60 protein-coding genes (2 of these 60 cut by a window edge) are annotated in these 52,334 nt (G+C 72.8%); 31 read left to right on the top strand and 29 right to left on the bottom strand.

The window, feature by feature from the left end:
- Positions 1-15, bottom strand: partial view of a Mut7-C RNAse domain-containing protein gene (locus ACIP5O_RS20410; RefSeq protein ID WP_401295168.1) — the 5' end (the start) only. The gene continues 723 nt to the left of window position 1, outside the view; the window shows 15 of its 738 coding nt (coding positions 1-15); its start codon is at positions 13-15; its stop codon lies off the left edge, out of view.
- A gap of 83 nt (positions 16-98) precedes the next feature.
- Positions 99-950 (bottom strand): NAD(P)H-binding protein, encoded by an 852-nt coding sequence (locus ACIP5O_RS20405; RefSeq protein WP_401295166.1) that lies wholly within the window; start codon positions 948-950, stop codon positions 99-101.
- Positions 951-1,233: 283 nt separating this feature from the next.
- Between ACIP5O_RS20405 and ACIP5O_RS20400 the strand changes: the two genes are divergently transcribed.
- Complete coding sequence (locus ACIP5O_RS20400) at positions 1,234-1,683, top strand: GNAT family N-acetyltransferase (protein ID WP_401295164.1); 450 nt, start codon at positions 1,234-1,236, stop codon at positions 1,681-1,683.
- Here ACIP5O_RS20400 and ACIP5O_RS20395 read toward each other — a convergent pair.
- Both ACIP5O_RS20395 and ACIP5O_RS20390 read right to left on the bottom strand, forming a co-directional pair.
- A complete protein-coding gene (locus ACIP5O_RS20395) occupies positions 1,671-2,207 on the bottom strand; it encodes a GNAT family N-acetyltransferase (RefSeq protein ID WP_401295162.1) in 537 nt (178 codons plus the stop codon). The genes ACIP5O_RS20400 and ACIP5O_RS20395 overlap by 13 nt on opposite strands.
- A gap of 14 nt (positions 2,208-2,221) precedes the next feature.
- On the bottom strand, positions 2,222-3,160 hold the full coding sequence (locus tag ACIP5O_RS20390; protein WP_401295160.1) for a DUF6597 domain-containing transcriptional factor: 939 nt from the start codon (positions 3,158-3,160) through the stop codon (positions 2,222-2,224).
- Between the two features lie 83 nt (positions 3,161-3,243).
- Between ACIP5O_RS20390 and ACIP5O_RS20385 the strand changes: the two genes are divergently transcribed.
- Positions 3,244-3,822 (top strand): TIGR03086 family metal-binding protein, encoded by a 579-nt coding sequence (locus ACIP5O_RS20385; RefSeq protein ID WP_401295158.1) that lies wholly within the window; start codon positions 3,244-3,246, stop codon positions 3,820-3,822.
- Positions 3,823-3,848: 26 nt separating this feature from the next.
- On the opposite strand, the gene ACIP5O_RS20380 is transcribed toward ACIP5O_RS20385, so the two are convergent.
- Positions 3,849-4,085: a hypothetical protein gene (locus ACIP5O_RS20380; protein ID WP_401295156.1), complete on the bottom strand. Its 237-nt coding sequence runs from the start codon at positions 4,083-4,085 to the stop codon at positions 3,849-3,851.
- A 257-nt stretch (positions 4,086-4,342) separates the two neighbouring features.
- On the opposite strand from ACIP5O_RS20380, the gene ACIP5O_RS20375 reads away from it, so the two are divergent.
- A complete protein-coding gene (locus ACIP5O_RS20375; RefSeq protein WP_401295154.1) occupies positions 4,343-5,344 on the top strand; it encodes an ABC transporter substrate-binding protein in 1,002 nt (333 codons plus the stop codon).
- 48 nt (positions 5,345-5,392) lie between these two features.
- On the opposite strand, the gene ACIP5O_RS20370 is transcribed toward ACIP5O_RS20375, so the two are convergent.
- Positions 5,393-5,809 carry a MerR family transcriptional regulator gene (locus ACIP5O_RS20370; RefSeq protein WP_356544354.1) on the bottom strand — a complete coding sequence of 139 codons (417 nt, stop codon included), beginning with the start codon at positions 5,807-5,809 and terminating at the stop codon, positions 5,393-5,395.
- A gap of 118 nt (positions 5,810-5,927) precedes the next feature.
- Between ACIP5O_RS20370 and ACIP5O_RS20365 the strand changes: the two genes are divergently transcribed.
- On the top strand, positions 5,928-7,943 hold the full coding sequence (locus ACIP5O_RS20365) for an APC family permease (protein WP_401295152.1): 2,016 nt from the start codon (positions 5,928-5,930) through the stop codon (positions 7,941-7,943).
- Between the two features lie 43 nt (positions 7,944-7,986).
- Here the strand turns inward: ACIP5O_RS20365 and ACIP5O_RS20360 are convergent, their stop codons facing one another.
- Positions 7,987-8,622, bottom strand: coding sequence for a hypothetical protein (locus ACIP5O_RS20360; RefSeq protein ID WP_401295150.1), 636 nt, complete (start codon positions 8,620-8,622; stop codon positions 7,987-7,989).
- Positions 8,623-8,891: 269 nt separating this feature from the next.
- Between ACIP5O_RS20360 and hemL the strand changes: the two genes are divergently transcribed.
- The 8 genes from hemL to ACIP5O_RS20320 all read left to right on the top strand — a co-directional run bounded on the left by hemL (position 8,892) and on the right by ACIP5O_RS20320 (position 17,497).
- Positions 8,892-10,199, top strand: coding sequence for a glutamate-1-semialdehyde 2,1-aminomutase (hemL, locus tag ACIP5O_RS20355; protein WP_401295148.1), 1,308 nt, complete (start codon positions 8,892-8,894; stop codon positions 10,197-10,199).
- A gap of 176 nt (positions 10,200-10,375) precedes the next feature.
- Positions 10,376-11,023 carry a histidine phosphatase family protein gene (locus ACIP5O_RS20350; RefSeq protein ID WP_401295251.1) on the top strand — a complete coding sequence of 216 codons (648 nt, stop codon included), beginning with the start codon at positions 10,376-10,378 and terminating at the stop codon, positions 11,021-11,023.
- 329 nt (positions 11,024-11,352) lie between these two features.
- A complete protein-coding gene (locus tag ACIP5O_RS20345; RefSeq protein ID WP_401295146.1) occupies positions 11,353-12,621 on the top strand; it encodes a hypothetical protein in 1,269 nt (422 codons plus the stop codon).
- 105 nt (positions 12,622-12,726) lie between these two features.
- A complete protein-coding gene (locus ACIP5O_RS20340; protein ID WP_401295144.1) occupies positions 12,727-13,335 on the top strand; it encodes a TlpA family protein disulfide reductase in 609 nt (202 codons plus the stop codon).
- Between the two features lie 4 nt (positions 13,336-13,339).
- Positions 13,340-14,077, top strand: coding sequence for a cytochrome c biogenesis protein CcdA (locus tag ACIP5O_RS20335; protein ID WP_356544245.1), 738 nt, complete (start codon positions 13,340-13,342; stop codon positions 14,075-14,077).
- A gap of 5 nt (positions 14,078-14,082) precedes the next feature.
- On the top strand, positions 14,083-15,819 hold the full coding sequence (locus ACIP5O_RS20330) for a cytochrome c biogenesis protein ResB (RefSeq protein WP_401295142.1): 1,737 nt from the start codon (positions 14,083-14,085) through the stop codon (positions 15,817-15,819).
- The gene (gene ccsB, locus ACIP5O_RS20325) at positions 15,816-16,901 is read left to right on the top strand and encodes a c-type cytochrome biogenesis protein CcsB (protein ID WP_401295140.1); all 1,086 of its coding nucleotides are present in this window, start codon (positions 15,816-15,818) and stop codon (positions 16,899-16,901) included. The genes ACIP5O_RS20330 and ccsB overlap by 4 nt, the downstream gene beginning before the upstream one ends.
- A 56-nt stretch (positions 16,902-16,957) precedes the next feature.
- A complete protein-coding gene (locus ACIP5O_RS20320) occupies positions 16,958-17,497 on the top strand; it encodes an SRPBCC domain-containing protein (protein WP_401295138.1) in 540 nt (179 codons plus the stop codon).
- Between the two features lie 6 nt (positions 17,498-17,503).
- On the opposite strand, the gene ACIP5O_RS20315 is transcribed toward ACIP5O_RS20320, so the two are convergent.
- From ACIP5O_RS20315 to ACIP5O_RS20285, 7 genes are all read right to left on the bottom strand, one after another.
- Positions 17,504-19,069, bottom strand: a complete 1,566-nt coding sequence (locus tag ACIP5O_RS20315) for an ABC transporter substrate-binding protein (RefSeq protein WP_401295136.1) — start codon at positions 19,067-19,069, stop codon at positions 17,504-17,506.
- Positions 19,070-19,073: 4 nt separating this feature from the next.
- Positions 19,074-21,200, bottom strand: coding sequence for a hypothetical protein (locus ACIP5O_RS20310; protein WP_401295134.1), 2,127 nt, complete (start codon positions 21,198-21,200; stop codon positions 19,074-19,076).
- A gap of 132 nt (positions 21,201-21,332) precedes the next feature.
- The gene (locus ACIP5O_RS20305) at positions 21,333-21,920 is read right to left on the bottom strand and encodes a class IV adenylate cyclase (RefSeq protein WP_401295132.1); all 588 of its coding nucleotides are present in this window, start codon (positions 21,918-21,920) and stop codon (positions 21,333-21,335) included.
- Positions 21,921-21,943: 23 nt separating this feature from the next.
- Complete coding sequence (locus tag ACIP5O_RS20300; protein ID WP_401295130.1) at positions 21,944-22,591, bottom strand: class I SAM-dependent methyltransferase; 648 nt, start codon at positions 22,589-22,591, stop codon at positions 21,944-21,946.
- A complete protein-coding gene (locus ACIP5O_RS20295; protein ID WP_401295128.1) occupies positions 22,509-23,147 on the bottom strand; it encodes a hypothetical protein in 639 nt (212 codons plus the stop codon). Before ACIP5O_RS20295 ends, ACIP5O_RS20300 begins: the two co-directional genes overlap by 83 nt.
- Positions 23,140-24,042, bottom strand: coding sequence for a radical SAM protein (locus tag ACIP5O_RS20290; RefSeq protein ID WP_401295126.1), 903 nt, complete (start codon positions 24,040-24,042; stop codon positions 23,140-23,142). The genes ACIP5O_RS20295 and ACIP5O_RS20290 overlap by 8 nt, the downstream gene beginning before the upstream one ends.
- Positions 24,043-24,147: 105 nt before the next feature.
- Entirely contained in the window at positions 24,148-24,840 is a 693-nt protein-coding gene (locus ACIP5O_RS20285) for an HAD family hydrolase (RefSeq protein ID WP_401295124.1), read from the bottom strand.
- 100 nt (positions 24,841-24,940) lie between these two features.
- Here ACIP5O_RS20285 and ACIP5O_RS20280 point away from each other — a divergent pair, with 100 nt between their 5' ends.
- Together ACIP5O_RS20280 and ACIP5O_RS20275 are read left to right on the top strand one after the other, a co-directional pair.
- Positions 24,941-25,717, top strand: coding sequence for an XRE family transcriptional regulator (locus tag ACIP5O_RS20280; RefSeq protein ID WP_401295122.1), 777 nt, complete (start codon positions 24,941-24,943; stop codon positions 25,715-25,717).
- Positions 25,704-26,171, top strand: coding sequence for an NUDIX hydrolase (locus ACIP5O_RS20275; protein WP_401295120.1), 468 nt, complete (start codon positions 25,704-25,706; stop codon positions 26,169-26,171). Before ACIP5O_RS20280 ends, ACIP5O_RS20275 begins: the two co-directional genes overlap by 14 nt.
- On the opposite strand, the gene ACIP5O_RS20270 is transcribed toward ACIP5O_RS20275, so the two are convergent.
- Genes ACIP5O_RS20270 through ACIP5O_RS20260 form a run of 3 tightly spaced genes read right to left on the bottom strand, consistent with a single transcriptional unit; the run spans position 26,153 to position 27,470 of the window.
- Positions 26,153-26,722: an HD domain-containing protein gene (locus tag ACIP5O_RS20270; protein ID WP_401295118.1), complete on the bottom strand. Its 570-nt coding sequence runs from the start codon at positions 26,720-26,722 to the stop codon at positions 26,153-26,155. The genes ACIP5O_RS20275 and ACIP5O_RS20270 overlap by 19 nt on opposite strands.
- A 54-nt stretch (positions 26,723-26,776) precedes the next feature.
- Positions 26,777-27,229, bottom strand: coding sequence for a nucleoside deaminase (locus tag ACIP5O_RS20265; RefSeq protein ID WP_401295116.1), 453 nt, complete (start codon positions 27,227-27,229; stop codon positions 26,777-26,779).
- 31 nt (positions 27,230-27,260) lie between these two features.
- Positions 27,261-27,470 carry a GntR family transcriptional regulator gene (locus ACIP5O_RS20260; protein WP_401295114.1) on the bottom strand — a complete coding sequence of 70 codons (210 nt, stop codon included), beginning with the start codon at positions 27,468-27,470 and terminating at the stop codon, positions 27,261-27,263.
- Positions 27,471-27,591: 121 nt separating this feature from the next.
- On the opposite strand from ACIP5O_RS20260, the gene ACIP5O_RS20255 reads away from it, so the two are divergent.
- On the top strand, positions 27,592-28,698 hold the full coding sequence (locus ACIP5O_RS20255; RefSeq protein ID WP_401295112.1) for a hypothetical protein: 1,107 nt from the start codon (positions 27,592-27,594) through the stop codon (positions 28,696-28,698).
- Between the two features lie 406 nt (positions 28,699-29,104).
- Here ACIP5O_RS20255 and ACIP5O_RS20250 read toward each other — a convergent pair whose 3' ends face one another.
- Complete coding sequence (locus tag ACIP5O_RS20250) at positions 29,105-29,305, bottom strand: hypothetical protein (protein ID WP_401295110.1); 201 nt, start codon at positions 29,303-29,305, stop codon at positions 29,105-29,107.
- A gap of 116 nt (positions 29,306-29,421) precedes the next feature.
- On the opposite strand from ACIP5O_RS20250, the gene ACIP5O_RS20245 reads away from it, so the two are divergent.
- Together ACIP5O_RS20245 and ACIP5O_RS20240 are read left to right on the top strand one after the other, a co-directional pair.
- Positions 29,422-29,919: a MarR family winged helix-turn-helix transcriptional regulator gene (locus ACIP5O_RS20245; RefSeq protein WP_401295108.1), complete on the top strand. Its 498-nt coding sequence runs from the start codon at positions 29,422-29,424 to the stop codon at positions 29,917-29,919.
- On the top strand, positions 29,916-30,353 hold the full coding sequence (locus ACIP5O_RS20240) for a MarR family transcriptional regulator (RefSeq protein WP_401295106.1): 438 nt from the start codon (positions 29,916-29,918) through the stop codon (positions 30,351-30,353). Before ACIP5O_RS20245 ends, ACIP5O_RS20240 begins: the two co-directional genes overlap by 4 nt.
- A 45-nt stretch (positions 30,354-30,398) precedes the next feature.
- Here ACIP5O_RS20240 and ACIP5O_RS20235 read toward each other — a convergent pair whose 3' ends face one another.
- Positions 30,399-31,076, bottom strand: a complete 678-nt coding sequence (locus ACIP5O_RS20235; RefSeq protein WP_401295104.1) for a flavodoxin family protein — start codon at positions 31,074-31,076, stop codon at positions 30,399-30,401.
- Positions 31,077-31,304: 228 nt separating this feature from the next.
- On the opposite strand from ACIP5O_RS20235, the gene ACIP5O_RS20230 reads away from it, so the two are divergent.
- Positions 31,305-31,496 carry a hypothetical protein gene (locus ACIP5O_RS20230; RefSeq protein ID WP_401295102.1) on the top strand — a complete coding sequence of 64 codons (192 nt, stop codon included), beginning with the start codon at positions 31,305-31,307 and terminating at the stop codon, positions 31,494-31,496.
- Between the two features lie 33 nt (positions 31,497-31,529).
- Here the strand turns inward: ACIP5O_RS20230 and ACIP5O_RS20225 are convergent, their stop codons facing one another.
- A complete protein-coding gene (locus tag ACIP5O_RS20225; RefSeq protein WP_356544221.1) occupies positions 31,530-31,928 on the bottom strand; it encodes a PLD nuclease N-terminal domain-containing protein in 399 nt (132 codons plus the stop codon).
- 90 nt (positions 31,929-32,018) lie between these two features.
- On the opposite strand from ACIP5O_RS20225, the gene ACIP5O_RS20220 reads away from it, so the two are divergent.
- From ACIP5O_RS20220 to ACIP5O_RS20210, 3 genes are all read left to right on the top strand, one after another.
- The gene (locus ACIP5O_RS20220; protein WP_401295100.1) at positions 32,019-33,476 is read left to right on the top strand and encodes a menaquinone biosynthesis decarboxylase; all 1,458 of its coding nucleotides are present in this window, start codon (positions 32,019-32,021) and stop codon (positions 33,474-33,476) included.
- The gene (gene mqnP, locus ACIP5O_RS20215) at positions 33,473-34,375 is read left to right on the top strand and encodes a menaquinone biosynthesis prenyltransferase MqnP (protein WP_401295098.1); all 903 of its coding nucleotides are present in this window, start codon (positions 33,473-33,475) and stop codon (positions 34,373-34,375) included. Before ACIP5O_RS20220 ends, mqnP begins: the two co-directional genes overlap by 4 nt.
- A 100-nt stretch (positions 34,376-34,475) precedes the next feature.
- On the top strand, positions 34,476-35,144 hold the full coding sequence (locus ACIP5O_RS20210) for a UbiX family flavin prenyltransferase (RefSeq protein ID WP_365548484.1): 669 nt from the start codon (positions 34,476-34,478) through the stop codon (positions 35,142-35,144).
- On the opposite strand, the gene ACIP5O_RS20205 is transcribed toward ACIP5O_RS20210, so the two are convergent.
- Positions 35,141-35,278: a hypothetical protein gene (locus tag ACIP5O_RS20205; RefSeq protein WP_163013768.1), complete on the bottom strand. Its 138-nt coding sequence runs from the start codon at positions 35,276-35,278 to the stop codon at positions 35,141-35,143. The genes ACIP5O_RS20210 and ACIP5O_RS20205 overlap by 4 nt on opposite strands.
- A 113-nt stretch (positions 35,279-35,391) precedes the next feature.
- Between ACIP5O_RS20205 and ACIP5O_RS20200 the strand changes: the two genes are divergently transcribed.
- Together ACIP5O_RS20200 and mqnE are read left to right on the top strand one after the other, a co-directional pair.
- On the top strand, positions 35,392-35,847 hold the full coding sequence (locus tag ACIP5O_RS20200) for an Lrp/AsnC family transcriptional regulator (RefSeq protein ID WP_125666109.1): 456 nt from the start codon (positions 35,392-35,394) through the stop codon (positions 35,845-35,847).
- 63 nt (positions 35,848-35,910) lie between these two features.
- On the top strand, positions 35,911-37,074 hold the full coding sequence (mqnE, locus tag ACIP5O_RS20195; protein WP_383156692.1) for an aminofutalosine synthase MqnE: 1,164 nt from the start codon (positions 35,911-35,913) through the stop codon (positions 37,072-37,074).
- An 86-nt stretch (positions 37,075-37,160) separates the two neighbouring features.
- On the opposite strand, the gene ACIP5O_RS20190 is transcribed toward mqnE, so the two are convergent.
- Both ACIP5O_RS20190 and ACIP5O_RS20185 read right to left on the bottom strand, forming a co-directional pair.
- Entirely contained in the window at positions 37,161-38,027 is an 867-nt protein-coding gene (locus tag ACIP5O_RS20190; protein WP_401295094.1) for a GyrI-like domain-containing protein, read from the bottom strand.
- A 94-nt stretch (positions 38,028-38,121) separates the two neighbouring features.
- Positions 38,122-38,655 (bottom strand): GNAT family N-acetyltransferase, encoded by a 534-nt coding sequence (locus ACIP5O_RS20185; protein WP_401295092.1) that lies wholly within the window; start codon positions 38,653-38,655, stop codon positions 38,122-38,124.
- A gap of 140 nt (positions 38,656-38,795) precedes the next feature.
- Here ACIP5O_RS20185 and ACIP5O_RS20180 point away from each other — a divergent pair, with 140 nt between their 5' ends.
- The 4 genes from ACIP5O_RS20180 to ACIP5O_RS20165 all read left to right on the top strand — a co-directional run bounded on the left by ACIP5O_RS20180 (position 38,796) and on the right by ACIP5O_RS20165 (position 43,694).
- Positions 38,796-39,062 (top strand): DUF4229 domain-containing protein, encoded by a 267-nt coding sequence (locus ACIP5O_RS20180; protein WP_401295090.1) that lies wholly within the window; start codon positions 38,796-38,798, stop codon positions 39,060-39,062.
- A 398-nt stretch (positions 39,063-39,460) separates the two neighbouring features.
- Positions 39,461-40,810 (top strand): dicarboxylate/amino acid:cation symporter, encoded by a 1,350-nt coding sequence (locus ACIP5O_RS20175; protein WP_401295088.1) that lies wholly within the window; start codon positions 39,461-39,463, stop codon positions 40,808-40,810.
- 119 nt (positions 40,811-40,929) lie between these two features.
- Complete coding sequence (locus ACIP5O_RS20170) at positions 40,930-41,574, top strand: TetR/AcrR family transcriptional regulator (RefSeq protein WP_401295086.1); 645 nt, start codon at positions 40,930-40,932, stop codon at positions 41,572-41,574.
- 239 nt (positions 41,575-41,813) lie between these two features.
- Positions 41,814-43,694 (top strand): AMP-dependent synthetase/ligase, encoded by a 1,881-nt coding sequence (locus tag ACIP5O_RS20165; protein ID WP_401295084.1) that lies wholly within the window; start codon positions 41,814-41,816, stop codon positions 43,692-43,694.
- A gap of 17 nt (positions 43,695-43,711) precedes the next feature.
- Here the strand turns inward: ACIP5O_RS20165 and ACIP5O_RS20160 are convergent, their stop codons facing one another.
- The 3 genes from ACIP5O_RS20160 to ACIP5O_RS20150 all read right to left on the bottom strand — a co-directional run bounded on the left by ACIP5O_RS20160 (position 43,712) and on the right by ACIP5O_RS20150 (position 45,769).
- Positions 43,712-44,377, bottom strand: coding sequence for a pyridoxal 5'-phosphate synthase (locus ACIP5O_RS20160; RefSeq protein WP_401295082.1), 666 nt, complete (start codon positions 44,375-44,377; stop codon positions 43,712-43,714).
- A 13-nt stretch (positions 44,378-44,390) separates the two neighbouring features.
- Positions 44,391-44,891: an FAD-dependent monooxygenase gene (locus ACIP5O_RS20155; protein WP_401295080.1), complete on the bottom strand. Its 501-nt coding sequence runs from the start codon at positions 44,889-44,891 to the stop codon at positions 44,391-44,393.
- 230 nt (positions 44,892-45,121) lie between these two features.
- Positions 45,122-45,769: a TetR family transcriptional regulator gene (locus tag ACIP5O_RS20150; RefSeq protein WP_401295078.1), complete on the bottom strand. Its 648-nt coding sequence runs from the start codon at positions 45,767-45,769 to the stop codon at positions 45,122-45,124.
- A gap of 371 nt (positions 45,770-46,140) precedes the next feature.
- Between ACIP5O_RS20150 and ACIP5O_RS20145 the strand changes: the two genes are divergently transcribed.
- Together ACIP5O_RS20145 and ACIP5O_RS20140 are read left to right on the top strand one after the other, a co-directional pair.
- Positions 46,141-46,977 carry a VOC family protein gene (locus ACIP5O_RS20145; RefSeq protein ID WP_401295076.1) on the top strand — a complete coding sequence of 279 codons (837 nt, stop codon included), beginning with the start codon at positions 46,141-46,143 and terminating at the stop codon, positions 46,975-46,977.
- A 158-nt stretch (positions 46,978-47,135) separates the two neighbouring features.
- Positions 47,136-49,577: a PQQ-binding-like beta-propeller repeat protein gene (locus ACIP5O_RS20140; RefSeq protein WP_401295074.1), complete on the top strand. Its 2,442-nt coding sequence runs from the start codon at positions 47,136-47,138 to the stop codon at positions 49,575-49,577.
- Positions 49,578-49,590: 13 nt separating this feature from the next.
- Here ACIP5O_RS20140 and ACIP5O_RS20135 read toward each other — a convergent pair whose 3' ends face one another.
- The gene (locus tag ACIP5O_RS20135) at positions 49,591-50,319 is read right to left on the bottom strand and encodes a hypothetical protein (protein ID WP_401295072.1); all 729 of its coding nucleotides are present in this window, start codon (positions 50,317-50,319) and stop codon (positions 49,591-49,593) included.
- Positions 50,320-50,443: 124 nt separating this feature from the next.
- Between ACIP5O_RS20135 and ACIP5O_RS20130 the strand changes: the two genes are divergently transcribed.
- Entirely contained in the window at positions 50,444-51,013 is a 570-nt protein-coding gene (locus tag ACIP5O_RS20130; protein WP_401295070.1) for a hypothetical protein, read from the top strand.
- A 107-nt stretch (positions 51,014-51,120) separates the two neighbouring features.
- Complete coding sequence (locus ACIP5O_RS20125; RefSeq protein ID WP_401295069.1) at positions 51,121-51,540, top strand: hypothetical protein; 420 nt, start codon at positions 51,121-51,123, stop codon at positions 51,538-51,540.
- 207 nt (positions 51,541-51,747) lie between these two features.
- On the opposite strand, the gene ACIP5O_RS20120 is transcribed toward ACIP5O_RS20125, so the two are convergent.
- Entirely contained in the window at positions 51,748-51,966 is a 219-nt protein-coding gene (locus ACIP5O_RS20120) for a hypothetical protein (protein ID WP_401295067.1), read from the bottom strand.
- Positions 51,967-52,169: 203 nt separating this feature from the next.
- A protein-coding gene (locus tag ACIP5O_RS20115; RefSeq protein WP_401295065.1) for an AfsR/SARP family transcriptional regulator crosses the window boundary here: on the bottom strand, positions 52,170-52,334 show its final stretch. The gene runs 2,874 nt beyond the window's last position; 165 of the gene's 3,039 nt are visible here — the last part of the coding sequence; the start codon falls outside the window, past its right edge — the gene reads right to left on this strand; the stop codon is at positions 52,170-52,172.

Here is a 52,334-nt window from a genome sequence, read left to right as displayed (position 1 = left end):
CTCCGGTCCGTTCACGGGGACAGGATGGCACCGGGGGCGGGCGGGCGGCCAGGGAATTCGGTCCGGGGCGGGTTGAGGGGGGGCGCGGGTCGGGTCGGTCAGGGGCGGAAGGCCTGCGCGTGGTCCGTGGCCCAGGTGGCGAAGGTGCGGGGCGGGTATCCGGTCAGTTCCTCCACGGTGTCGGTCAGGGGCGCGGGCCGGCCGTCGTGGGCGGCCCAGTGGGAGAGGAGGGCGTCCGCGACCTGCTCCGGCATGAAGGCGGCGACCGACTCCTTCCACTCCTCGGGGGTGGTGACGGTGTGCGGTGCGGGGCGTCCGGTCACCTCGGCGAGGATCGCGAGCTGTTCGGTGAAGTCCAGTGACGCGGGGCCCGTCAGCCAGTGGGAGGAGCCGCGCAGCCGGGGTTCGGTGAGGACCGCGAGGGCGGCTTCGGCGAGGTCGTGCTCGTGGATCGGGTCGCTGTGCGCGTGCGGGTACGGCAGTGCCGGGCCCCGGCCCGTCTTGAGCGCCCCCGCCCAGGCGAGGGCGTTGGTGGCGAAGGCGCCGGGCTGGAGGTGGGTGACCTCGAAGGCGCCGGAGTCGGCGGCGGCCGTCAGGGCGCGCTCGGCCGCCAGGTGACGGGAGGCGATGACGTTCGTGCCGGCGTCGGGGGCGAGGACGGAGCTGGAGGAGAGCAGGGCGATGTGCTCGACGCCGGCGGCGCGGGCCCGCTCGGCGAAGGTGCCGGCGTGGGAGGCCTCGGCGTAGAGGAAGACGGAGTCGACGCCCTTCAGGGCGGTGTCGAAGGTGGCCGGGTCGGTCAGGTCGCAGCGCACGGCGGTGACTCCGGCGGGCGGGGAGAGGTCCGCGGGGTTCTTGGAGCCGGCCCTGGCCTCGACGCCCGCGGCGGCGAGGAGGTCGAGCAGGGTGGCGGCGACGCGGCCGCGGCTGCCAGTGACGAGAACGGTCATGGGGTGTCCTTTCGGGACGGGCGGACGGGTGGACGGGCGGACGGGTGGACGGACGGGTGGACGGACGGACGGGTGGACGGACGGTCGGGCGGACGGGCGGGCGTTCGGTGGCCCCGCGGTGGGCGGGTAAGTGGGTGAGCGGGCGAACGGACGGACGGGTGGGCGGGCGGCCGGCAAGGTCGGGTGGTTCTACTGCGTCGCGAATAGTCTGCGTGACACAGATGAATATCCGGGACGGCGCCTCGGCGGTCAACCCTGAAAAAACCTGGGGTACCGTCCCGGCATGAAGATCACCGACCTCGAACCGGGCGATCCCCGCCTGGAGAGCGACCTCCTGCCGGTCCTCTCCGAACTCCGGCCCCACCTCACCCCGGAGCTCTTCCGCGAGGTGTACGAGGCCGGGCACTCCCAGGGGCTGCGGTTCAGCGCCGCCTACGCCGACGACGGGCGCTGCGTCGGCGCGGCCGGCTGGCGGATCGTCGTCAACACCAGCTCCCTGCGCAAGCTCTACGTCGACGACCTGGTGACGGCGGCGGCCGACCGGTCCACCGGCGTCGGGCACGCGCTGATCGCCCACCTGGAGGAGCACGCCCGCGCGGCCGGCTGCCACGAGCTCAACCTGGACTCCGGCACCCACCGCACCGGGGCCCACCGCTTCTACCTGCGGGAGCGCTTCGACATCGTGGCCTTCCACTTCACCCGGCCGCTCCCCGGGCCCGATCAGGCATCCTGAGCCGGGTCCCCCAGGTCGAGCCGCCAGTCGTTGCACCGCATCGGGCGGCCCGGCGGGTACTCGAAGTCCCGCACGCCGCGCGGTGCGAACCCCGCCTTGCGGCACACCGCGTTCGAGGCGGCGTTGTCCGACGACGGGAACGCGTGCAGGTGCCGGCGGAGGCCCGCCGCCCGGACCTCCGCGATCACCGCGCGCGTGGCGGACGTCGCCACCCCCCGGCCCTGGAAGCCCGGCAGCACGGCCCACCCGGTCTCGTACACCGGCTCGTCGTCCCAGGTCCGGGCCCAGAAGCCGATGCTGCCCACCACGGTCTCCTCCGGGAGCAGCACGATCCGGAACATCCTGCCCGCGCCCGGGTCGGCGGCGCTCATCTCCACGTACCGCCGGTGGCGTCGCGCGAGCTGTTCCTCGGTCTCCGGGCCGCCGAGGTGGGCCGTCGGCGCCGGTGCGTTCAGGGCCCGCAGCAGTCCCGCGTCCTCCTCGGACCAGGGCTCCAGGCGTACGCGTGAGGTGTCGCTCTCCATCCCCGCACCGTAGGTCACGGCACTGACGGTCCGCGGGCGTACGCCGTCGGCGGCACCCCGATCGTCGCCGTGAAGTCCCGTACGAGGTGGGCCTGGTCGCTGTAGCCCAGTTCGGCCGCGAGGGCGGCCCAGTCCGGGGTGCCCGCCGTCTCCGCGGCCTCGGCGCGCTCCAGGGCCTCGTGGATGCGGTAGCGCAGGATCACCCACTTCGGGCCGACCCCGACGCGGCTCGCGAAGAGGCGCTGGAGGGAGCGGGCCGACAGGCCCGACGCGGTGGCGAGCCGGGACGCCCTGCGGATCGTGCGGTCCGAACGGACCAGCTCCACCAGCTCCACGGCGAGGTCGGCGGCCGGGTCGGGGGCCGGGCCGTGCGCCAGGAGGAAGGCGTCGAGCGCCGCCACGCGCGCGTGGTCCTCGTCGGGGGAGAGGACGGCGGCCGGGACGCCGGAGGCCGCGCCCGTGTCCGTGCCCCTTTCCGCGCCCGCGCCCGTGTCCGTGCCCCTTTCCGCGCCCGCGCCCGTGTCCGTGGGGTCCGCGGCGTCCGGGAAGACCTCCGTCAGCGGGACGCGGCGGCCCGTCCACGTCGACACCGGCCACGCGGGCGCGAAGGGCCGGAAGCCGCCGGGGCGGAACTGGATCCCGCAGACCCGGCCCGCCTCCTCCAGCTTGTGGGTGAACAGGCCGAGCCCGATCCCCGCGACCTCGGCCGACGTGCTTCCCCCGGCCGCCGGGGCGCCCAGCGGGCCGTACCGCTGGAAGACGACGTTCACCGAGGGGTGCGGGACGACGTGGCTCGCGTACGGCTCCGGCAGTTCCCAGTCGATCAGCCAGTAGTGCTCCAGGTAGGGCCGCAGCTGCGGGGCCGGGAGGTGCCGGCGGAAGCGGACCCGGGAGAGCAGCCCGGCGGGGTCGACGATGCCCCGGGTGTCCCGCCGGGGAGCTGGGGCGGACATGTCCCGCATGCTAGACACCTTCCCTCCGCGGCTGTCGTGTTTCTTCAAGACGGGGCCGGGCATGCTTCCGTAGCGTCGGGATCATGACGAACGAGGCCCAGCTCCGCATCGGTGACCTGCTCCGCACCGCCGCCGCCGACGCCGTCCCCGTGGTCGGCGGCATCGACGACGCCTCGCTCGGCGCGCCCACGCCCTGCGCCGAGTACGACGTGCGCGCCCTGCTCAACCACCTCTTCTCCGTCGTCGTGAACTTCCAGGTCCTCGCCGCCAAGGGGACGCCCGACTTCTCCGAGACCCCGGACCGGGTCGCCGCGGCCGGCTGGCGCGAGGCGTTCGGGGCGGAGACCGGGAAGCTGGTCGAGGCGTGGTCGGCGCCTGGCGCCGAGGAGGGCACGTCCGGCGCCCTGGGGCTGCCCGCGCGGACGGTCGGCTGCATGGTGCTGCTCGACCTGACCGTGCACGTCTGGGACCTGGCCCGCGCCACCGGCCGGACCTTCGCCCCGGACCCGGCCGTGGTGGCGGGGCTCGCCGGGGAGGTGGAGGCGATGGCCCCGACGGCCCGGAAGATGGGCGTCTTCGGGGACGCCGTCGGCCTGCCCGGAGACGCCACCGCCTTCGAGCGCCTGCTCGCCACGACCGGCCGCGACCCCCGCGCCTGGTAGAGCTCCGGTGGGGCGCACCGGGGTGATCAGCGTGGGCGGCCCGTCGAGCCGGGGGAGAGGCGGGAGACGACCTCGCCGAAGGCGTGTTCCTCGGCGGGCGTCAGCGGGACCGACTCCTGCGGGTGCCAGACGCGCTCCAGCGGGGCGTCCGCCCGGTCGCGGCGGGCGCGCAGGCCCAGGGCCAGGCCCGTCGCCGTCGAGACGGCGAGCAGGCCGAAGAGCGTGATCGCACGGGGGTCGGAGAACCGGCCGGGCAAGGGCATGGCTCACTCCAGGGCGTGAGGGCCGCCCGTACGCGGTGCGTCCCGGCGGGGGCGCGCCCGCACGACGGCGTGGCGATTCCTACTGCTTCCTCCCGACGCGTTCAGTTAACACCCCCCGGCGCCCTTCCGGCAGGGGGAGCCGGGGCCGGAGTTCCGGCCGGGACGGCGTGCGCCGGGCGCACGCCCTCTTGTGCGGGCCGGACAACCGTTCCAAGGTGGCGGAACAGGGAGATTCCGGCCGGGGAGGGAGCAGCCGCATGTCCGGAACACAGGCATGGGGATTCACGGACGACAGGGGCGCGCAGTCGGGGGCGGCCCGGGCGCCGGGGCGGGTGGTCGCGTACGTACGGGCCGGGGCCGCCTTGTACGACCTGGGGGTGACGCCGGTCGCGGTGTACGGCTCCGGGCACGACGGCGACGTGTACGACCCGGCGAAGGCGGGCGTCCTGGAGGCGGTCGGGGTGCCCTACCTCGGGCCGGGCCGGGGCCTGGACGAGGCGGTGCTGCGGGAGCTGCGGCCGGACGTCGTCGTCGACGTGACGTACGACGGGAAGAGCCCGTACGCGCTGGACGCGGCGCTCGTCGAGCGGCTCGGGGTGCCGCTGGTCGCCCTCTCCGTCGGCGGCGAGCTCGACCTGCCGGCCATCCTCGACCGGTTCGCCGCGCTGGCCGCCGGGCTGCGGGTCACGGGCCCGGTGGACGTGGGCCCGGTGGTCACCGGCCCGATGGACGTGAGCCCTGCGGACGCCGATCCGGTGGTCCCCGGGCCCCGGGCCGCGAACCCCGTGGTCGTGGGTTCCGACGCCGTGGGGCCGGAGATCGTGACTCCGGTGACCGTGAGCCCGGCCGTCGGGCCCGGTCAGGGCGCCGCCCTCGCGGAGTTCGAGGCCGCCGAGGCCGCGCTCCGGGAGGCGGCGGCCCGCAGCGCGCTCGGAGTGCTCGCGCTCTCCGGGGCCGGGCCCGACCAGGTGCACCTGGCCCGCCCGCAGGCCTGGCCCGAGCTGGCGTGGCTCGCCGGGCTCGGCGTCCGGCTCCTCGACCCGGGCCCCGGCCCCGGCGCCAACTGGCTCACCACCGGCTGGGAGCACGCCGCCGGGCTCCGTCCCGACCTGGTCCTCTTCGACAACCGGGACCACGCCACGCCCCCGTACGCCCTGCCCGGCGGGGTCCGGCTCGCCCCCTGGAACCCGGAGACCCCGCCCAGCGCCGCCGCGTACGCCCGCTTCTTCCGCGACCTCGCGGAGGCGCTCGCACCCTGAGGAAGGGAGCTCCTGAGAAGGGGAACTCCAGAGGAGAGGCGTTTCGGCTCAGGCCGGCGCCGCCGCCAACCGCGTGCGCAGGGACTGGGCGAACTCCTCCGCGCGGGTGAGCTGCGCCCGCAGTTCGGCGACCCGCTCGGCTGCGGCCTGCTCGTAGCGGCGGACGCGGGACACGAGCGCGGTCCGCTCGTCCGGGTCGAGCTCGGTGTCCGTGCCGGGGCGGTCGGCGGCCAGCCGGTCCACGGCCGTGAGGAGTTCGCGGGTCTCGTCCAGGGTGAAGCCGAGCGGCTTCATCCGGCGGACCACCATGAGCCGCGACACGTCCTCGTCCGTGTAGAGGGGGAAGCCGCCCGGGGAGGCCGCCGACGGGACGACCAGGCCGCTGTCCTCGTACTGCCGGATGGTGCGCAGGGGCAGCTCGGTCCGTGCGGCGACCTCGCCGATCTGCATGGGTTCGCCGGCCATTCGTACTCCGCTCACGCGTCGGGTCCTCCTCGTACAGGCGTGTCCACAGGGTGTGGGGGACTTCCCCCAGGGCGCGGCTTCCGCGCATTACATACCATTCGTCCTAACTTCAGCACTTATGAGAGCTGGAAGTGCGGTGAAACGCCTGCTCGTAGGCCGTCCGCTGGAGAGCGGGCGGCTCGGGGAGACCCTGCTGCCGAAGCGGGTCGCACTGCCGATCTTCTGCAGCGACCCGCTCTCCTCGGTCGCCTACGCCACCGAGGAGATCCTGCTGATCCTGGCCCTCGGCGGCCTGGCCGTGCTCCATCTGGCCTGGTACGCGGCGGCCGGCATCGTCGTGCTGCTCCTGGTGGTGATCGCCTCCTACCGGCAGACCTGCCACGCCTATCCGGGCGGCGGCGGGGCCTACGTGGTCTCCGCCGAGAACCTCGGGCAGCGGGCCGCGCTCACCGCCGCCTCGGCGCTGCTCATCGACTACGTGATGACCGTCGCCGTCTCCGTCGTCTCCGGGGTCGCCGCCCTCACCTCCGCCGCCCCCGCGCTCGACGGGCACGCGGTGGCCCTGTCGGTGTTCTTCGTGGTGGTCCTCACCTGGCTGAACCTGCGCGGGGTCCGCGAGTCGGGGCGCTGGTTCGCCCTCCCCACCTACGCCTTCATCGGCGTGATCCACCTGATGTTCGCGGTGGCCGCCGTGCGGATGGCGAGCGGCGCGACGATCCGCGCCGAGTCCGCCGGCCTGCCCGTAAAGGAGGTCTCGGCCTACTCGGGGCTCGCGCTCGTCCTGCTCGGCCTGCGCGCCTTCGCCTCCGGCTGCACCGCGCTGACCGGTGTCGAGGCCGTCAGCAACGGCGTCCCCGCCTTCGCGAAGCCCAAGAGCCGCAACGCCGCCACCACCCTGGCGATCATGGGCGGGCTCTCCGTGATCATGTTCTCCGGGATCACCGTGCTCGCCATGGTGTACGAGGTGCACGTCGCGGAGGACCCCACGGAGCTGGGGCTCGCCCCGGGCACCCCGACGTCCACCGCGCTCGCCCAGATCGGGCGGGCCACCTTCGGCGACTGGCACGTCCTCTTCTACGCGCTCCAGGCCGTCACCGCCGGCGTCCTGGTCCTGGCCGCCAACACCGCCTTCAACGGCTTCCCGATGCTCGCCTCCGTCCTCGGCCGGGACCGCTACGCGCCCCGCCAGCTCTTCCACCGCGGCGACCGGCTCGTCCACTCCAACGGCATCGTCCTCCTCGCGCTCGCCGCGATCGCCCTGATCGTCGCCTTCGACGCCCGGCTGACCCGCCTCATCCAGCTCTACATCGTCGGCGTCTTCGTCTCCTTCACCCTTTCCCAGGCCGGCATGGTCAAGCACTGGCGGCGAGAACTCGCCAGGCCCGCCGGGGGCGTGGCCCGGCACGTCCTCCACCGCCGCCTCGCGATCAACGCCTTCGGTGCCTGCCTGACGGCGGTCGTCCTCGTCATCGTCCTCGTCACCAAGTTCACCCACGGCGCCTGGCTGGTCGTCCTCGCGATGCCGGTGCTCTACGCCGGGATGAAGGGGGTGCGGCGGCACTACGAGGCCGTCGCCGCCGAGGTCGCCGTCGGCCCGGACGAGCGGCCCCGCGTCCTCGCCGGGAACCACGTCCTGGTCCTCGTGGCCTCGGTCAACGCGCCCAGCCTGCGCGCCCTGTCGTACGCGAAGACCCTGCGGCCCGCCTCGCTCACGGCCGTCACCGTCGCCGAGGACCCGGCGGAGGCGGAGGTGCTCCGCGCGTCCTGGGAGGCCCACGGCATCGACGTGCCGCTGCGGGTGCTCGGCTCCCCGTACCGCTCGATCGTCCAGCCGGTCCTGCGGCACGTGCGGGAGGCGCCGGAGCGGAGGGGCGACTCGGTCGTCTCGGTGGTCATCCCCGAGTACGTGGTCGGGCACTGGTGGGAGCAGCCGCTGCACAACCAGAGCGCCCTGCGCCTCAAGGCCCGGCTGCTGTTCATGAAGAACGTCGTGGTCGTCGACGTCCCCTACCGGCTGGCCTCCGCGCGCGAACTGGCCTCCGAGCGCGCGAGGGCGGCGGAGGAGGCGGAGGCGGCCGGGGCCGCCGAGGAGGCGGACGCGGCGAAGGCCACCGAGACGGAGGACCGGCCCTGACGGGGTCCTGCCCCTCCCGTCCCCGTCAACCGGGCGGATCGTCCTACGGCCACACCAGGCAGTACGGCTGGTGGCCCGCCTCGTGGAGGCGCACCGAGAAGTCCTGCCACTCGTGGAGCAGCTGGTAGACGTCGAAGGCGTCGCGGGGGCCGCCGCGGTCCGGGACCGTGGACCAGATGAAGGCGGCGGCGCCGACCGACTCCTCGCCGATCGCGCGCAGCGGGTCGACGACGGTCATCGGCAGCTTCACCACCGCGTAGTCGGGGTGCAGGACCACCAGCTCCAGCGGGGGCACCTTGTGCAGGGGCATGCCCTGGATGCCGGTGAGGACCATGGCCGCTATGGTCTCCGGCTTGATCTTGGTGAACATGCCGCCCATGCCGAGCTCGTCGCCGCCGAGCTCCTCGGGGCGCATCGAGATCGGCACGCGGGCCGCCGTGGCGCCGTCGGGCGCGCCGAAGTACTTGTACGTCACCCCCAACCGGCCCCTCCCGCCCACGGCGTCCCGCTCGTCCCGAGCGCCCGGGCCTCCCTGCTTCCGCGAAGCCTCCGGGCCTCCCTGCTTCCCCGGAGCGTCCGGGCTCGGGTCTTCGGTCCGCCGGCGCCGGTGCCTTCCCCGCCGGGCAGACTCCGGACCCAGGTCGTCCGTCCCCTCGCCCGGTCCGCCACCGCGATGCATATCTCCACCCGACTGCTTTTTCTCGGCAACACGACCCCGCCGCGCAACCCGATCATCGTGACAGTGACCTCCCCCGCGCTCGTACGGCGAAACACCCGTCCGCGAGAACGCCGTGGCCTCTGACACCATGGATTCCGTGAGCCATCCCTATGACGCCCCAGTTTCGCAGACGCGGAGGGCGTACGCCCCGGCGTAATACAGGGGATGCCCACGCCGTCCCTCCGTTCCCGATGTCGTGCCCTCAGTCGTTCTCGCAGGTCAGGATCACAGTGCCGTATTCATACGAAGCCCCAGTCTCACAGACGCTTTTCGACCGCGCTTCCCTCGTGACGCCCGGCGGCGTGAACTCACCCGTGCGTGCCTTCCGGGCCGTGGGCGGAACGCCCCGGTTCATGGTGTCCGGTTCCGGTCCGTACCTCACCGACGCGGACGGGCGGGAGTACGTCGACCTGGTCTGCTCGTGGGGGCCGATGATCCTCGGCCACGCGCACCCGGAGGTCACCGCCGCCGTGCAGGCCGCCGTGGCGCGCGGCACCTCGTTCGGCACCCCCGGCGAGGGCGAGGTGGCGCTCGCGGAGGAGATCGTCGCGCGCGTGGAGCCGGTCGAGCAGGTGCGCCTGGTCTCCTCGGGCACCGAGGCGACGATGTCCGCGATCCGGCTGGCCCGCGGGTTCACCGGACGCGCGAAGGTCGTCAAGTTCGCGGGTTGCTACCACGGCCACGTGGACGCGCTGCTCGCCTCGGCCGGCTCCGGCCTCGCCACCTTCGCGCTGCCGGACACGCCCGGGGTGACCGGCGCGCAGGCCGGCGACACGATCGTGCTGCCGTACAACGACCTGGAGGCGGTGCGGGCCGCGTTCGCCGCGCACCCGGGCGAGATCGCCTGCGTCATCACCGAGGCCTCACCGGGCAACATGGGCGTCGTCCCGCCGGCCGAGGGCTTCAACCAGGGCCTGGCGGACCTGTGCCGGGAGCACGGCGCGCTGTACGTCTCGGACGAGGTGATGACCGGTTTCCGCACCTCGAAGGCCGGCTGGTACGGCGTCGACGGCGTCAAGCCCGACCTGCTGACCTTCGGCAAGGTCATGGGCGGCGGCTTCCCGGCCGCCGCGTTCGGCGGCCGCGCCGACGTCATGGGCCACCTGGCCCCGGCGGGCCCGGTCTACCAGGCGGGCACGCTCTCCGGGAACCCGGTCGCGACCGCCGCCGGGCTCGCGCAGCTCCGGCTGCTCGACGACGCCGCGTACGCGAAGGTGGACGCGGTCTCGGCGGAGATCCGGAGCCTGGTCACGGACGCGCTGGCCAAGGAGGGCGTGGCGCACCGGCTGCAGACCGCCTCCAACATGTTCTCGGTGTTCTTCACCGCCGACGAGGTGCGGAACTACGACGAGGCGAAGAAGCAGGAGGCCTTCCGCTTCAACGCCTTCTTCCACTCGATGCTGGCCGACGGGGTGTACCTACCGCCGTCCGCGTTCGAGTCCTGGTTCGTGTCGACCGCGCACGACGAGCGGGCGGTCGAGCGGATCGCCGCCGCCCTGCCGGCCGCCGCCCGCGCCGCCGCGGAGGCCACGGCGTGAGCGACGCGAAGGACGACCGTACGGAGGGGGAGGCCGTGACCGGCACCGAGACCGTGACCGCCACCGGCGCCGGGGGCCTCAGCGGCACCGAGGTAGCGACCGGGTCCGCCACCACGCCCGAGGACCGGGTGCAGGCGCGGGCGAAGGGCGACGACGACATCACCGTGGTGCACCTGATGCGCCACGGCGAGGTGCACAACCCCGACGGCGTCCTCTACGGGCGCCGCGCCGGCTACCACCTCTCCGAGCTCGGCCGGCAGATGGCGGACCGGGTCGCGGAGCACCTGGCCGGCCGGGACGTCACGTACGTCGTCGCTTCCCCGCTGGAGCGGGCGCAGGAGACGGCCACGCCGATCGCCAAGGCGCACGGCCTGGACCTGGCCAGTGACGAGCGCCTCATCGAGGCGGGCAACGTCTTCGAGGGCAAGACCTTCGGCGTCGGCGACGGGGCGCTGCGCAAGCCGGCCAACTGGAAGCACCTGACCAACCCGTTCCAGCCGTCCTGGGGCGAGCCGTACGTCGAGCAGGTCGTCCGCATGATGGGCGCGCTCGACGCGGCGAAGGACGCGGCCCGGGGCCACGAGGCGGTCTGCGTCAGCCACCAGCTGCCGATCTGGATCGTCCGCAGCTTCGTGGAGAAGCGGCGGCTGTGGCACGACCCGCGGCGGCGGCAGTGCACGCTGGCGTCGCTGACCTCGTTCACGTACCGGGGCGACAAGATCGTCTCGGTGGGGTACAGCGAGCCGGCCCGGGACCTGGTCCCGGCGCACCTGCTCGCGGGCGCGAAGCCGGTCAAGGGGAAGTCGAAGGCCTTCGGGGCGTAGGCCGGAGGCCTTCGGGGGGCGGGCGGGTCCGGCCGGCCCGGGGCGGGTGGGTCCGGCCGGTCCAAGGGACTCGGGTCCGGCCGGTCCAGGGGACTCGGGTCCGGCCGGTCCAAGGACTCGGGACCGGCCGGTTAGGGGCCTCGGGACCGCCGACTGGACAGCCCGGCCTTGACGGGCCATGGTTCAGGGCGTTCGGATGATGTTCATGTCATCCGAACGCCCTTAAATTTTTGTGCGATTTAACGGGAACCCCCGTGTTCCTCCCTGCATCTCACTGTTTGTCGGTTTGGATGACATTCAGGTCATACGTCAGCGCGAATGGGGACGAGATGCGCGAGATCAGCGGAATCACTCGAAGGGGGCTGCTCGGGGCGGGCGTTGGGGCCGCCGCGGCAATGGGCGTCGCGGCGTGCAGCACTTCGAACAAGGACAATGCGGGGCATCCCGGACCCGACAGGCCCGGCAAGGGCGGTGACGCCACGGCGGATCCGGGCACCCCGACCCCGACCAAGGACTCCGGCCGGCTCATCGGCGACGGCTCCACCGCCGACACCGGCAAGCAGCCGCACCAGCCCGACGCCCCCGTCCCGCTCGAACCCGGCCAGGCCCCGCCCCAGTTCGTGATCTTCTCCTGGGACGGCGCCGGCGAGGTCGGCAACGGGCTCTTCCCCCGCTTCCTCGAACTCGCCAAGAACCACGACGCGGCGATGACCTTCTTCCTCTCCGGGATCTACCTCCTCCCCGAGGCGAAGAAGAACCTGTACCGCCCGCCGAACAACCGCGTCGGCGCCTCCGACATCGGCTACCTCACCGACGACCACATCAAGGACACCCTGAAGTACGTCCGGCAGGCCTGGCTCGAAGGCCACGAGATCGGCACCCACTTCAACGGACACTTCTGCGGCGGCTCCGGCTCCGTCGGCAACTGGACCCCGGCCCAGTGGCAGAGCGAGATCGACCAGGCCGTGAAGTTCGTCACGGAGTGGAAGACCAACAGCGGCTGGACCGAGCTCGACCCGCTCCCCTTCGACTACTCCAAGGAGCTCGTCGGCGGCCGCACCCCCTGCCTCCTCGGCCAGGACAACCTGCTGCCCACCGCCAAGCGGCTCGGCTGGCGCTACGACGCCAGCTCGCCCGGCGGCCGCCAGACCTGGCCCGACAAGCGCCGGGGCGTCTGGGACCTCCCCCTCCAGGCCGTGCCCTTCCCCGGGCACTCCTTCGAAGTCCTCTCCATGGACTACAACATGCTCGCCAACCAGTCGAAGAACTCCACGAAGGGCATGCCCTCGCGCTATCCGGGCTGGCGCAAGCAGGCGGCCGAGGCGTACCTCTCCGGCTTCACGCGCGCGTACGAGACGAACCGCGCGCCCTTCTTCATCGGCAACCACTTCGAACAGTGGAACGGCGGGATCTACATGGACGCCGTCGAAGAGGCGCTCAAGGGAATGGCCGGGAAGAAGGACGTCCGCCTCGTCTCCTTCCGGCAGTTCGTGGACTGGCTCGACGTCCAGGACCCGAAGGTCCTCGCGAAGCTGCGCGGCCTGGGCGTGGGGGAGAAGCCCACCGGCGGTTGGAACGCCTTCTTCAAGGCCGCTTGATCATTCCCGTGGGACCCCCCTCGCTTAGGCAGCCTTGACAAGGTGCTTTACGGGCACGTAGGGGGGTGCCCAAGATCCCCCAAACGCCCATGCGAAACTTTTCACATGAGCCTTAGCCGTGCCCCTCGACGCACCCTGTTCGCCGTCGGAGTGCTGACCGCCGCCCTCGCGCTCTCGGCCTGCGACGGCGACGGCGGCGGCGGCGGCACGTCCGGCGGGGGCGGCACCAACTTCGTCACCACCAAGGGCGGCATCTCCACCGCCCCCAAGGGCGAGCGCGCGACCCCGGGCAAGCTCGCCGGCGAGACCCTCGACGGCGAGCGGCTCGACGTCGCCGACCTCAAGGGCAAGGTCGTCGTCCTCAACGCCTGGGGCTCCTGGTGCGCCCCCTGCCGCGCCGAGGCCCCCCACTTCGCCAAGGTCGCGGGCGACCTCAAGGGCAAGGACGTCGCGTTCGTCGGCCTCAACACCCGCGACGCCAACAAGCAGCAGGCGCTCACCTTCGAAGAGGACTACGAGGTCCCCTACCCGAGCCTCTACGACCCCGCCGGCAAGCTGATCCTCTTCGGCTTCCCCAAGGGCACCCTCAGCCTCCAGGGCATCCCCTCCACCGTCGTCCTCGACAAGGAGGGCAAGATCGCCGCCCGCGCCCTCATGGCCCTCGACGACGAGAAGCTCCGCTCGATGATCGACCCGCTCCTCGAGGAGAAGTGAGCCGGTGAACGAGACGGTCACCAGCGGAGCCCTGCTGCTCGCCCTGCCCCTCGCGGTCCTCGGCGGCCTCGTCTCCTTCTTCTCGCCGTGCGTCCTGCCGCTCGTCCCCGGCTACCTCAGCTACGTGACCGGGGTCACCGGCGCCGACCTCGCCGAGAGCCGCCGGGGCCGGATGACCACCGGCGCCGTCCTCTTCGTCCTCGGCTTCACCGCCGTGTTCGTCTCCGGCGGCGCCCTCTTCGGCTACTTCGGGTCCACCCTCCAGGAGTACCGCGAGACGCTCACCACGGTCCTCGGCGTGCTCATGGTCCTCATGGGCGTCTTCTTCCTCGGCCTGATGCCCTGGCTGACCCAGCGCGAGTTCCGCTTCCACCGGAAGCCCGCCGCCGGCCTGCTCGGCGCCCCGCTGCTCGGCGCCCTCTTCGGCATCGGCTGGACCCCCTGCATCGGCCCGACCCTCGCCTCCGTCAACGCGCTCGCCCTGGAGCAGGCCAGCGCCGGGCGCGGCGCGGTGCTCGCCTTCGCGTACTGCCTCGGTCTCGGCGTACCGTTCGTGCTCGCCGCCCTCGCCTTCCGCAAGGCGCTGGGCGCGTTCGGCTGGGTCAAGCGGCACTACGTCTGGGTCATGCGGATCGGTGGCGGCATGATGATCGTCACCGGAGTCCTGCTCCTCACAGGAGCGTGGGACAGCATGGTCGCCACGATGCAGGGCTGGTCCGACGGTTTCACGGTGGGGATCTGAGTTCCATGAGCAAGACCGACACGACGGAGAGCACCGCCGCCGACGAGGCGGCCGGTGCCGAGCTGTCGACCGCCCCCAAGGAGGACCGGGAGGGCCGGGGCGACGCCGTCACCGGCGGGCCCGTCCTCGGCGCCGTCGGCTGGATCCGCTGGTTCTGGCGGCAGCTGACCTCCATGCGGGTCGCGCTGATCCTCCTCTTCCTGCTCTCCCTCGGCGCCGTCCCCGGCTCCCTCATCCCGCAGAACAGCGCGGACGAGATGAAGGTGCAGGCCTTCAAGGACGCCCACCCCACGCTCACGCCGCTCTACGAGAAGCTCCAGTTCTTCGACGTCTACAGCTCGGTGTGGTTCTCCGCGATCTACCTCCTGCTGTTCGTCTCCCTCATCGGCTGCATCGTCCCGCGCAGCCTCCAGTTCGTCGGCCAGCTCCGGAGCCGCCCGCCGGGCGCCCCCCGCCGCCTCGACCGGCTCCCCGCGTACACCACCTGGCGCACCGCGGCCGAGCCCGAGCAGGCCCGCGAGGCCGCGCTCGCCCTCCTGAGGAAGCGCCGCTTCCGCGCCCACCGGGCCGGGGACGCGGTCGCCGCCGAGAAGGGCTACCTGCGCGAGGCCGGGAACCTGGCCTTCCACGTCGCCCTGATCGTGATGCTCGTCGCCTTCGCCTGGGGCCAGCTCCTCAAGTCCGAGGGCGGCAAGCTGATCGTCGAGGGCGACGGCTTCTCCAACACGCTGACCCAGTACGACGACTTCAAGTCCGGTTCCCTGTTCGGCACCGACGCCCTGGAGCCGTTCAGCTTCACGCTGGACTCCTTCACCGGCACGTACGAGAAGAGCGGACCGCAGCGCGGCACCCCCCGCACCTTCGAGGCGGCCGTCACCTACTCGCGGGGCGGCGCGGACCGGAAGGCGGTCATCCGGGTCAACGAGCCGCTGAAGGTGGGCGGCTCCAAGGTCTATCTGATCGCCCACGGCTACGCGCCCGTCGTCACCGTCAAGGACGGGCGCGGCAAGGCCGTCTTCCACGGCGCCGTGCCCCTGCTCCCGATCGACAACAACATCACGTCGACCGGCGCGATCAAGGTCATGGACGGCTACCGCGACCAGAACGGCAAGAAGGAACAGCTCGGCTTCCAGGCCTTCTTCGTGCCGACCTTCGCGGGAGCGGGCCAGGGCACGATGTTCTCGCAGTTCCCGGCGCTCGACTTCCCGGTCATGGCGCTCACCGGCTTCCACGGCGACCTGCGCGTGAACGCCGGCCTCCCGCAGAACGTGTACCAGCTCGACAAGTCCAAGATGACCCAGTTCAAGGACGCGTCCGGCGACAAGCTCGCCCAGCGCCTGCTGCCCGGCGAGACCATGACGCTCCCCGGCGGGGCCGGCTCGATCACCTTCGAGAAGGACGTCAAGGAGTGGGCGAGCTTCCAGGTCTCGCAGCAGCCGGGCAACGGCCTCGCCCTCGCGGGCGCGATCGCCGCGATCGCCGGCCTGACCGGCTCGCTCTTCATCCAGCGGCGCCGGATCTGGGTCCGGGCCGTACGGGGCGAGGACGGCGTCACCGTCGTCGAGATGGCCGGCCTCGGCCGCAGCGAGTCCGCGAAGCTCCCCGAGGAGCTGGCCGACCTCGCGGTCGCGCTCACGGCCCAGGCCCCGCCCACCGCGGAGACCGCGGCCGCACCCGCCGCGTCCGGCGCCCCCGCCGATTCCGCGGAAGACCCCGCCCCTTCTGGAGAGGCTGACAAGTGATCCTCGCCGCCACGACCGACGAGAGCCTGGCGCGGATGAGCGACCTGCTCGTCTACTCCTCGATGGCCGTCTACACCCTGGCCTTCTTCGCCCACATCGCCGAATGGGTCCTCGGCAGCCGCAGCAAGGTCGGCCGCACCGCCGCCGCCCTCACCCCGCGGGCCGGGGAGACCCCGGCCGCCGCCGTGACCGTGCAGGTCAAGCAGGCCGGCTCCACCGCCGTGCTCGACAGGCCGACGGTCGTCACCCGGTCCGCGGCCGGCACCCGCGACGTGCCGGACGGCCCCGGCGCGGCCGGCGGCACGGCCGAGGGCGACCTCTACGGCCGGATCGCCGTCTCCCTCACCGTCCTCGCCTTCCTGGTCGAGGCGGCGGGCGTGGTCACCCGGGCGCTCTCCGTGCAGCGGGCCCCGTGGGGCAACATGTACGAGTTCTCCACCACCTTCTCCACGGTGGCGGTCGGCGCGTACCTCGGCTTCCTCCTGGCCAAGAAGAACGTGCGCTGGATCGGCCTGCCGCTGGTCACCACCGTCCTGCTCGACCTGGGCCTGGCCACCACCTGGCTGAAGACCCCCAGCGACCAGCTGGTGCCCGCGCTCGACTCGTACTGGCTGTGGATCCACGTCTCCACCGCGATCTTCTGCGGCGCGGTCTTCTACCTCGGCGCGGTCGCCACCCTGCTGTACCTCTTCCGCGACTCGTACGAGAACAAGCTCGCGACCGGCGGCAACCCCGGCGCCTTCGCCCGCTCGGTCCTGGAGCGGCTGCCCGCCGCCTCCTCGCTCGACAAGTTCTCCTACCGGGTGAACGCGGCGATCTTCCCGCTGTGGACCTTCACGATCATCGCGGGCGCGATCTGGGCCGGCGACGCGTGGGGCCGCTACTGGGGCTGGGACGCCAAGGAGGTCTGGTCGTTCATCACGTGGGTCGGGTACGCCGCGTACCTGCACGCGCGCGCGACGGCCGGCTGGAAGGGCCGGAAGGCCGCGTACATCGCGCTCATCGCCTTCGCCTGTTTCCTCTTCAACTACTACGGCGTGAACATCTTCGTGAGCAGCAAGCACTCGTACTCCGGCGTCTGACCTGCCGGGGCGCGCCCGCGCTGGCACCGCTCCCGCCCCTGGGTGACGCTGGAACCATGAGCGAGATGTCCCGGGGCAGGAGCGAGACCCACGACGGCGACACGCACGTGCTGCGGTTCACCGTCGAGCTGCCGCACCCGCCGTCCGAGGTCTGGACGGCCGTCACCACCCCCGAGGGCCTGGCGCGCTGGCTGTGCGCGGCGGACCCGCTGGAGCCCCGGCTCGGCGGCCGGATCGTCCTCCACCGGCTGACCAGCGGCGACACCGAGGACCCGGGGCGGGTGACCGCCTGGGACCCCGGGAGCGTGGCCGAGTACACGGTCGATCCGACGCACGGCCGGATCCGGTTCCACCTGGAACCGGGACCCGGACCCGGCGGCGACGGGTCGACCGTGCTGCGTTTCACCAACGAGCTGCGGGGCCCGCCGGAGCACCGCCTCGACCGGCTCGCCGCCTGGCACGACCACTTCGAGTGGCTCGCCCGCGCCCTGGACGGCCACCCCGCCGACTGGCGGGAGCGGACGTCCGAGCGCTGGCTCCACCTGCGCGAGCTGTACGAGCGGGACGCGGCGCGCTGGCCGAAGTGGGAGCCCTGAGGGCTTTCACCTTTGCTTCGGCGGCAGGCACGGCGACTGCGGCGGGTGCCCCTCCGGCCAGGCGATCTGGACGAAGCGCTGGGAGCCGTCCGGGGCCAGCTCCACGATCGGGACGGCCTTGTCGTACGGGTTGCCGTAGTTGTCCAGGCAGATCCAGCCGCTCGCCCCCTCCACCCGCAGCGAGCCCCTCACCTGCGGCCACTGGGCGGCCACGTCGGCCGCCGCCGGGTGGCGGGCCCCCTGCGGGGTCGCCTGGCGGATCGCGTGGACGGCCGTCGCCATCGCGTCGTACGCGACGATCGCCTGCCCGTCCGCGAGCGCCGGCGGCTGCTTCGTACCCCGGGTGACGTCGCCGAGGAAGGTCTCGTACGCCGTGGTGGAACCGCCCGTGGCCGGGACCTTCCGCCCCTGCGCCGGCACCCAGGCGTCCGGGTGGGCGAGCGCCGCGTACCGCACGGTCAGCCTCGACCTCAGGGCCTCGCGGTCGAGCTTCGCGTCCGCGCCCAGGTACGAGCCCTCGTCGCCGGTCAGGACGGTGAAGGCCCGGTCGGTGCAGCCGCGCGCCCCCAGCGCGTTGATGAACTGGCGGAGCTGGGTGTGGCGGCCCGCGAAGAAGACGGTCTCGGCGGGGCTGTCGCAGATCAGGTGGGTGATCTGGCGGAAGGTGTTGGCGGTGGTGCCCTCCTCGTTGGGGTCGGCGGGCGAGGTGAACAGCTCGGGGGCGTGCGGGCTGTCCTCCAGGGTGGCGGCGAAGGCGGCCTTGAGGGTGTCCGTGTAGTGGTCGCCGCCGCGGGTGTCCTGGACGAGGAGCGCCTTGGTGGCGTCCACGCGCCCGAAGTGGGCCAGCGCCTTCGCCTCGTCGCCGTTGGTGGGCGAGACGCGGGCGAGACCGGGGAAGCGCTCGTTCCCGGGGGAGTTGGCGATGTCGTCGGCGGTGATGGTGGTGCCGACGACGGCGATCCCGGCCCCGGTGAGGGCGGTCACCGCCTCCCGCACCTCGGTGGAGGAGGTGGCGACGCCGGAGACGGCCCGCAGCCGGTCGGCGGAGTCCTTCATGGCGATCAGCCGGTCGACGGTGGCGCGCCAGTGGGCGTTGCCCTTGCCGGTGTTGGCGAGGACGATCCGGATCTTGGGCAGCTCGTCGTTGGACTCGTGGTTGGCGCGGTACTGGTAGGCGTGGGCGCCCTCCAGCTCGTGCCGCACCTTGACGCGCATGCCGCCGTCGGTGGAGGTCAGCGGCAGCAGGAGGGCGACGGTCACGTGGTCGTCGGGCTCGAGCGAGGCGTTCTCGGCGCCGATGGCGCGGGCGATCGGGCCCAGTTCGCCGATCCCGAAGTCGTGCCCGTCGCCGTTGACGCCGACGCACTCCTCGCTGCCGGCGGGACGCTCGACGCCCGCCGCGCAGGAACGGTCCTCTGGGGTGGTGAGGCGGACGACGCCGTACCCGCCGAGGCCGAGGACGACGGCGGCCGTGACGAGGGAGGCGAAGAACTTCTGGCGGGGGGTGCGGACGCGCCGGCGGAGCCGGTCGAGCGGACGGGCGGTCGAGCGGTCGGTCACGCGGTCGGGCATGGCGTCAGACTCCGTCCTCGCGGCCCGGCGGCAGCGAGAGCTCCCGCCAGGCGCGGATGTCGCGCGGCCAGTGGGTGGCAGCGTCCCAGAGCGAACCGCTGCCCGACAGGTGGCGGCCGGAGAGCCGGCGCAGCTCGTGCGCGAGCCGGTCGGCCACCTCGTCGTCGGGCAGTGCGAGCGGATCGGTGAGCAGCCATACGGCGTGCAGCAGCCGCCGCAGGGAGAGGTGCAGCTCGACGGCGTCGGCGTCGAGCCCGGCGGGGAGGTCGCCGGCCGGGTCCTGTCCTCCTGGTGGGGCCTGTCCTCCCGCCGGGGCCTGGCCTCCCGCCGGGGCCCGGCCGAGGGCCACGGCCCGGCGCGGATCGGGCCCGGTCGCGCCGCGTTCGCGCGGGTACGGGGCGGAGGCGACGAACCGCAGCCGCCCGAGCCAGCCGAGGACGTCCGGCTCGGGAAAGGTGGTCCGCAGGTGGGTGACGGCGTCCTCGGTGCGGCCGAGCGCGAGGTCGTGGTGGAGCCGGTACGGCCCGGGCCCGGGCCCGTAGTGCCGGCGCAGGGTCTCGTGGACGGCGTGCCAGGCGGCGTAGCGCGGGTGGTCGCCGTCCTCGAAGCGCAGCCGGTGCAGGAGCAGCGCGCGCAGCAGCGGGTCGGCGACGAAGTGCCGGGAGCCGGGCGCGGACGCGGCCCAGTCCTCGGCGCGCAGCCGGTCGCGGACGCGCAGCGCCACGTCCCCGTCGTGGGACTCGGACGGGAGCCGGGCGTGGGCCAGCATCCGGGCGGACTCCTCGTCGTGGGCGGCGGCGAGCACGGCGTACGGGCCGGGCCGGGACACCGGCAGCAGCTCGGCGAGGAGGGCGGGGGCGACGGGCACCGGCGGGGCGTCCTCGCGCAGCTCCACGGTCAGGTCGAGCAGTGCGCCGGGGGTGAGGCGGGGCTTCAGGTGCGCGGGGGCCTCCCCGGCGGCCCGCCCGAGCAGCACCACGCCCAGGGGGCGGCCGCCGGTCAGCCGGTGGACGGCGCGGGGGAGTTCGGCGGGGGTGCGGCCGGCCGGGTCGTACCGGTCGAAGGCGCCGCGGGTCTGGGCGGGGGAGAGCGGGGTCAGCTCGACGGCGAGGATGCCGGAGCCGACGCTCGTCCCGCGCGGGCAGGGCGCCCGGTGGGCGGTCTCGGGCAGCCGGAGCCGGGTGGCCTGGCGCAGCGCCTCGTGGTCGCGGACCCGGGAGGCGGCGAGGACGACGAGCCGGTCCCGGCGCCCCTCGGCGGCGCGGGCGCGCAGGATCGGTTCGACGAGCTGCCGGCCGAGGGGCTCGTGGGCGTTGTCCAGGAGGAGCAGGGGCCGTCCGATGCGGCTGCCGCGCCGGAACCCGGTGTAGGCGTGCAGCAGGTCCTCGGTGAGCGCCCCGACGAGGAACGCCTCGGCCTCGCCGCGGCGCCGGCCGCCCTGCTCGAAGTCGTTGGCGAGCTGCTGGAGTCCGGCCTTCCCGCGCCCCCCGGCGTTGCGGTATCCGCCGTACCACCCCTCGGCGGACCGCTGCATCCGCCCGAACACCTCCTCCAGGACGGTCTCGACGGTCGCCTCGGCCAGCAGCCCGGCGAGCGGGGCGGCGGTCTCCGCGAAGGTGGCGGCGAGCTTGGTGAGGACCTTGCCGACCCAGTGGGCGGCGGCGCCCCGGGCCGCGTCGACGGTCGCGAGGAGCGGCCCGAGCCGCTGGAGGTCGCGCCGGGCCCGCTCGTCGTCCTCCCGGGACCAGCCGATCGCGGCGACGGCCACGAGCCCGAGCGAGAGCCGCGGGAACCGCACGGGCGCGGCCCCGAGCACCTTGGGCGAGAACTGCACGGCCAGCTCGGACAGCGCTCCGGTGAGCGGGGTCCAGCCGGGCCCGTGATCGGCGGGCGGCTCGACGTGGGCGCAGTCGAGCAGCGCGAGCGGGGTGTACCCCCGGTACCGGTTCCGCACTTCTTTGAGCAGCGCGGTCTTCCCGGTCCCGCGCCCACCGGTGAAGACGGTGACCGGCGGATCGTCCCCGTGCTCGTACGCCACCCGCGACACCCCGTGCCGGGTGAGCCCGCAGAGCCGCGCGACCAACCCGCCGTCGTCCAGGACCGCTTCGCGGCCGTACAGCTCTCTGTCCACGACCCGCCACCCCCGTCACAGTCAACACGAGGATATCGACGGCGTGTTGGGAAAGCGGTCGGGTTTTCGACTCTGTTGTGGGGGCGTTGCGGGTCTGTGGCGGAAGTGGGGGTTTAGGGGGCCGACGGGGTCTCACTGACCCCTGACCGGAGCAGGAGGGCCCTCCTGCTTCTGCGCGTCGGAGAACAGGAGCGTGGGCTCGGCGAGGATGTCACGGCCGACCTCGCTCTTGTAGACCTCGTCGACGCTGCCGAAGCGGGCCTCGGCGTAGTCGAGGCCCAAAAGGGCGGCAGCCTGGCGGACGGATGCCTCGTCGGGGCCCTCGATCTCCACGAAGGTGGGAAGGTCGGGCCAGGTGTCGAAGTCGAAGGCGACCTCGCCCAGCCGCCACTCCTCGCGGTAGTTCTCCTGGTAGCGGACCTCGGCGAGTCCGAGACGGCGAAGGATGTCGGCCATGGCGTGGAGATCGCCGACCTCGGTCTCGATCTCGGTGGTGCCGTCGATCGTGGTCGCGTCGGTGACCTGCTTGAGGGTGAGGGTGGAACGGATTCCCTCGTCCCGCAGCCGGAGCCATGCGCCGCCGTCGAGTGCGTCGTTCTCGAAGATCTTGCGGGTGAGGAGGGTGTGGGGGAGTGCCTGTGTGGCGCCCAAGGCGGCCAGCTTGTCCTTGAGCGCGGCAGCGTCGATGTTCAGGAACTTGGCCTCGTACTCGTGCTTCATGCATGTCTCCTTGTCGGGTGCGGTCACTCGGCGGCACGGGCCGCGATGAAGAGGCCCATACGGTGCGTGTGGTCGTGAGGCCGACCGATGTGAGGGTGTTCGGTGAACCGGTTCGTACGAAGCGTCAGCCGGATGCCCCAGTCGTCACCGAAGTGGTGGGCGAGCCTCTCGGGTGAGGTGTAGTGCTCGACGAACGCGTGGTGTTGTTCGACCGGCATCATGAATTCCGCTCCGAACAAGCCCCCTTCGCGGACGAGGGACTGCATGCGGCCGACGAAGTCGGCGAGCGGGCTGCGGTGGTTGGCACTGTAGTGCCAGGAGCAGCTCGTCCAGACGGCATCGCAGGACGCCTCCGGGAGTGCCGCGGAAAGGAAGTCGGCCTCGATGACCTGGACCCGGCTGCGGAGACCTTCGATCTCGAGTCGGTCCATGAGGCCCGGAGCGTGAGCCCGGCTTTCACCCGGAAGGTCGACCTCGCCTCCGTGAAGGGCGAAGGGGTCGCGCTCGACGGCGATGACACGGTGTCCGGCGGCGGCGAGCGGCAGGACGAACTTGCCGTCGCTCGCACCGATGACCGCGACCGTGGCGTCAGGAGACGCGTGTTCTTCCAGAATGGCGAGGAACTGGGGGAAGAACGTGAGGGTGTGTTCCCACAGGCTCTGCGTCCGCACGGTGATGCCCTTCCTGATCGGTGGTGAGGATCGCCCGTACGACCTCTTCCGGGTTGCGGCCGGTGGTGTCGATCCGGTGCATCGGGAACCGGGCGTACGCGGCGGTGATCCGCGCCGGGGCCTCCTCGCTCAGGGCGTCCCAGGAGGAGTGGGGTTCGGCCCGTCGAGCGAGGCGTCGCTGTCGTTCGTCCTCGGCGCACAGCAAGTGGTACGTGATGGGCTGCGGCAGTCCGGGCGGGAGCGTGATGCCGAGGCGAGCCCCGAAGACCTGGTGGTTCGCGAGACACCGGGCGAAGTAGCTCTCGACCACCACCGGGGTGCCGGCGGCGAGGTGGTGCCGGATCTCCTCGGCGGCGGTGAAGAGTGCCGAGAGGTAGAAGCACAGGCGGGCCTCGACGCTTCCCCGGCCGTCCACCCGACGGCGCAGGGATTGGTAGAAGAGCGGCACGGTGGGCACCAGGACGGCTCCCCTGGCCGTTGCCAGCAGCGGGGCGACGGTCGATTTTCCGCTGCCGCGCAAGCCCTCCAGTGCTTCGAAGAGCGGACGGTCAGACACGGGCGTACACCACGTCCGGGACGGCGAGGGTGAGCTCGTCGGTGGCGGTCGGACGGTGAACGATGCGGCCCTCGGCCTTCTCGTACCAGAAGGCGTGCGCGTCCTTGCCCACGGCCTTGCAGGACATGGTGAGGGCACCGCGCGGGTCGGCCTCGACGCGCTCGATCTCCCGTGGTCCGCCGGTCGGCGCGCAGATCTCCGGCGCTCCGTTTTCGGACAGGTCCTCGTCGAGGCTGACCTCGATGGACAGCCCGGCCGTCCGCAGTTCCTCGCGAAGGCGCGTGTACGCGGTCGGGTCGCCGACCACGAGCTCGGGGTGGCGGACAGCGTTGCCGACCGGGCGGAGACAGTGGAGCTTGAGTTGACGGGCGCCGAACCTCTGCATGATCCGTGCCAGCGGTAGCACCTCACCGATGTTCCGTGAGGTCACGGTCATCGTCGCCGCCGTCGTGACGCCGAGTTCCCGGGCGAGGTTCAGGGTGCTCAGCGCGGCGTGGTAGCTGCCCTGCCTGCGCATGGCGTCATGGGTGGTGGCGACCCCTTCCAGGGAAACCCGCAGCAGATCGACGTACGGGGCGAGTTCGGTGAGACGGCGCTCGATTCGGTAACCGTTGGTGCAGATTTCCACCCGCATCCCGAGTTCCTGGCGAGTGCGGAGGACGACCTCGGGGAGCTCCTTGTGGACGAAGGGCTCGCCGCCGAGCAGGGTCACCGCCTCCGTGCCGTAATCCTCGCGCATGAGTCGGACGAGGCCGATCGCCTCCTCGGCGGTGAACGCGTCGGCGTGCTTCAGGCGTTCGCCGTGGAAGCAGTGCAGACACGAGAAGTTGCAGCGGTACAGAAGCTGCAGGTACAGCATCCGGATCTTGCGGATGCCGGTGACGTCGCGGATCACGTGAGCCTCCTGGGCCAGTGGGCTGCTGAGGATCCGATCGTGGCCGCGCGGAGGCGGACGGCATCACCGCGTACGGGGACGGGTCGGGGACGTCCCGGGACGTTTTCAGCGCCCGGCGATGAGCTCCAGGCGGCGCACCAGCTCGGCGGTGTCGGAGAGGTCCGGCAGAACGATCGCCGCGCCGGCCGCGGCCAGTTCCTCCTGGCTGTGAATGCCGGTGGCGACGGCGATGACGTGAGAGCCCGTGGAGAGAGCGGCCTCGATGTCCCGAGGAGTGTCCCCGACCAGCACGACGGTGCGGTCCTGCCCCGTTCCGTAGGAGAGGCGGACGCGTTCGCGTGCCACGGCCACCAGCTCGGGACGCTGGACGCCGTCGGACCCGAAGGCCCCTACGGAGAGGTCGACAAGGAGATCGAGGCCGAAGGCGGCGAGCTTCACCCGGGCGTTGGCCGCGATGTTCCCCGTGAGGACCGAGGACACCCAGCTTTCGTGCTCCGCCACGGCCTTGAGGGCGTAGGACGCGCCCGGCAGGGCCGTACCGCGTGTCCGCAGTTCCTCGAAGCGGTCTTCCCCGGCATGCTCCAGAGCTGCCTGGACCAGTTCCCACCGCGGCTCGGGAACGCCGTGCCGGAGAAGCATCTCCCGCATGATCAGACGGTCCGTGCGCCCCTCTGTGCGAGCCGGGCCGTCCGGTGCGAACCCCGCGAGCGCGGTGAAGGCAGCAGCGTAGATCTCTTTGCTCACGCCCGCGTTGTCGATGAGCGTGTGGTCGATGTCCCACAGGACGCTGAGCTGCATACCGCCAGCGTAAGCATTGGCTCGACGCCTTCCCCGTATCGCGGGAACGTCCCGAAGACGTTCTTGCCCCCTCCCGCGCGGCTCGGCTTGTATGACCTCTGTGAACGAGCGACTTCACTCCGTACTCGCCCAGCGCGGTGTGTCTCCCGAATCGCTCGCCGAAGCCTGCGCCGTGGACCCCAAGACCGTAGGCCGCTGGCTCGGCGGGCGCGTGCCCCATCCACGGCACCGCTTCAGCGTGGCTCGGCACCTGCGTGTCGAGGAGACCTTCCTCTGGCCCGGCCGGGCACTGCGCGGTGGCAGACCCGGCCGCGATCCGGGAGGGAGCGAGATCCTGGGGACTTACCAGAACCGTGCCAGCGTCCCCCGCGAGACGTGGCTCGCCCTGCTCCAGGGCGCACAGCGGCAGGTCGACGTCCTGATCTTCTCCGGGACCTTCTTCGCGCAGACGAATCCGCACGTCACCAGGATGCTCGCCGAGCGCGCGGCCGCCGGGGTGCGCGTACGCCTCTGCTTCGGCGACCCGAGGGGGCGAGCCGTCGCCACCCGGGGCCGGGAGGAGGGAATCGGCGACACCCTCGCGGCCAAGATCCGGGCCTCGCTCACCTACTACCGGCCCTTGCTGTCCGAGGCCGGATGCGAGGTGCGGCTGCACGACACCACGCTCTACAACTCCCTCTTCCGGTACGACGACGACCTGATGGTCAACCCGCACGTCTGGGGCCAACCCGCGAGTGCCAACCCGCTGTTCCACTTACGGCGAGCCGATGCCACCGGCTGGTTCGACAACTACGCTCAGAGTTTCGACGCCGTCTGGGCCGGCGCACGGCCATGGAGGCCCGACCATGAGGGGACCGCCGCGCATGGGCAGGATTGAGTACTACAACGACCCCGATGCCCCCAAGGCCAACACCCTCATCCCCGCCAGCAACCTCCTGGTCGTCGACGACGGCGGTGCCATCCTGCTCCAGCGCCGCCGTGACACCGGTCAGTGGGCGCTGCCGGGCGGTGCCCAGGACATCGGCGAGACGGCGGCCGAGTGCGCGGTGCGCGAGTGCCTGGAGGAGACGGGGATCGTCGCCGAGATCACCGGTTTTCTGGGCGTCTACACCGACCCGCACCACATCGTGGCGTACACCGACGGTGAGATCCGTCAGCAGTACGAGAACACCTACATCGGCCGTCCTGTCGGCGGTGAGCCCACGGTCAACGACGAGGCCGACGGCGTCCGCTTCGTCCGGCCGGCCGACCTCGACCGGTACGACATCCATCCCAGCATGCGCCGGCAGATCGGCGACTACCTCGCCGGCGCCTACCCCCACCTCGGCTGAGTCGCCAGCAACACTTTTACCCGCCCCACGGTGGCGAAGATTTCCGGCGCCGCCCGGCGGATGAAACGGCCGACCACGCTGTCGTCACCGTAGCGACCGAGGATCTCCGCGACACGCTCCTCGGCGGTGGTCCGGCCGCCGTCGGGCGTGGTCGTCATGTCGCAGTACACGAGCGCGTCCACCAGCAGGGGCTCCTCCAGTAAGGGAAACTCGGCTGCGAGCTCGTTGCTCAGCCCGCGTTCCTCGGCCTCCAGGAGGGCGAACGAGTGGTTCGCGACCAGCCGCACCAAGCGTTCGTCGGCGCCGTGCTCGTCCCGCAGGAACCGCGCCCCGTCCAGCGGGTGGAAGCCCGTCACGGCCAGCCGCGGCGCGTATCCGACATCGTGGAGCGCGGCAGCGGCGACGAGCAGGCCGGCGTCCTGGCCGAGAATTCGGCTTGCTGCGGCCGCACGTCCGGCCACTCCCTGCGTATGAGCCCACCGCCGCGGAAGCGGCCTGCCGAGTTCGGCTTCCGCCACCTGCATGGCCCACTCGTCGACGGGATCGCTCATGCGCGCTTTCTGCCCGTGGCGCGACCGACGCAAGCCCGGCCAGGGCATTCTCCGTTACGCGTCACCGATGTCCTCACTCCAGAGGGCAGGGTTCGCGGCGATGAACTCCCTCATGAGCGCGGCGCATGCGGGGTCGTCGAGCACGACGACCTCGACGCCGTGCGCGGCGAGCCACTCGTGCCCGCCGTGGAAGGTCTCGGCCTCGCCGACGACGACCCGGGAGATCCCGAACTGCCGGACGAGGCCGGAGCAGTACCAGCAGGGCGAGAGGGTGGTGACCATGGTCGTCCCCCGGTACGAGCGCTGCCGCCCGGCGGCCCGGAACGCGGCGGTCTCCGCGTGCGCGGAGGGGTCCCCGTCCTGCACGCGCCGGTTGTGCCCGCGCCCGAGGAGGGCGCCGTCGGCCCCGTAGAGAACGGCCCCGATCGGAATCCCGCCCTCACGGAGCCCGGCACGGGCCTCGTCGAGGGCGGTGGCGAGCCATGAGCGGGTCTGGTCCTTGTCCATGGGGGGAGCGTTCCCGCGAGGGCCGTCCGCGTCACGCGCCGGAGGGCGGGTCCCCTCCCTGGTCGTCCGGCAACGGGTCGGCGACGAAGGTTCCCTTGCCGTGGACGGTCAGGATCAGGCCGCGCTCGCGCAGGACCCGGGCGGCGCGGCGGACCGTCAGGTAGGCCACCCCGTACTCCTCGGCGAGGTCGCGCTCGGCGGGCAGGCGGGCGTCCTGTCTTCGGGAGGCGCCGCGGGGCACCCGGGAGTTCGAGCGCCGTGCGAGTCGCCCGTCTTCGCCGGAGGCCGCGACGGATGAGGAAACGGGTTGGCTTGCAGTCGGCGAGCTGCGACGATGCCTGTGTTTCCCAGGCGGAGGGCACTTGTTCGTTTTCGTGTGTGCGGGATGCGGCGCTGCGCTGACCACCCCCCTGTCCCAGGTCTCACTGCCCGTCCACGCCCGCCAGAGGTACGGGAACGGCGCCCGGCTTCCGGTGCTCATGGAGCCGGGGACGTTCGCCGTGGACCCGGACCCCTGGGGAGGGCCGTGGCGGATGTGGGACGAGATCGCCCCGGACGAGGCGGAAGCGCGCGGCATCTACGCGCCGGTCCACGCCCTGTCCGACAGCACGCCCGGGGCGAGTGTCATCGCGCCCGGCGACACCCGTGGGACCCGGCTGATTCCTGAGAAGCGCGACGGTGCCTGCTGCGGCCTCGACGGAGCCGACGGGCCCAACATGGCCTGCGAGACGTGCGGCCTCCCCGTGGCGACCAGGGTCGACGACTGCTCGCTCTGGCAGCAGGTGCGGCTCAGCCCGGACGCCGTGCGCCGCGTCCCCGTCGACGGAGTCCACGCCGCGCCCCTCTCCTGGACGGAGCTGGCGGAGAGGGGTGAGGAGACGCCCCCGTTCGAGCCGATCGCCACGTGGGGAGGACGGTCGGGATCGGGCCCCTACTGGTCGTGGAGCCCGCAGTGGGAGGCGGCGGCCGGCCACGCGCTCGCCCATCTCCTGGTCGCCTCCCAGGGGCAGCCGGTCAGGGTCCCGGGCGGTCCGGTCGCGGACGTGTTCCAACGCGCGCTTGACGCCCTGCTGCCGGCAGGTCCTCCGACGCGGCGCGCCGTTCTGGCCGGACCGGGGCAGCCCTCCCCGGACGCGGGCGCCGACATCCTCCTCGTACCGGTCCACCCCCGGACAGGCCGGACCTGGGCCCCCGCCGGCCCGGCTGCGCCGGCCCACCCCGTGCCCCTGCCGCTGGGGGTGTGGCTGTGGCTGGTCTCTCCCCGGCCCTACCCGCCGGTTCCCGCGTCGGGCCGCATGCCCGAGGACGTACTCCGCGAAGACCCGCCCCCGCCGCTCCCCCGCCACTCGTTCCGAGCCGACCGGGAAACGTTCCGGCACACCCTGGTCCGGCTGCCGGCCGTTCGCAGCCCGTGGCTGCGAACGATTCTCGACGACCTCCCCCGGGGCACAGCGGCCGGCCTCTTCTGACCCCCGGCCATCGAACAGCACCGGACTTCCGTACCTCCCGGAGCGGCCGGCATCCGCGTCGTCCCATTCGACGGGCGACCGGACCCCCTCGTCGGGCGAGCTTCTCCTCGAAGGCCTGCCCCGACCCGGGTGCGAAGCCCGACTCCGCCAGCACGTCCTCGCGGGGCGGCAGACTCCGCTGCCCGAGTTCGGCGTCGAGGGCCGAGGCGACCCCGCCCCATCCGTCTTCCTCGTCCCCGAACCGTTCTTCCCGTGGTCATTCACGTGGGCCGTCTCGGCTGACGCCCCCGTCCTTGCCCTCCCCCGCGGGTGCGTCGGGGCTTCCCCTGTGCCGGTACTGCCGGTACTGCCGGGACCACAGCGCCACCGACAGCCATGCGCGCCTGTCCCCGTGCGCGAGTCCGTGTCACATGCCGGTGCGGTTCAGGCGCCCCGTACGGATCGGGTCCCGCACCCGTTCCGCTCCGGGCAGGGCCTCCCCGCACCACAGGGTCACCGTGAGGTCGACGAGGCCGGCCCCGTGGGCGGAGCCCCAGAAGTCGTCGTCGTCCTCGTCCGAGGTCAGCGTGTACCTCTGTCCTTCGCCCGCCTGGCCTGCCGCCCGCATCGCACCCCCTGGTGAAGCGCCGAGTCCGTTGTCGCTCGCCGCGCCCTTCGCGGCCATGCCGTCGCGCCCGCCGAAAAATAGTAGCCATGGCTATAGTAGCCATGTACTTTATTGATATGAGCGAGGTCTCCCCGGGTCCCACGCCCGGTTTCCTGGTGTGGCGGCTCGCCAACAAATGGCGCGTCGCGGTCGATCGCGCGGTGGCCCCGCTGGGCCTCACCCACGCGCAGTACTCGCTGGTCGCCTCGCTGTACGGCATGCGGCGCACCGGCGAGCGGCCCAGTCAGCGCCGGCTCGCCGACCAAACCGGCCTGGAGGCGCTGTACGTCTCGAAGCTGGCGCGCGCCCTGGAGGCGGCCGGGCTGGTCGAGCGCACGCGCGACCCCCGCGACCCGCGCGCCGTGCAACTCGCCCTCACCGAGCAGGGCCGGACCGTCACGCGGCAGGCCATCGGGGTGGTCCAGGAGCTGCTCCGGCAGTTGCTGGAGCCGCTCGGCGGCCTCGACGCCCCGCGGACCCGCGCGTTCACCGAGGAGCTGACGGCCCTGCTCGACGTACCCCTCGCTCCGTCCCCGTCGACGAACGACCAGAGCACCCGGAGGGAAACACCATGACCGCCACCACCGCCGACTCCCGCGCCCTCGCCCTGGCGCACTACGCCGCCCGCGGCGTCCTGGAGCACGTCCTCGCCCGGCACGGCGTCACGTTCCAGCAGCAGGTCGCCCTGCGCGCCGCCGCCACCGCCGAGGGCCCGCAGACGCCGGACGGCCTCGTCGCCCTGGTCCGGGGCCTCCTCAAGGCCGATCCGGACGGCGTCCGCGCCACCCTCGACGACCTGCTGGCCCAGCGGCTGCTCGTCGCGGACGGCGCGCACCTCCGCCCCACGGCCGCGGGGCGCGACCTGCTCGCCGCCGTCGGCGCGGAGACCGCCCCCGTCAGCGCCCGCATCTGGGGCGGGATCCCCGCCGAGGACCTGGCCGCCGCCGGCCGCGTCCTCGCCCTGGTCACCGCACGCGCCGACGCGGAACTCGCGGCGCTGACCGCCTGACCTTCCGCGTCGTAGGTCCCGGCGCGGCGCCCGACCGGCCGCGTCCTACGCGACCGCCTCCGCCCCCTCCTCGTACGGGAACAGCGCCAGCGGCGCCTCCTCCTGGAAGAAGGTCTTCGCGCGGATCAGGGCCCGGGTGTCGGCGCGGACGCGGCCCGCGCGGGAGCCCGTGCCCGTCAGGACGCCGCCGAAGTGCATGCGGAGGTAGGCGGCCGAATGGTTCAGGGAGGTGACCAGGCCCCCGGCGACGACGTGCTCGTCGTGGGCCAGGGCCGTCACGCCCCACAGGGTGCCGCCCGCCATGCGCTCCTTGAAGTCCGAGCCGGGGACGTTCAGCCAGCCCGACCAGTAGTCGAGGTAGCGCTTGATCTGGGCCGAGAGGCTGTACCAGTACAGGGGCGACACGATGACCACGTCGGTCGCCGCCGCCGTCGCCTCCAGGAGCATCTTCTCCGTCTCGTTCGTCGGCGGGCCCGAGACCTCGTGCCGCCCGTCCCGGAAGTCCGGCAGCGACAGCTCGTTCAGGTCCACCCAGCGCTGCGGGACGCCGGCCGGCAGGTGCGCCGCCGCCTCGCGCGCCAGGATCTCCGAGTTGCCGTCCGCGCGGGAGCTGCCCAGGACGAAGAGGAACGAGCGGTTCGAGAAGTCCCGGATCCCGGGGGAGGAGGTGGGGGGCTCCGCGGACTCGGGGGGTTCCGGGGCGTGCGGGGTGTCCAGGGCCATGGCTGCTGCTCCGTCTCGTGAGGTGTCCGGTGCCAACTCCGGTCCCCGCGGAGGTATTCCGTCCCCCGGGGCGCCGCCCGGACCCGTCCGCCCCCGCCCCCTGCCGCCGATCGGCTGAGCCTCGGCGTCCCCACCGGCCCGGTGCGCGCACGTCGGGCGGGGCGCGCCCTAGCTTGCGGAGTGCCCGCCCTTCCGCGGCGCACCCCGTCGTTCTACCGAGAGGTCCCCATGCGTTCCCTGCTGACCGCCCTCGCCGTCGGTGCCATCGTCCTCGGCTCCGCCGGTGCCGCCAGCGCCGACGTGTACGTCGACTACGAGCCGGAGCCCTCGTACACCTTCGTCTTCGGCGACTGGTTCCAGTTCGCGGAGGACGACGTCTTCAACGCCGGACACGACAACACCGTCGGCTCCGACGACTGATCCCTCGCGCGGGCCGGGGGTCCCCCCGGCCCGTCAGCCCTCGTTCTCCTCGCCGCGCTCGCGGCGCTTCAGCTCCTCCTCGCGGCGGCGCAGGTCCGCCTCCCAGTCCTTGAGGAGGGCGTCGTCGTCGGCCTTCGCGCCGGCCTCGTCGTCCTTGAGCGACTTCAGGAACTCCGGGTTGTCGTCCGGCGCCACCCAGCCGCCCGCACCGCCCGCGCCCCGCGCTCCGGGCGCACCGCGCCGGCTCCCCGTCCCGCGCTCCTTGCCCGCGGCGATCCAGCCGATCGCGCCGACGATCGAGAACAGCAGGATCACGATGGCCCACACCGGCTTCGGAAGGTGCTTGACCTCTTCCTCCGGGGTGTTCAGGCAGTCGATGAAGGCGTAGATCATCAGCGCCAGCGGCAGGATGAACAGCAGCGCCCTGAGCATGTGGGACAGCCCCCCGGAAGCGGTGGCGGGGGCGCGCTTCGGCGGCCCCGGTGACAGGTCAAGGGTAGCCGGTGACCGATACTTGCCCCTATGGCTCACGACGATCTCCGCTCGCTGCTCAGGGCCCTCGAGCGCGAAGGCGACCTCAAGCGCATCAAGGCCGAAGTCGACCCGTACCTGGAGGTCGGGGAGATCGTCGACCGCGTGAACAAGGCGGGAGGCCCGGCGCTCCTCTTCGAGAACGTCAAGGGCTCCTCCATGCCGCTCGCGATGAACGTCTTCGGGACGGACCGCCGGCTGCTCAAGGCGCTCGGCCTGACGTCGTACGGCGAGATCAGCGAGAAGATCGGCGGCCTCCTCAAGCCGGAGCTGCCGCAGGGCTTCGTCGGGGTCCGCGAGGCCTTCGGCAAGCTCGGCTCGATGGTCCACGTGCCGCCGAAGAAGGTGAAGTCCGGCGACGCCCCCGTCCAGGAGGTCGTCCTCACCGGCGACGACGTCGACCTGGAGAAGCTGCCCGCGCTCTTCACCTGGCCCAAGGACGGCGGCTCCTTCTTCAACCTGGGGCTCACCCACACCAAGCACCCCGAGACCGGCGTGCGGAACCTCGGCCTCTACCGGCTCCAGCGGCACGACAAGCGCACCATCGGCATGCACTGGCAGATCCACAAGGACAGCCGGAACCACTACGCGGTCGCGGCCGAGCGCGGCGAGCGCCTCCCGGTCGCCATCGCCTTCGGCTGCCCGCCGGCCGTGACGTACGCCTCGACGGCCCCGCTGCCCGGCGACATCGACGAGTACCTCTTCGCCGGCTTCGTGCAGGGCAAGCGGATCGAGATGGTCGACTGCAAGACCGTCCCGCTCCAGGTCCCGGCGCAGGCCGAGGTCGTCGTCGAGGGCTGGCTGGAGCCGGGCGAGATGCTCCCCGAGGGCCCCTTCGGCGACCACACCGGCTTCTACACCCCGCAGGAGCCCTTCCCCGCCCTCACGATCGACTGCGTCACCATGCGGAAGCGCCCGCTGCTCCAGTCGATCGTGGTCGGCCGGCCGCCGACCGAGGACGGGCCGCTCGGGCGGGCCACGGAGCGCTTCTTCCTGCCCCTGCTCAAGATCATCGTGCCGGACATCGTGGACTACCACCTGCCGGAGTCCGGCGGCTTCCACAACTGCGCGATCGTCTCGATCGACAAGAAGTACCCGAAGCACGCGCAGAAGGTCATGCACGCCATCTGGGGCGCGCACATGATGTCGCTGACCAAGCTGATCGTCGTGGTCGACAAGGACTGCGACGTGCACGACCTGCACGAGGTCGCCTGGCGGGCCCTCGGGAACACCGACTACGCCCGTGACCTCACCGTCGTCGAGGGGCCGGTCGACCACCTCGACCACGCCTCCTACCAGCAGTTCTGGGGCGGCAAGGCGGGCATCGACGCCACGAAGAAACTCCCCGAGGAGGGCTACACCCGGGACGGCGGCTGGCCGGACATGGTCGAGTCGGACCCGGCGACGGCCGCCCTGGTGGACCGGCGCTGGAAGGAGTACGGGCTGTGACCACCGCCGCCGTACCGGGCGCCCAGCCCGGACGCACCAAAGCCTTCCTGCGGCTCGTGATGATCGAGCACTCGGTCTTCGCGCTGCCCTTCGCGTACATCGCCGCGCTCACCGCGATGTTCCGGGTCGACCGGCACGTCCACTGGTGGGCGCTGCTGCTCGTCACCGTCTGCATGGTGGGGCTGCGGACCTTCGCCATGGCCTGCAACCGGATCATCGACCGCGAGATCGACGCGCGCAATCCCCGCACCGCCAACCGCGAGCTGGTCACCGGCGCGGTCTCCGTGCGCTCGGCGTGGACCGGGGCCGGGGTCGCCGTCGTGGTGTTCCTCGGCGCCGCCGCCCTGCTCAACCCCCTCTGCCTGGCGCTCGCGCCGCTCGCCGTCGTGCCGATGGTGGTCTACCCGTACGGGAAGAGGTTCACGAACTTCCCGCACGCGATCCTGGGGCTCGCCCAGGCCATGGGTCCCGTCGGGGCCTGGCTGGCGGTGACCGGGGAGTGGTCCTGGGACGCGGTGATCCTGGGGCTCGCGGTGGGCGTGTGGATCGGCGGCTTCGACCTGATCTTCGCCTGCCAGGACGTGCAGGCGGACCGGGCGCACGGCGTGAAGTCGGTCCCGGCCCGCTTCGGGATCCCGGCCGCCCTGTGGGGCGCGCGCGGCTCGGCGGTCGTGACGACCGGACTGCTCGTCTGGTACGCGCTCGCCACCGGCGCCGGGCTCTTCTTCTGGGTCGGCCTGGCGGTCGTCGTGGTGGCGTTCTGCTACGAGCACACGATCGTGAAGCCGCACGACCTGTCCCGGCTGAACCGCGCGTTCTTCACGACGAACGGCTTCATCGGGATCAGCCTGTTCGTCTGCGCGCTCCTCGACCTGCTGGTCCGCGGGCTCACCCCGTAGCCCCGTAGCCCTGAAGTCCCGGACCCGTCCCGGACCCGTCCCGGACCCGTCCCGGACCACCCCGGATCGTCCCGGACCCCTCACGGATAGGCTCGACGGCATGAACGACGGCAAGCGCACCCCCTGGATCGTGGGGGTTTCCGGGGCGTCGGGCACGCCGTACGCCGCCGCCGTCCTGAGGGGGCTGCTCGCCGCCGGGGAGAGCGTCGACCTGGTCGTGTCCCGGGCCTCGCGGCTCACGCTGCTCGACGAGACCGGGATCTCCTTCCGGGACGCCCACTGGCGCGAGGACCTGGCGGCCTGGCTGGCGCGGGGCGCCGACGGGAAGCCGGACACCTTCGAGGTGGACCTGGCGGACGTGCGGTACTGGCCGGCCGGGGACCTGGGCGCGGGCCCGTCCTCGGGGTCGTACCCGGCGAAGGGGATGCTGGTGGTGCCCGCCTCGACCGCCGCGGTGGCGGGAGTGGCCCTGGGGCTCTCGAAGGACCTGCTGCAGCGGGTCGCGAGCGTGACGCTGAAGGAGCGGCGGCCGCTGGTGGTCGCCGTGCGGGAGACCCCGCTCAACGGGCAGACGCTGAAGCACATGGTGGCGCTGGACGAGGCGGGCGCCGTGGTGCTGCCCGCCTCTCCGGCGTTCTACGCGGGGGCGACGCACATCCAGGACCTGGTGGACTTCGTCGCCGGGCGGGTACTGGACGCGGCGAAGGTGCCGCACCGGTTGTACCGCCGCTGGGAGGGAGAGCTGGGTGCGGCTCTCCGGTCTGATTAGCGCTTCTTCGCGCGCTTCTGAGGAGCGCGCTTCGAGGCGGGGACGGGCTGGTGGGCACGCGAGCGGTTGGCCAGGTCCTGCAGCTCGCGCATGCGGGCGTAGGCCATCTCGATCGTGTACACGGTGAACACCACTCCTGAAAGATCGTCTTTGATCTGTTGAAAGATTCACAGGGCGTCTCCCCTGTGTACCTTAGATTCTATACCTAAACTCGCGGTATCGCTGGACAATGGAAGGCCTCATACCTATGGACGCCGTGGACAGGCAGCTCATCCAGGCCCTGCGCGAGAACGGACGCGCCTCGTACGCCGAACTCGGCCGGCTCGTCGGGCTCTCCGGCCCCTCCGTCACCGACCGCATCAACCGCCTGGAGGCGGCCGGGGTCATCACCGGCTACCGCGCCACCGTCGACGCCGCCTCGCTCGGCCTCGGCGTCACCGCCCTCATCGGCATCTCCCTCTCCGACGCCGCCGACCACGAGGACGTGGCCCGCCGGCTCAAGGACCTCGCCGAGATCGAGGACTGCTGGTTCATCGCCGGCGACGACTCCTTCATGCTCAAGGTGCGCGCGAACGACGTCGACGGCCTGGAGAAGACGATCCGCCGCCTCAGCGGCACCCGGGGCGTCTCCCGCACCCGCACCACGATCGTGCTCTCCACCAAGTGGGAGAACCGCGTCGGGGAGCTGCCCGAGGAGGGCTGAGCGCGGGCCTGAGAGTACGGTGAACGGCGACGTCTGATTTCGGAGAAAAAGGGAGGCGGCCGCATGGACGCGGGGCTCAAGCGTGAGCTGGAGCAGAAGGTCCGGGACGGTGAGCGGCTGAGCCGTGAGGACGGCATCGCCCTGTACGAGTCCGACGACCTCGCCTGGCTCGGCGGTCTGGCCCACGAGGTCCGGACCCGCAAGAACGGCGACGTGGTCCACTTCAACGTCAACCGTCACCTGAACATGACCAACGTCTGCACCGCCTCCTGCGCCTACTGCTCCTTCCAGCGCAAGCCGGGCGAGAAGGACGCGTACACCATGCGCATCGAGGAGGCCGTGCGCCTCGCGAAGGCGATGGAGAACGAGAACCTCACCGAACTCCACATCGTCAACGGGCTGCACCCCAACCTGCCCTGGCGGTACTACCCGCGCTCCCTCTCCGAGCTGAAGAAGGCCCTGCCGAACGTCTCCCTCAAGGCGTTCACGGCCACCGAGATCCACCACTTCGAGACGATCTCCGGGCTCTCCGCCTCCGACATCCTCGACGAGCTGATCGAGGCCGGTCTGGAGTCGCTGACCGGCGGCGGCGCCGAGATCTTCGACTGGGAGGTCCGGCAGCACATCGTGGACCACCGCACCCACTGGGAGGACTGGTCCCGGATCCACCGGCTCGCCCACGAGAAGGGGCTCAAGACCCCGGCGACCATGCTGTACGGGCACATCGAGGAGCCCCGGCACCGCGTCGACCACGTGCTGCGGCTGCGCGAGCTCCAGGACGAGACGAACGGCTTCCAGGTCTTCATCCCGCTGCGCTACCAGCACGACTTCGTGGACATGAAGGACGGCAAGGTCCGCAACAGGCTCCAGGCGCGCACCACGATGGCGACCGGAGCCGAGGCCCTGAAGACCTTCGCGGTCTCCCGGCTGCTCTTCGACAACGTGCCGCACGTCAAGGTCTTCTGGGTCATGCACGGCGTCCAGACCGCGCAGCTCGCGCTCCAGCACGGCGCCGACGACATGGACGGCTCGGTCGTCGAGTACAAGATCACGCACGACGCCGACAACTACGGCACGCCGAACAAGCTGGGCCGCGAGGACCTGCTCGAACTGATCCGGGACGCCGGCTTCCGGCCGGTCGAGCGGAACACGCGGTACGAGATCATCCGCGAGTACCCGGGCCCGGACGCGGAGCGGCGGGAGTCGCCGCAGCCGATGCGGGTCTGAACGCTTCCGTGAAGAGGGCCGGCGGGGATTCCCCGCCGGCCCTTTCCCGTGTCCTCACGTCTCCGTGTCCTCACGTCTCCGTGCGCTCATGTCTCCGTGCGCTCCACCGGGATCCACAGCTCCGCCCGCGCCGTCGTCCAGTCCTCCGAGGGCCGTACGGAGAGCAGCTCGGGACCCGGCCCGCTCGCGTACGGGTTGGACGGGAACCACTGGGTGAAGACGTCCCGCCAGAGGTACTGGAGGGCCTTCGGATAGGGGCCCTCGTTCTCGAAGACGGCCCAGGTCCCGGCGGCCACGTCGAGCGCGTCGAACTCCTCCGGCACGTCGGCGCCGCTCACCGCCCCGTGCCAGTAGTCCAGCTCGGCGCCCTCCTCGCGGCCGTCCGAGAGGTGGGTGACCGCCGACAGGACGCCCGCGGGCTCCCCGTCCGACAGGCGGGCGAGCCGGTCCAGGGCCTCCCGGCCGATGGACCTGATGTGGGCGGCGATCGCCGGGTTCTCCCCCTCGTGGACCAGGGGGACCCGGGCCCCGCGCCCGATGATCCGGAAGGCGTCCTTCTCCACGATCCTGTACCGCATGCTGCTGTTCCCTTCGACGACGAGGCGGAAGGACATGCGCGGCTGGGAGCGCAGGGCGGCCCCGGTGCGGCGGGCCTCGCCGGGGCCGACGCCGTGCACCGCGCGGAACGCGCGGGCGAAGGCCTCCCCGGAGCCGTAGCCGTACCGCACGGCGACCTCCAGGAGCGTCCGCTCGCCGGAGAGCACCTCGGCGCCCGCGACGGTGAGCCGCCTGCGCCGCACGTACTCCGACAGCGGCATCCCCGCGAGCGCCGAGAACAGGCGCCGGAAGTGGTACTCCGAGGTCGTCGCGATCCGGGCCAGCTCGGCCGGGTCGAGGTCGCCGCGGAGGTGCTCCTCGATGTGGTCGAGTGCCCGGTTCAGCCGCTCCAGCACGTGGTCCGTCCTTCCTTTTCCGTGTCCCCACCGTAGGAAGGGGGCCGGGCGCCGGACCCGACATCCCGTGCCCGGTCCGGTCGGGTGCGGTCCGTCAGGCGAGCGGAAGCAGCATGATGATGTCGTCGCGGTCGTCCCCGGGGGCGACCCGGATCGCGTCGGGGACGCGGCCGACCTCCTTGTAGCCGGACTTGGCGTAGAAGCCGTCGACGCCGGTGCCGCCCCGGCAGGTCAGCCGGACCGCCTCGATCGCCTCGAAGCCCGGGGCGGTGCGGGCGGTGCGCTCGACCGCCGCCATGAGGTCGCGGCCGTGGCCCCGGCCCTGGTGCCGGGGGTGGACCATCACGGTGTAGAGCCACACCCAGTGCGTCATCAGGGGGTGGGTGTTGAAGGTGAAGAAGGCGGTGGCGGCGACCTCGCCGCCGCCGTCGCGGCCGACGAGCAGGCGGGTGGTGCCGCGCTCCATGGCGACGAGGTGCTTGAGCAGGGCGGGGCGGATCTCGTCGGGGGTCACGGGAGGGACGAAGCCGACGGCGCCGCCGGCGTTGGAGACGTCGGCCCAGAGGGCGAGGACGCCGTCGCGCAGGGCGGGGTCGACTGCCGGATCCACCTCGAACGTAAGGGTCATGGGCTGAGGTTATCTATTACTCACCAGGTGCTCAAGAGGGCCGGTACCGGAGGGGGCGCGGCCCCGTGTTTCACTGGGGAGGACGTTCGTCCCGCAGGGGATCTTTTCGGAACGGAATCGGAACGGAAGAGTGGACTGACATGCTCCGTTACACGGTGCTGCGGCTCGGCATCTTCGCCGGGTGCTTCCTCGCCCTGTGGGGCCTCGTCTACGCCGGCGTGCTGCCGCGCGGCCTCGGCGACTCCAACCTGCTCTGGGTCCTCGTCCTCGCCATCGTCGTCTCCGCCCCGCTCAGCTTCGTCCTCCTGCGCGGGCAGCGTGACCGGATGAGCGTCGAGATCGTGGAGAAGGTCGACCGCGCGAAGGGGCGCCTGGACGCGAACCGGTCCCAGGAGGACGCGCTGTAGGGAGCCCCTGCCGCCCGCCTCCCGCCGTGGAGACCGCGTAAGGATTCCGTAAGTTTCATCACACATCTAACCCCCGGTGGGAGCTTCCAAGGCTCCGGCCAGGGGTTTTCTGCGTTTCTGAGGCGGAGGGGTGTTCCCGTACCCCAAAGGAGAGCTTTGAGGTTCTCAAAGTTCAAGTGTTAACGTGTTCGACATGAAGACCGCAGCGCGCACCTCCGACGCCATGAGTCCCCCGCTCGTGGCGCGCCTGCACGTCGACCTGTGCCGCTGTATGTCCGCGGTCTGTTGCCGCGAGCTCTGACCTTCCCGGCATTCATGCGGCGGCCCGCGCCCGAGCGCGTTCCCGTGGCCGCACCCCGTCCCGTATTCCCCCGATACGCCCTGTGGAGTGTGTCTCTGTGTCCGCGTCCGTTCCCGAGGCCCCCAAGGCCTCCGAGGGCAAGCCCTCGTCCCGGATACCCAAGGTCCCCTTCTGGGCCCAGATCATCGTCGGTCTGGTCCTCGGCGCCCTGCTCGGCTGGATCGCCCGCAGCCAGGACGTCTCCTGGCTGAAGGAGACCCTCGGCCAGGTCGGCGACATCTTCGTCCAGCTCCTCAAGCTGGCCGTCGCCCCGCTCGTCTTCTTCGCGATCCTGGTGTCGATCACCAACCTGCGGAAGGTGAACAACGCCGCCCGGCTCGCCTCCCGCACCCTGCTCTGGTTCATGGTCACCTCCCTGATCGCGGTCGCCATCGGCCTCGCGATCGGCCTGATCACCAACCCGGGCTCCGGCACCGGCCTCACCCCGCAGGACGGCAAGCTGCCGAAGCGCGAGGGCTCCTGGATCGACTTCCTCACCGGCATCGTCCCGACGGACGTCATCACGCCCTTCACCGAGCTGAACGTCCTCCAGATCGTCTTCATGGCCGCCGTCGCCGGCATCGCCGCCCTGAAGCTCGGCGACCGCGCCAAGCCGATCCTCACCCTCTCCGAGTCGGTCCTCGAACTGCTCCAGAAGGCCCTGTGGTGGGTCATCCGCCTCGCCCCGATCGGCACCGTCGGCCTCATCGGCTTCGCCATCGCGGACTACGGCTGGGACCTGATCGGCAAGTACGCCACCTTCACCGCCGACGTCTACGTCGGCTGCGCGATCGTCCTCTTCGGCGTCTACCCGCTGCTGCTCGCCACGGTCGCCAAGGTCAGCCCGCTCCAGTTCTTCAAGGGTGCCTGGCCGGCCATCCAGCTGGCCTTCGTCTCCCGCTCCTCGGTCGGCACCATGCCGGTCACCCAGAAGGTCACCGAGCGCCTCGGCGTCCCGAAGGAGTACGCCTCCTTCGCCGTCCCGTTCGGCGCCACCACGAAGATGGACGGCTGCGCCGCGATCTACCCGGCGCTCGCCGCGATCTTCATCGCGCAGATCTTCGACGTGCAGCTCGGCATCCAGGACTACCTGCTGATCGCCTTCGTCTCGGTGGTCGGCTCGGCGGCCACGGCCGGCCTGACCGGCGCGACCGTCATGCTGACCCTGACCCTCTCCACCCTGGGCCTGCCCCTGGAGGGCGTCGGCCTGCTCATGGCGATCGACCCGATCATCGACATGATGAGGACGGCCACGAACGTCGCCGGCCAGGCGCTGATCCCGGTGATCGTCGCCGCCCGCGAGAAGATCCTCGACCACACCGCGTACGAGAACGCCTCGTCGTCCCCGATCGACGACCCGACCACCGAGGCGCGCACGGAGGACGAGAAGGTCCTGGTCGCCGCCTGACCGGTCCGTGGTAACCCCTGCTGTTCCTGGTGCCCCCGCCCCTTCCCGGGCGGGGGCACTAGGCTTCTCCAGGGGCGTTCGAGGGTTCTCGGAAGAGGCGGGAAGCAGGGGTGGGCACCATGGCCGACGGTGCGAGGGCGCGGCGGCTGCCGCGTGCCGTGCGGGAGCGGCAGATGCTCGACGCGGCCGTGCGGAGCTTCGCGCGGCACGGGTACCAGACGGCCTCCATGGACGAGATCGCCGAGCTCGCGGGGGTCTCCAAGCCGCTGGTGTACCTGTATCTGAACTCCAAGGAGGAGCTCTTCACCGCCTGCATCCGGCGGGAGGCCGGGGCGCTGCTCGCCGCGGTGGCCGCCGGGGTCGAGGGCCGGGAGCTGCCGCCCGACGAGCGGCTGTGGGCGGGACTGCTCGCCTTCTTCACGTACGCCGCCGAGCACCCCGACTCCTGGGTGGTGCTGAGCCGGCAGGCCCGGACGCAGGGGGAGCCGTTCGCGACCGAGGCCTCCCGGATGCGGGAGGAGATCGCGGCCTACGTGGCGGGGCTCATCGGCGAGGCGGCGCGCGAGGCGCACGGGGCCGCCGGGATCACCGAGCGGGACGTGACCGCGCTCGCGCAGGCCCTGGTCGGCTCGGCCGAGTCCCTGGCGACCTGGGCGAACGAGACGCCCGGGGTGACGGCGAAGGAGGCGGCCGCGACGCTGATGAACTTCGCCTGGGCCGGACTCGGGAACCTCATGAAAAGCGAGCGCTGGTCTCCCCGTTGAGCCTTACCGCACAGTAAGGTTACCGACTGGTTAAGTCGGTGTGGGCCTCAACGCGCCAGTGGAGCAGCCCAGTTCGGCCCCACGCGCCCGTGCACCCGTACGCCCCGTACGCCCCGCACGTCCGCACGTCCGCACGTCCGCACGTCCGCACGCCCGTACGTTCCCGCACGCCCCGCACGCCCCGCACGCCCCGCACGCCCCGCACGTCTCAGTTCGTCGCGAAGACCGAGGAGCCGCACGTGTCCGTCGTCACCGCCGCAGCCGGGGCCGAGCCGGTCGAGCCGCACAAGGTCCTGGTGGACGGGCGGGTGCGGGAGGTCTCCGTCCCGGCCCTCGCCCCCCGGATCGCCCGCGGCTCCCTCGCCGACCTGCCGTACGACCACGCCCACCAGGACCCCGACGCCCTCCTCTTCTCCCGCAAGGGGCCGGACGGCGCGTGGTACGACGTCCCGGCCGGCGTCTTCGCCGCCGAGGTGCACGCCGTCGCCAAGGGCCTCGTCGCCCACGGCCTCCGGCCCGGCGACCGGCTCGCCCTGATGGCCCGCACCACCTACGAGTGGACCCTGCTCGACTTCGCGGCCTGGGCCGCCGGACTCGTCACCGTCCCCGTCCACCCCACCTCCTCCGCCTTCCAGACCCGCTGGATCCTCCAGGACTCCGGCGCCGTCGCCTGCGTCGTCGAGGACCCCGCCCAGGCCCGGCTCGTCGCCGCCGAACGGCCGCAACTGCCCGGCCTCGCCCACCTCTGGACCCTCGGCGCCGGGGCCGTCGACCTGCTCCGCCGGGCGGGGGAGCGGATCTCCGACGAGGCCGTCACCGCCCGCCGGGGGCTGCTCACCCCGGAGGCCCTCGCCACCCTCGTCTACACCTCCGGCACCACCGGCCGCCCCAAGGGCTGCGCCCTCACCCACGCCAACTTCTTCGCCGAGGTCGACAACGCCGTCCGGCTCCTCCACCCCGTCTTCCTCGCGGAGAGCAGGGAGCCCGCCGCCACCCTGCTCTTCCTGCCGCTCTCCCACGTCTTCGGACGGATGGTCTCCGTCGGCTGCGTGCGCGCCCGGGTGCGGGTCGGACACGCGCCCTCCGTCGAGGGCGGGGAGCTCCTCACCGACCTGGCCGCCTTCCGGCCCACCTTCCTCCTCGCCGTCCCGTACGTCCTGGAGAAGGTCTTCAACGCCGCCCGCGCCACCGCCGAACGCGGCGGGAGGGCCGCCTCCTTCGACCGGGCCGCCCGGGTCGCCCGCCGCTACGGCCAAGAGGCCTCGCCCTCGCTGCCGCTGCGCGCCGCCCGCGCGCTCTACGACCCGCTGGTCTACCGGCGGATACGGAACGCGCTCGGCGGGCGCGTGAAGCACGTGATCTGCGGGGGCTCCCCGCTCGGCGCCCGGCTCGCGGAGTTCTTCGCGGGCGCGGGCGTCGAGGTCTTCGAGGGGTACGGCCTGACGGAGACCACGGCCGCCTCCACGGTCACCCCGCCGCGCCGGCCGCGCGCCGGGACCGTCGGCTGGCCGCTGCCGGGCACCGCCGTCCGGATCGCCGACGACGGCGAGGTCTGGCTCGGGGGCGGCCACGTCTTCGCCGGGTACTGGGACGCCCGGCGCGGGGCGGCCGTGCCGCACACCGACGACGGCTGGTTCCCCACCGGTGACCTGGGCTCCCTCGACGAGGACGGCTACCTGCGGATCACCGGCCGCAAGAAGGACCTCATCGTCACCTCGGCCGGCAAGAACGTGGCCCCGGCCCCGCTGGAGGACTGGCTGCGGGCCCACCCCCTGGTCGCCCAGTGCGTGGTGCTCGGCGACGGCCGCCCGTACGTCACGGCCCTGATCACCCTGGACCACGAGGGCCTGTCGCACTGGCGGCGGATGCGGGGCAAGGAGCACCTGGCGCTCTGGGAGCCGACCCGTGACGAGGAGCTGCTCGCCGCCCTCCAGCGGGGCGTGGACGACGCCAACCGGCTCGTCTCCCGCGCCGAGTCCATCCGCGCCTTCCGCGTCCTGACCACCGACTTCTCGGAGACCTCGGGCCATCTGACCCCGTCCCTGAAGCTCCGGCGGGGCGCGGTGCTGCGGGACTTCGCGCGGGAGGTCGAGGAGATGTATCCGGCGGGGAGCGAGTAGGGCCCGGTCAACGGGCGTTACGGCCAGAGGAGTTCGCGGATCCAGCCGTCGGGCGACGACGGGTCGCGGCGGTAGCGCAGGCGGACGTGGCGGCGGCGTTCGTCGCCCTGGAAGAACTCGACCTCGGCCGGTTCGACCGTGTACGGGGTCCAGGTGGGGGCCGGGGCGTCCGGCTCCGCCTCCGCCCGGCGCCAGGCCGCCGCGCTCGCCTCCGCGAGGGTCCCGGGGGAGTCCAGGACCTCGCTCTGCCGGCCGACCAGGGCCGCCGCGAGGGCGCCGGTGGTGCGGGCGTGGAGGTCGGCGTACGCCTCCTCGGGGGTGCCGGTGGCGACGTGGCCCCTGACCCGGACCTGGCGGCCCTGGACCGGCCAGTAGAAGGCGAGCGCGGCCTCCGGGCGGGCGGCGAGCTGGCGGCCCTTGGCGCTGGTGGAGTGCGAGGCGAAGTGCCAGCCGCGCGCGTCGGCGCCGTGCAGCATCACCACCCGCACGTCGGGGCGGCCGTCCTCGTCCACGGTGGCCAGGGCGGGCGTGTGCGGCTCGGTCTGGCCGGCCGCGACCGCCGCCGTGAACCAGTCGTGGAAGAGGGCGAGCGGCCCGGGCGGGGCGCCCGCCGGGTCGAAGGCGGGCAGCACGGTGTCCCAGACCCGCAGGGAGCGCAGGGCGCGGTCGAAGTCGGTCGTCATGGGGTCACGGTAGTCACGCCGCCGTGGTGCGGAGCGGCTGGTCCGGGAGGGGGGTCGGCCGGTCCGGGAGGGGGGTCGGCCGGTCCGGGAGGGGAGCCGACCGGCCGGTGGCGGGAGCCGACCGGTCCGTGGCGGGGAGCGGCTCGTCCGGCAGCGGGACCGCGTGGGCCGCCGCCTGGATCTCGTCGCGGATCTTCTTCGCCACGAGGTTCTTCCAGGGGGTCTTCGGCAGCAGCCGCACCATGAGCATGCGCAGCGAGGTCTTCCACCGCGAGCCGACGACCATCTCCTTGACGAAGCCCTCCGCCATCCGCTGGTTCCGCTCCACGCCGGGCCGCATGTGCGCCTCGCAGCGGGCGAAGGCCGCGGTGTGGTCGCCGCCGGACCGGGCCAGCTCGGCCGCCAGGACGTACGCGCCGGTCAGGGCGAGGCCGGTGCCCTGCCCGGAGGCGGGCGACGCGCAGTGGGCGGCGTCGCCGAGGAGGACGACGCGCCCCTTCGACCAGCGGTCCATCTCGACCAGGGCGATCGAGTCGAAGGAGAAGTCGTCGGCGCCGGCCGCGTGGCCGAGGAGCCGGGGGACCTCCCAGCCGTCGCCCGCGAAGGCCTCGGCGAGCAGGCGCTTCTGCGCGGCGGTGTCCCGGGGGTCCCGGGGGTCCCGGGAGACGGTGACGCCGGCGGCGGTCCGCGGGTGCGGGCCGCCGCCGGCGTCGGCGACAGGACGGGGGAAGGAGGGGGGTGCGGCTATCTGGTCGGCTTCTTGCCGGTGATGCCCAGGTGCACCAACAGAGCCAGGTTCGGCTTCAGTTCGGCCTGCTTCACGCCCCAGGTCTGGAAGCCCTTCTGGTGCCCCGCGACCGCGGCCAGCATCGTCACCAGGGAGCCGGCCATCGCGGCGGGGCTGACGTCCTTGTCGACCTTGCCCTTGGCCTGGAGCTCCTTCACCGCGTCCGTCAGGGAGTTGGTGACCGAGTTCAGGATCTTCATGCGGATCTTGTAGAAGCGCTTGTCGCCCTCGGCGGCGCCGAGGTCCACGACCCGGAGGATCGCGTCGTGCGTGCGCCAGAAGTCCAGGAAGCCTTCGACGAGTTCCTCGGAGGACTGCCAGCCGGCCTTGCCGACCCAGGAGCGGCCGGAGGCCAGGTCGGCCAACCCGGCGCCCTCCTTCGCCATCTCCTCCGCGATCTCCAGAACCGCCCCCTCGACGTCCGGGAAGTACTGATAGAACGTCGCGGGTGAAGTACCCGCCTTCCGGGCCACGTCGATGACCTTGACGTCCCGGTAGGGCGAGGAGCTGAGCATCTCACCGAGGCAGTCGAGCAGCTTCTGCCGCGTCGCCTGACCGCGTCGACCGGCCACGCGGCCGTCGACGGTGCGTACTTGTCCTGTCATGCCGTCAGCTTACCGACGGGGCCTCGGGGCGCGATTCGGCCGACTGCAAATGGGGTGCACCGTCGTGCGTCCGTGTTCTGCGAGGTGGATGCGGGTGCGGACCGAAGGGTGAGATCCGAGGGAGGGTCGATATTGAGTCAATGTCGGCGGCGGTTCCGGTGTCGGTGGCACCGGGGGCGGGAGGTCCGGCCAGCGCCGACCGGGGCCGAACGGGCGATCCCCCACCCGAATAGAGTTATGAACAGTCTGTGGACAACTTCGGTGGACAACCCAGGCATCCCAAGCGTCCCGGGGGTCCCGCCCCGCCGGACCGCCCCTCCGCCCGCCCGCCGGGCCGCGCGCGCCCGGTGGCGCCGCCCTAGCGTGGGGCCATGGCCGTACGTACTGAGGGCACCCCGTGCTGGGTGGACGCGCAGCTCCCCGACCTGGAGGCGGGCAAGCGCTTCTACGGCGAGCTCTTCGGCTGGACCTTCGACCCCGACCGCGACGAGGCACTCCTGCGCGGCCGGCGGGTCGCCGGGCTCGTCCCCAAGCGGGACGGCCGCATGCCCACCACCTGGACCGTCTACCTCGCCACCGAGAACGCGGGCACCCTCGCCGCCCGGATCCGGGCCGCCGGCGGCCGGATGGTCATGGACCCGTACCCCGTCGGCCCCTTCGGCGTCCTGGCGCTCGCCGCCGACCCCGGCGGCGCCGTCTTCGGCCTCCGTCAGGCGGGCGACGACGACGGCTTCGCGGCGGTGGACGAACCGGGCGCCTTCTGCTGGATGGAGGTGTACACGCGCCGCCCCGACGCCGTCGACACCTTCTACGCCACCGTCTTCGGCTACCTCGGCCGCCAGGCCGACCCCGAGGAGGAGGGCGCGGGCCCCGACTACCGCGTCTGGTCGCCCCCCGGCTCCCGGCCCGGCGACGACAGCGCCTTCGGCGGCCGGGCCGTCATCACCGACGACTTCCCCGCCGAGCTGCCCGGCCACGTCCTCACCTACTTCTGCGTGGAGGACTGCGACGGGGCCTGCGACACCACCGTCCGGCTCGGCGGCCGGGTCGTCACCCCGGCCCGCGACACCCCGCACGGCCGCGTCGCCGTCCTCCGCGACAACCAGGGCACCCTCTTCGCGGTGCTCGCGGAGCCGAAGGACGGATCCGGGACCGGACCCGGGGCCGGGCCCCGCACCGAACCGGAATCGGACGGTACGGGCCGATAAGCCCGGAGCCGTCCCGCCCGGCCCGCCCCGCACCGGCCCGCCCCCCGTAGCAGGCGACACCCCGATCCGCCCCCGGGTTCGCCACCGGGCCCCCGGACAGGAAGAATCAGGGCCACGGGGCCGTACCCTCATGGCCCGTACGGGGAGGTGGCAGGCAAGTGGAGCAGCTGACGCAGCACGACCCGAGACGCATCGGGCCCTTCGAGGTGCTGGGCCGGCTCGGCGCGGGCGGAATGGGCCTGGTCTATCTCGCGCGTTCGGCCTCGGGCCGGCGCGTGGCGATCAAGACCGTGCGCACGGAGCTCGCGGAGGACCAGCTGTTCCGGGTCCGCTTCACCCGGGAGGTGGAGGCCGCCCGGGCCGTCTCGGGCTTCTACACGGCCGCCGTCGTCGACGCCGACCCGCGCGCCGCCGTGCCCTGGCTGGCCACCGCCTACGTACCGGCGCCCTCCCTCGAAGAGATAGTGAACGAGTGCGGGCCGCTCCCGGCCCAGGCCGTGCGCTGGCTCGCGGCCGGCGTCGCCGAGGCCCTCCAGTCCATCCACGGGGCGGGCCTGGTCCACCGCGACCTCAAGCCCTCCAACGTCCTCGTCGTCGAGGACGGCCCCCGGGTGATCGACTTCGGCATCGCGTCCGGCGTCTCCAACACGCGCCTGACCATGACCAACGTCGCCGTCGGCACCCCCGCCTACATGTCGCCCGAGCAGGCCCGCGACTCGCGCAGCGTCACCGGCGCCAGCGACGTCTTCTCGCTGGGCTCGATGCTGGTCTTCGCCGCCACCGGCCACGCGCCCTACCACGGCGCCAACCCGGTCGAGACCGTCTTCATGCTGCTCCGCGAGGGCCCCGACCTGGAGGGCCTGCCCGACGAGCTGCGGCCCCTCATCGAGTCCTGCATGCAGATGGACGTCACCCGGCGCCCCAGCCCGGCCGACCTCCAGGCCCAGCTCGCCCCGCACCTCTTCGGCCCCGGCAGCGACGACAGCGGCACGGCCTCGGCCTGGCTGCCGCTGAGCGCCACCGCCATGATCGAGCGGCGGCGCGGCGGCGGCCGCACCCCCACCGCCCCGCCCGTCCCGGCCGTGCCCCCGCCCCCGCCGCCGTCGGACCCGCCGGGCCCGTTCCCCGACCCGTACGGGCCGGATCGCGGGTCAGGGAACGGCGGCAGGCCCGCGTCCGCCCCCGTCGGCGGCCGGCACGCGGGTCCTGCCGAGAGCGCGGGCGGCCCCGTGCGCCTCGGCGGCGGGACCGTGCCCATCGGCCCCGGCCCCCGGGTCGCCGACACCCGGGCGGCGCTCGCCGTCGGCCGGGGCGCCGACGCGGGCCCCGCGACCGGCTGGATCCGGCCGCCCGGCGGCGGCCCGCACGGCGCCGAGCCCGGCCCGGCGCCCGGCTCCCGCCCGCTGAACGTGCCCGCGCAGGGCGGCGCCGACCCGGCCCCGCCCCCGCCGGAGCCCGGCCCCTGGCGGCCCTGGCGCTTCCGCATGTCCAACGACGTCTGGGGCACCCCGGTCGTCGACGGCGACCTGCTGTACGTCACCTCCTTCGAGGTGCACGCCCTGGACACGGGCAGCGGCCGGCGCCAGTTCAAGACCCGGGACGTGGCCTGGTCCATGGCCGTCGCCGGGGGCCGCATCCACGCCTCCGACGGCCCCACCCTGTACGCCCTCGACGCCGGCGACGGCGGCGAGCGCTGGCGGCTGCACACCGACGCCTGGGTGTACGCGCTGAAGGTCGAGCGGGGCACGGTCGTCACCGGCACGCGCGGCGGCGGGGTGCAGGGCTGGGAGGCCTCCAACGGCGCCAAGCTGTGGGAGGTCACCGGCGCGCAGACCGACTTCGAGACCCCGGAGGCGGGGCCCGCCGTGCACGGCGACACCGTGTACGTGTGGCGGGACGCCCGGCTCCAGGCCCTCGACGCCCGGACCGGGGCGGAGCGCTGGTCGTACCCGATCGGGGACGCCGCCTCCTGCGGGGGAGTACCCGTACGGGTGGCCCCGGCCGAGGACGGCTGCGTGTACGTGTCGGCCGGCACCCGGGTCCTGTCGGTCGACGTCGCGTCCGGGCACGTCCGCTGGCACTTCGAGGCGCCCGCCGTCTTCCTCTCCCCGCCGGCCTTCGCGCCGGGCCCGGCCGTCACCGGCGGCGGGGTGTACCTCGCCGACCACCTCGGCACGGTGTACGCGCTCGACGCCACCACCGGGCAGGACCGCTGGCGGATCGCGACCGAGCAGCGCCAGTCCACCGAGCCGGTGCTCGTCGCGGACGGCAACGTGCACGTGGGCAGCGGCAGCGCGCTCTACACGCTCGACGCGGTCACCGGCACGCCCCGGTGGCGGTTCGCGGCGGGCGGAGAGCTGGTCGGCTCCCCGGTGGTCGCGGACGGCCGGATCCACTTCGGCTCGGCCGACCACGTCCTCTACACCCTGGACGCGACCGGCGGGCAGCTGCGCTGGAAGCTCGCGACCGGCGGCGAGATCACCGGCTCGCCGGTGGCGAAGGGCGGGGTCGTGTACGCGTGCAGCAAGGACCGCTGCGTGTACGCGCTCGACGCGGTGAAGGGCACGGCGACGGGCCGGGGCTCGGCGGCGGCCCGCTGACGGGACCGGCGCCTCAGCGGGGCCCGGGCCCGGGCCCGTCCGGGTCCCGGCCCTGATCCCGGCCCCGACCCTGATCCCGGCCCTGGTCCTGGCCGGGCACCTCGAAGGTCCGGGTCGGCTCGGAGCCGTAGGGGTCGTAGGAGTCATAGGGGTCGTACGTGCCGGGGGCGGAGGGCTCCCGGGGGTCGCCCGCGGGAGCCCCGTAGGGGTCGGCGACGGGGGCCGCGCGGGGGTCGGGGGCGTCGGGCGGGGGCGCGTACGGCCGGGGCGCCTCCTCGTCCCGGGGCCCCTCCGTCCCCCTCCTCCCCACCGGACGCTCACGCGTCCGCCGCCTCCGCCCCGACATCACGAGCGCGCCGAGCAGCAGCAGGACGCCGCCGCCGAGGGCGTTCGCGACCCCGTCGCCGAGGCCGGTGCCGTCGCCGTCGACCGTGAGGCCGCCCTGGTGCTGCCCGACCCGCACCATCCAGAAGACGGTGAAGCCGAGCACGACGAGCCCGGCGAGGGCGACGAGCGGGCGGGAGCGGAGCAGTACGCCGATCAGGGTGAGCAGGGCGGCGCAGGCGAAGGGCAGCAGGAGCGACCACCAGAGGTCGGCCTTCGCGTCGGTGATGCCGGTGAACAGCTCGTCGAGGGCGTAGTCACGCCCGTGACGGCCGTCGTACCAGGCACGGAAGGGGCTCCAGACGGCGGCCGTCGCTCCGGCGAGAGCCAGGACGGCGCCGGCGACGTTGCGGATCATCGAAGCGGCCTCCTGGGTGGTCCGGCTCTCGCTCCCGACGCTACGCCGGGTCGGAGGGGCCCGCCACGCGGCGCGGGACGGCCGTTAGGGTGGCGCGAACACGACAGCCAGGAGGGGGACGGCGATGGTACGGACACGGGTGAAGCTCGCGGCGACGCTCACGGTGGTGGTGCTCGCGCTGACCGGGTTCCACACCGGTAAGGGCGGCCACGGCAGCAGCGGCGGCGGCAGCGGGAAGAGCAAGAGCGGCAAGAGCCGGAGCCACTCCTCTTCCTCCTCCGACGATGACGACGACGATTCCGGCGGCGGCTGCTCCAGCTCCGAGAAGGACAACGACGACTACGGGGCCAACAACGGCACGGCGACCCCGTCCCCCCTGCCCACGGCGACCGGGGCCGCGGTCGAGGTCGTCGTGGTCGACTGCGTGAAGCCGGCCCGCAAGAAGGGCAAGGGCCGCCCGGCCCGCGGGGCGGACACCACGGCGACCCTGGAGATCACCTCGCACACCGGGGTCGAGAAGACGTACCGGGTCACCCTGGAGTTCAAGGGCGCGGCGGGCAACGCGGTCGACTCGGCCGAGGCGCTCGTCACCGTCGGCGCCCACGAGGAGAAGACCTTCGAGGTCGCGATGAAGCACCCGAAGACGGTCGACCGGGTGCGGGACTGCTGGGTGTACGACGTGCGCGAGCGGTAGGCGGGGCGTGGCGGCCCGGCGGCCCATCAGCCCGGCAGCCCATCGATATCCGGCCGTTCCGGCGGCGGAGGCTGTGCGTCCGCGCGCCCGCCGACGAGGATGGCCCGATGCGCCCCCTCACCCGACCGGCGGCCCTCGCCTGCCTCGCGAGCGCCCTCCTGCTGTCCGGCTGCTCCCCGGTCACCGCACCGGAGGCGGACCGCCGGGTCCCGCCCGGCACCCCCGGCCCCACGGCGACCGCCACCGTCGCGCCCGACGAGGCGGCCCGGACGGCCGAGCGCCACCGCCGGTCCGGCGGAACGGAGGACGTGTACGGGATCCTGCGGGGCTCCGGTCCCGGGGGCGTTCCCGCCCTGACGGTGTGGACGCGCGACCCGGACGCGGACGCCGGACGGTTCGACGCGCTCAAGGCGTCGGTCACCGGCTACCTGGAGCGCGAGGAGGGCCTCTCCTTCGAACGGGGCTATCTGATGGACGTCTTCGGCCCGGACGGCTCGCTCCTGCACCGCCTCGACGCGCGCCGGTAGCCGGACGCGCCGGAGGGGCCGGGCAGCTGCCCGGCCCCTCCCTGTGCGGTGGTCCGACCGCGTCGCGCACGGGCCCTGTCCGGGCGGATCCCCCCTGGTTCCGCCGGACGTCCCCCGAGTCCGTGTGCTCCCCCGTCGACCGGACCCGTACGGGCCCCGGCGGCTCCCCCGAAGTCGCCGCCGCGGCCTCTCCCCGTCGGGAGTGGACTAGTTGGCCGGCTCCGTGGTGGCGTGCATGTTGTCGGTCGTGGCCGTGCCGGCGTTGCCGTCGGCGGGCTCCGTGGTGGCGTGCATGTTGCCGTTGATGCCGAGCTTCGCGGCCACGGAGTCGGCGAGCGGTGCGTCGGTCGCGTGCATGTTCTTGTTGACGATCTCCTCGCCGGCGGCGCTCGGCTCGGTGGGGTCCAGGTCGGCCATGCTGATCATCTCCCGTTGTTACTTCGGATGGGGCGGATGGGACCGTCCGGCCGTTCCCCCGTGGACTGCGGGACGGTCCCACCCGGAGCCGTTCACCCTAGTGCGACGGTGTGACGGCCTTACCGGTGACCCGTCTGCCCCCCGACGCGACGGATCGTGGGAAGAACACTGCCCCCTGCCCATAAACGAACGATGAACGGGCAGTTCAGCGGCTACGCGGCGGCGGTCTCCAACAGCAGGGCCCGCACGTCCGCCTCCTCCGCCGAGCCGAGTTCGGCGAAGATGTCCAGCGCCTCCTGCCAGCAGACCCGTGCCCGGCCGTGCTGCCCTATGCCCGACAGGGCGCGGCCGAGGACGACGAGAACCTGTCCTCGACG

It is taken from the genome of Streptomyces sp. NPDC088915, from assembly GCF_044749825.1.
Taxonomy (GTDB): domain Bacteria; phylum Actinomycetota; class Actinomycetes; order Streptomycetales; family Streptomycetaceae; genus Streptomyces.
The sequence above is the reverse complement of the archived record's forward strand: the minus strand, read 5'-3'. Positions and strand labels throughout refer to the sequence as shown.

Coding starts and splice junctions, on each gene's coding strand:
- ACIP5O_RS20130 (WP_401295070.1), top strand. CDS start 50,444: ATGGTACGGACACGGGTGAAGCTCGCGGCGACGCTCACGGTGGTGGTG.
- ACIP5O_RS20150 (WP_401295078.1), bottom strand. CDS start 45,769: ATGACAGGACAAGTACGCACCGTCGACGGCCGCGTGGCCGGTCGACGC.
- ACIP5O_RS20240 (WP_401295106.1), top strand. CDS start 29,916: ATGACCGCCACCACCGCCGACTCCCGCGCCCTCGCCCTGGCGCACTAC.
- ACIP5O_RS20400 (WP_401295164.1), top strand. CDS start 1,234: ATGAAGATCACCGACCTCGAACCGGGCGATCCCCGCCTGGAGAGCGAC.
- ACIP5O_RS20390 (WP_401295160.1), bottom strand. CDS start 3,160: ATGTCCGCCCCAGCTCCCCGGCGGGACACCCGGGGCATCGTCGACCCC.
- ACIP5O_RS20395 (WP_401295162.1), bottom strand. CDS start 2,207: ATGGAGAGCGACACCTCACGCGTACGCCTGGAGCCCTGGTCCGAGGAG.
- ACIP5O_RS20250 (WP_401295110.1), bottom strand. CDS start 29,305: ATGCGGGCGGCAGGCCAGGCGGGCGAAGGACAGAGGTACACGCTGACC.
- ACIP5O_RS20365 (WP_401295152.1), top strand. CDS start 5,928: ATGAGAGCTGGAAGTGCGGTGAAACGCCTGCTCGTAGGCCGTCCGCTG.
- ACIP5O_RS20285 (WP_401295124.1), bottom strand. CDS start 24,840: ATGCAGCTCAGCGTCCTGTGGGACATCGACCACACGCTCATCGACAAC.
- ACIP5O_RS20320 (WP_401295138.1), top strand. CDS start 16,958: ATGAGCGAGATGTCCCGGGGCAGGAGCGAGACCCACGACGGCGACACG.
- ACIP5O_RS20155 (WP_401295080.1), bottom strand. CDS start 44,891: ATGGACCGCTGGTCGAAGGGGCGCGTCGTCCTCCTCGGCGACGCCGCC.
- ACIP5O_RS20120 (WP_401295067.1), bottom strand. CDS start 51,966: ATGATCAGCATGGCCGACCTGGACCCCACCGAGCCGAGCGCCGCCGGC.
- ACIP5O_RS20225 (WP_356544221.1), bottom strand. CDS start 31,928: ATGCTCAGGGCGCTGCTGTTCATCCTGCCGCTGGCGCTGATGATCTAC.
- ACIP5O_RS20340 (WP_401295144.1), top strand. CDS start 12,727: ATGAGCCTTAGCCGTGCCCCTCGACGCACCCTGTTCGCCGTCGGAGTG.
- ACIP5O_RS20220 (WP_401295100.1), top strand. CDS start 32,019: ATGGCTCACGACGATCTCCGCTCGCTGCTCAGGGCCCTCGAGCGCGAA.
- ACIP5O_RS20370 (WP_356544354.1), bottom strand. CDS start 5,809: ATGGCCGGCGAACCCATGCAGATCGGCGAGGTCGCCGCACGGACCGAG.
- ACIP5O_RS20375 (WP_401295154.1), top strand. CDS start 4,343: ATGTCCGGAACACAGGCATGGGGATTCACGGACGACAGGGGCGCGCAG.
- ACIP5O_RS20135 (WP_401295072.1), bottom strand. CDS start 50,319: ATGATCCGCAACGTCGCCGGCGCCGTCCTGGCTCTCGCCGGAGCGACG.
- ACIP5O_RS20350 (WP_401295251.1), top strand. CDS start 10,376: ATGCGCCACGGCGAGGTGCACAACCCCGACGGCGTCCTCTACGGGCGC.
- ACIP5O_RS20235 (WP_401295104.1), bottom strand. CDS start 31,076: ATGGCCCTGGACACCCCGCACGCCCCGGAACCCCCCGAGTCCGCGGAG.
- ACIP5O_RS20230 (WP_401295102.1), top strand. CDS start 31,305: ATGCGTTCCCTGCTGACCGCCCTCGCCGTCGGTGCCATCGTCCTCGGC.
- ACIP5O_RS20275 (WP_401295120.1), top strand. CDS start 25,704: ATGGGCAGGATTGAGTACTACAACGACCCCGATGCCCCCAAGGCCAAC.
- ACIP5O_RS20305 (WP_401295132.1), bottom strand. CDS start 21,920: ATGAAGCACGAGTACGAGGCCAAGTTCCTGAACATCGACGCTGCCGCG.
- ACIP5O_RS20245 (WP_401295108.1), top strand. CDS start 29,422: ATGAGCGAGGTCTCCCCGGGTCCCACGCCCGGTTTCCTGGTGTGGCGG.
- ACIP5O_RS20330 (WP_401295142.1), top strand. CDS start 14,083: ATGAGCAAGACCGACACGACGGAGAGCACCGCCGCCGACGAGGCGGCC.
- ACIP5O_RS20185 (WP_401295092.1), bottom strand. CDS start 38,655: ATGACCCTTACGTTCGAGGTGGATCCGGCAGTCGACCCCGCCCTGCGC.
- ACIP5O_RS20405 (WP_401295166.1), bottom strand. CDS start 950: ATGACCGTTCTCGTCACTGGCAGCCGCGGCCGCGTCGCCGCCACCCTG.
- ACIP5O_RS20160 (WP_401295082.1), bottom strand. CDS start 44,377: ATGACGACCGACTTCGACCGCGCCCTGCGCTCCCTGCGGGTCTGGGAC.
- ACIP5O_RS20125 (WP_401295069.1), top strand. CDS start 51,121: ATGCGCCCCCTCACCCGACCGGCGGCCCTCGCCTGCCTCGCGAGCGCC.
- ACIP5O_RS20210 (WP_365548484.1), top strand. CDS start 34,476: ATGAACGACGGCAAGCGCACCCCCTGGATCGTGGGGGTTTCCGGGGCG.
- ACIP5O_RS20170 (WP_401295086.1), top strand. CDS start 40,930: ATGGCCGACGGTGCGAGGGCGCGGCGGCTGCCGCGTGCCGTGCGGGAG.
- ACIP5O_RS20315 (WP_401295136.1), bottom strand. CDS start 19,069: ATGCCCGACCGCGTGACCGACCGCTCGACCGCCCGTCCGCTCGACCGG.
- mqnE (WP_383156692.1), top strand. CDS start 35,911: ATGGACGCGGGGCTCAAGCGTGAGCTGGAGCAGAAGGTCCGGGACGGT.
- ACIP5O_RS20385 (WP_401295158.1), top strand. CDS start 3,244: ATGACGAACGAGGCCCAGCTCCGCATCGGTGACCTGCTCCGCACCGCC.
- ACIP5O_RS20345 (WP_401295146.1), top strand. CDS start 11,353: ATGCGCGAGATCAGCGGAATCACTCGAAGGGGGCTGCTCGGGGCGGGC.
- ACIP5O_RS20270 (WP_401295118.1), bottom strand. CDS start 26,722: ATGAGCGATCCCGTCGACGAGTGGGCCATGCAGGTGGCGGAAGCCGAA.
- ACIP5O_RS20180 (WP_401295090.1), top strand. CDS start 38,796: ATGCTCCGTTACACGGTGCTGCGGCTCGGCATCTTCGCCGGGTGCTTC.
- ACIP5O_RS20265 (WP_401295116.1), bottom strand. CDS start 27,229: ATGGACAAGGACCAGACCCGCTCATGGCTCGCCACCGCCCTCGACGAG.
- ACIP5O_RS20200 (WP_125666109.1), top strand. CDS start 35,392: ATGGACGCCGTGGACAGGCAGCTCATCCAGGCCCTGCGCGAGAACGGA.
- ACIP5O_RS20380 (WP_401295156.1), bottom strand. CDS start 4,085: ATGCCCTTGCCCGGCCGGTTCTCCGACCCCCGTGCGATCACGCTCTTC.
- ACIP5O_RS20145 (WP_401295076.1), top strand. CDS start 46,141: ATGGCCGTACGTACTGAGGGCACCCCGTGCTGGGTGGACGCGCAGCTC.
- ACIP5O_RS20360 (WP_401295150.1), bottom strand. CDS start 8,622: ATGCATCGCGGTGGCGGACCGGGCGAGGGGACGGACGACCTGGGTCCG.